55 protein-coding genes and 4 tRNA genes (2 of these 59 running past the window's edge) are annotated in these 55,743 nt (G+C 70.6%); 21 read left to right on the top strand and 38 right to left on the bottom strand.

Annotated elements, in window-relative coordinates; translation table 11 throughout:
• On the bottom strand, positions 1 to 83 hold the start of the coding sequence (gene rpsJ, locus ACH499_RS21835; RefSeq protein ID WP_003948644.1) for a 30S ribosomal protein S10. 226 nt of this gene lie to the left of the window's left edge; the window shows 83 of its 309 coding nt (coding positions 1-83); the start codon lies at positions 81 to 83; the stop codon falls past the left edge of the window.
• Between the two features lie 457 nt (positions 84 to 540).
• Here rpsJ and ACH499_RS21830 point away from each other — a divergent pair, with 457 nt between their 5' ends.
• Complete coding sequence (locus ACH499_RS21830; protein WP_399017691.1) at positions 541 to 939, top strand: hypothetical protein; 399 nt, start codon at positions 541 to 543, stop codon at positions 937 to 939.
• A 72-nt stretch (positions 940 to 1,011) separates the two neighbouring features.
• Here the strand turns inward: ACH499_RS21830 and ACH499_RS21825 are convergent, their stop codons facing one another.
• Positions 1,012 to 1,257: a hypothetical protein gene (locus ACH499_RS21825; protein WP_399017689.1), complete on the bottom strand. Its 246-nt coding sequence runs from the start codon at positions 1,255 to 1,257 to the stop codon at positions 1,012 to 1,014.
• A gap of 5 nt (positions 1,258 to 1,262) precedes the next feature.
• Positions 1,263 to 1,721, bottom strand: a complete 459-nt coding sequence (locus tag ACH499_RS21820; protein ID WP_399017687.1) for a hypothetical protein — start codon at positions 1,719 to 1,721, stop codon at positions 1,263 to 1,265.
• A gap of 395 nt (positions 1,722 to 2,116) precedes the next feature.
• Here ACH499_RS21820 and ACH499_RS21815 point away from each other — a divergent pair, with 395 nt between their 5' ends.
• A complete protein-coding gene (locus tag ACH499_RS21815; protein WP_399017685.1) occupies positions 2,117 to 2,371 on the top strand; it encodes an ATP-binding protein in 255 nt (84 codons plus the stop codon).
• Positions 2,372 to 2,420: 49 nt separating this feature from the next.
• On the opposite strand, the gene ACH499_RS21810 is transcribed toward ACH499_RS21815, so the two are convergent.
• From ACH499_RS21810 to ACH499_RS21785, 6 genes are all read right to left on the bottom strand, one after another.
• Positions 2,421 to 2,927 (bottom strand): hypothetical protein, encoded by a 507-nt coding sequence (locus ACH499_RS21810; RefSeq protein ID WP_399017683.1) that lies wholly within the window; start codon positions 2,925 to 2,927, stop codon positions 2,421 to 2,423.
• A gap of 4 nt (positions 2,928 to 2,931) precedes the next feature.
• Positions 2,932 to 4,272, bottom strand: coding sequence for an AAA family ATPase (locus ACH499_RS21805; protein WP_399017681.1), 1,341 nt, complete (start codon positions 4,270 to 4,272; stop codon positions 2,932 to 2,934).
• 450 nt (positions 4,273 to 4,722) lie between these two features.
• Positions 4,723 to 5,055 carry a cupin domain-containing protein gene (locus tag ACH499_RS21800; RefSeq protein WP_399017679.1) on the bottom strand — a complete coding sequence of 111 codons (333 nt, stop codon included), beginning with the start codon at positions 5,053 to 5,055 and terminating at the stop codon, positions 4,723 to 4,725.
• Positions 5,056 to 5,119: 64 nt separating this feature from the next.
• Positions 5,120 to 6,346, bottom strand: coding sequence for an acyltransferase family protein (locus ACH499_RS21795; protein ID WP_399017677.1), 1,227 nt, complete (start codon positions 6,344 to 6,346; stop codon positions 5,120 to 5,122).
• Between the two features lie 97 nt (positions 6,347 to 6,443).
• A complete protein-coding gene (gene gdhA / locus ACH499_RS21790) occupies positions 6,444 to 7,802 on the bottom strand; it encodes an NADP-specific glutamate dehydrogenase (RefSeq protein WP_356197767.1) in 1,359 nt (452 codons plus the stop codon).
• A 273-nt stretch (positions 7,803 to 8,075) separates the two neighbouring features.
• Positions 8,076 to 8,840 carry an SDR family oxidoreductase gene (locus ACH499_RS21785; RefSeq protein WP_399017675.1) on the bottom strand — a complete coding sequence of 255 codons (765 nt, stop codon included), beginning with the start codon at positions 8,838 to 8,840 and terminating at the stop codon, positions 8,076 to 8,078.
• Positions 8,841 to 8,926: 86 nt separating this feature from the next.
• On the opposite strand from ACH499_RS21785, the gene ACH499_RS21780 reads away from it, so the two are divergent.
• Positions 8,927 to 9,832, top strand: coding sequence for a helix-turn-helix transcriptional regulator (locus ACH499_RS21780; RefSeq protein ID WP_399017673.1), 906 nt, complete (start codon positions 8,927 to 8,929; stop codon positions 9,830 to 9,832).
• On the opposite strand, the gene ACH499_RS21775 is transcribed toward ACH499_RS21780, so the two are convergent.
• On the bottom strand, positions 9,783 to 10,001 hold the full coding sequence (locus tag ACH499_RS21775; RefSeq protein ID WP_399017671.1) for a DUF397 domain-containing protein: 219 nt from the start codon (positions 9,999 to 10,001) through the stop codon (positions 9,783 to 9,785). The two genes, ACH499_RS21780 and ACH499_RS21775, sit on opposite strands and share 50 nt — an antisense overlap.
• Positions 9,998 to 10,879 carry a helix-turn-helix domain-containing protein gene (locus ACH499_RS21770; RefSeq protein WP_399017669.1) on the bottom strand — a complete coding sequence of 294 codons (882 nt, stop codon included), beginning with the start codon at positions 10,877 to 10,879 and terminating at the stop codon, positions 9,998 to 10,000. The genes ACH499_RS21775 and ACH499_RS21770 overlap by 4 nt, the downstream gene beginning before the upstream one ends.
• Positions 10,880 to 11,036: 157 nt before the next feature.
• On the opposite strand from ACH499_RS21770, the gene ACH499_RS21765 reads away from it, so the two are divergent.
• Positions 11,037 to 11,468, top strand: a complete 432-nt coding sequence (locus ACH499_RS21765) for an ATP-binding protein (RefSeq protein ID WP_399017667.1) — start codon at positions 11,037 to 11,039, stop codon at positions 11,466 to 11,468.
• Positions 11,469 to 11,496: 28 nt separating this feature from the next.
• Positions 11,497 to 11,856 carry a hypothetical protein gene (locus tag ACH499_RS21760; RefSeq protein WP_399017665.1) on the top strand — a complete coding sequence of 120 codons (360 nt, stop codon included), beginning with the start codon at positions 11,497 to 11,499 and terminating at the stop codon, positions 11,854 to 11,856.
• A gap of 8 nt (positions 11,857 to 11,864) precedes the next feature.
• Here ACH499_RS21760 and ACH499_RS21755 read toward each other — a convergent pair whose 3' ends face one another.
• Complete coding sequence (locus ACH499_RS21755; protein WP_356197752.1) at positions 11,865 to 12,260, bottom strand: VOC family protein; 396 nt, start codon at positions 12,258 to 12,260, stop codon at positions 11,865 to 11,867.
• A 73-nt stretch (positions 12,261 to 12,333) separates the two neighbouring features.
• Here ACH499_RS21755 and ACH499_RS21750 point away from each other — a divergent pair, with 73 nt between their 5' ends.
• From ACH499_RS21750 to ACH499_RS21740, 3 genes are all read left to right on the top strand, one after another.
• Complete coding sequence (locus ACH499_RS21750) at positions 12,334 to 13,296, top strand: helix-turn-helix transcriptional regulator (protein WP_399017663.1); 963 nt, start codon at positions 12,334 to 12,336, stop codon at positions 13,294 to 13,296.
• Positions 13,297 to 13,373: 77 nt separating this feature from the next.
• Positions 13,374 to 14,336 (top strand): LysR family transcriptional regulator, encoded by a 963-nt coding sequence (locus ACH499_RS21745; protein ID WP_356197748.1) that lies wholly within the window; start codon positions 13,374 to 13,376, stop codon positions 14,334 to 14,336.
• A gap of 129 nt (positions 14,337 to 14,465) precedes the next feature.
• The gene (locus tag ACH499_RS21740; protein WP_399017799.1) at positions 14,466 to 15,851 is read left to right on the top strand and encodes an alpha-lytic protease prodomain-containing protein; all 1,386 of its coding nucleotides are present in this window, start codon (positions 14,466 to 14,468) and stop codon (positions 15,849 to 15,851) included.
• Positions 15,852 to 15,932: 81 nt separating this feature from the next.
• Here ACH499_RS21740 and ACH499_RS21735 read toward each other — a convergent pair whose 3' ends face one another.
• The 6 genes from ACH499_RS21735 to ACH499_RS21710 form a co-directional block, all read right to left on the bottom strand.
• Complete coding sequence (locus ACH499_RS21735) at positions 15,933 to 16,847, bottom strand: hypothetical protein (RefSeq protein WP_356197746.1); 915 nt, start codon at positions 16,845 to 16,847, stop codon at positions 15,933 to 15,935.
• A 197-nt stretch (positions 16,848 to 17,044) separates the two neighbouring features.
• Positions 17,045 to 18,238 carry an elongation factor Tu gene (tuf, locus tag ACH499_RS21730; protein WP_077796778.1) on the bottom strand — a complete coding sequence of 398 codons (1,194 nt, stop codon included), beginning with the start codon at positions 18,236 to 18,238 and terminating at the stop codon, positions 17,045 to 17,047.
• A gap of 169 nt (positions 18,239 to 18,407) precedes the next feature.
• Positions 18,408 to 20,534, bottom strand: a complete 2,127-nt coding sequence (gene fusA / locus ACH499_RS21725) for an elongation factor G (RefSeq protein WP_356197744.1) — start codon at positions 20,532 to 20,534, stop codon at positions 18,408 to 18,410.
• A gap of 39 nt (positions 20,535 to 20,573) precedes the next feature.
• On the bottom strand, positions 20,574 to 21,044 hold the full coding sequence (gene rpsG / locus ACH499_RS21720) for a 30S ribosomal protein S7 (RefSeq protein ID WP_003998848.1): 471 nt from the start codon (positions 21,042 to 21,044) through the stop codon (positions 20,574 to 20,576).
• 2 nt (positions 21,045 to 21,046) lie between these two features.
• Entirely contained in the window at positions 21,047 to 21,418 is a 372-nt protein-coding gene (gene rpsL, locus ACH499_RS21715; protein WP_003948652.1) for a 30S ribosomal protein S12, read from the bottom strand.
• Positions 21,419 to 21,736: 318 nt separating this feature from the next.
• Positions 21,737 to 22,750, bottom strand: coding sequence for a glycosyltransferase family 2 protein (locus ACH499_RS21710; protein WP_399017660.1), 1,014 nt, complete (start codon positions 22,748 to 22,750; stop codon positions 21,737 to 21,739).
• A 93-nt stretch (positions 22,751 to 22,843) separates the two neighbouring features.
• On the opposite strand from ACH499_RS21710, the gene ACH499_RS21705 reads away from it, so the two are divergent.
• From ACH499_RS21705 to ACH499_RS21675, 7 genes are all read left to right on the top strand, one after another.
• Positions 22,844 to 24,187, top strand: coding sequence for a hypothetical protein (locus tag ACH499_RS21705; protein WP_399017658.1), 1,344 nt, complete (start codon positions 22,844 to 22,846; stop codon positions 24,185 to 24,187).
• A 123-nt stretch (positions 24,188 to 24,310) separates the two neighbouring features.
• Positions 24,311 to 25,087: a Crp/Fnr family transcriptional regulator gene (locus tag ACH499_RS21700; protein WP_399017656.1), complete on the top strand. Its 777-nt coding sequence runs from the start codon at positions 24,311 to 24,313 to the stop codon at positions 25,085 to 25,087.
• A 142-nt stretch (positions 25,088 to 25,229) separates the two neighbouring features.
• On the top strand, positions 25,230 to 26,054 hold the full coding sequence (locus ACH499_RS21695) for a hypothetical protein (protein ID WP_399017654.1): 825 nt from the start codon (positions 25,230 to 25,232) through the stop codon (positions 26,052 to 26,054).
• A complete protein-coding gene (locus tag ACH499_RS21690; protein ID WP_399017652.1) occupies positions 26,051 to 28,180 on the top strand; it encodes a hypothetical protein in 2,130 nt (709 codons plus the stop codon). The genes ACH499_RS21695 and ACH499_RS21690 overlap by 4 nt, the downstream gene beginning before the upstream one ends.
• An 18-nt stretch (positions 28,181 to 28,198) precedes the next feature.
• Complete coding sequence (locus ACH499_RS21685) at positions 28,199 to 29,569, top strand: PE-PGRS family protein (protein WP_399017650.1); 1,371 nt, start codon at positions 28,199 to 28,201, stop codon at positions 29,567 to 29,569.
• Positions 29,566 to 30,111 carry a Pycsar system effector family protein gene (locus tag ACH499_RS21680; protein ID WP_399017648.1) on the top strand — a complete coding sequence of 182 codons (546 nt, stop codon included), beginning with the start codon at positions 29,566 to 29,568 and terminating at the stop codon, positions 30,109 to 30,111. The genes ACH499_RS21685 and ACH499_RS21680 overlap by 4 nt, the downstream gene beginning before the upstream one ends.
• Positions 30,112 to 30,582: 471 nt before the next feature.
• On the top strand, positions 30,583 to 31,560 hold the full coding sequence (locus ACH499_RS21675; RefSeq protein WP_399017646.1) for a M48 family metalloprotease: 978 nt from the start codon (positions 30,583 to 30,585) through the stop codon (positions 31,558 to 31,560).
• A gap of 71 nt (positions 31,561 to 31,631) precedes the next feature.
• Here ACH499_RS21675 and ACH499_RS21670 read toward each other — a convergent pair whose 3' ends face one another.
• The 10 genes from ACH499_RS21670 to ACH499_RS21625 all read right to left on the bottom strand — a co-directional run bounded on the left by ACH499_RS21670 (position 31,632) and on the right by ACH499_RS21625 (position 44,853).
• Positions 31,632 to 35,531, bottom strand: a complete 3,900-nt coding sequence (locus ACH499_RS21670; RefSeq protein ID WP_356197722.1) for a DNA-directed RNA polymerase subunit beta' — start codon at positions 35,529 to 35,531, stop codon at positions 31,632 to 31,634.
• Between the two features lie 97 nt (positions 35,532 to 35,628).
• On the bottom strand, positions 35,629 to 39,114 hold the full coding sequence (gene rpoB / locus ACH499_RS21665) for a DNA-directed RNA polymerase subunit beta (protein ID WP_356197720.1): 3,486 nt from the start codon (positions 39,112 to 39,114) through the stop codon (positions 35,629 to 35,631).
• A gap of 579 nt (positions 39,115 to 39,693) precedes the next feature.
• Complete coding sequence (rplL, locus tag ACH499_RS21660; RefSeq protein ID WP_356197717.1) at positions 39,694 to 40,077, bottom strand: 50S ribosomal protein L7/L12; 384 nt, start codon at positions 40,075 to 40,077, stop codon at positions 39,694 to 39,696.
• A gap of 114 nt (positions 40,078 to 40,191) precedes the next feature.
• Entirely contained in the window at positions 40,192 to 40,722 is a 531-nt protein-coding gene (gene rplJ / locus ACH499_RS21655; protein ID WP_210874371.1) for a 50S ribosomal protein L10, read from the bottom strand.
• Between the two features lie 397 nt (positions 40,723 to 41,119).
• On the bottom strand, positions 41,120 to 41,914 hold the full coding sequence (locus ACH499_RS21650) for a hypothetical protein (protein ID WP_399017642.1): 795 nt from the start codon (positions 41,912 to 41,914) through the stop codon (positions 41,120 to 41,122).
• A gap of 128 nt (positions 41,915 to 42,042) precedes the next feature.
• The gene (gene rplA / locus ACH499_RS21645; protein WP_019329683.1) at positions 42,043 to 42,768 is read right to left on the bottom strand and encodes a 50S ribosomal protein L1; all 726 of its coding nucleotides are present in this window, start codon (positions 42,766 to 42,768) and stop codon (positions 42,043 to 42,045) included.
• 81 nt (positions 42,769 to 42,849) lie between these two features.
• Positions 42,850 to 43,284 carry a 50S ribosomal protein L11 gene (gene rplK / locus ACH499_RS21640; RefSeq protein ID WP_006130605.1) on the bottom strand — a complete coding sequence of 145 codons (435 nt, stop codon included), beginning with the start codon at positions 43,282 to 43,284 and terminating at the stop codon, positions 42,850 to 42,852.
• Between the two features lie 168 nt (positions 43,285 to 43,452).
• Positions 43,453 to 44,307 carry a transcription termination/antitermination protein NusG gene (gene nusG, locus ACH499_RS21635; RefSeq protein ID WP_356197710.1) on the bottom strand — a complete coding sequence of 285 codons (855 nt, stop codon included), beginning with the start codon at positions 44,305 to 44,307 and terminating at the stop codon, positions 43,453 to 43,455.
• 80 nt (positions 44,308 to 44,387) lie between these two features.
• On the bottom strand, positions 44,388 to 44,672 hold the full coding sequence (secE, locus tag ACH499_RS21630; protein WP_356197707.1) for a preprotein translocase subunit SecE: 285 nt from the start codon (positions 44,670 to 44,672) through the stop codon (positions 44,388 to 44,390).
• Positions 44,673 to 44,780: 108 nt separating this feature from the next.
• Positions 44,781 to 44,853: transfer RNA gene (locus ACH499_RS21625), tRNA-Trp, on the bottom strand.
• A gap of 272 nt (positions 44,854 to 45,125) precedes the next feature.
• Here ACH499_RS21625 and ACH499_RS21620 point away from each other — a divergent pair.
• Entirely contained in the window at positions 45,126 to 46,352 is a 1,227-nt protein-coding gene (locus ACH499_RS21620; RefSeq protein ID WP_356197705.1) for a pyridoxal phosphate-dependent aminotransferase, read from the top strand.
• Positions 46,353 to 46,478: 126 nt separating this feature from the next.
• Positions 46,479 to 47,519: an adenosine deaminase gene (locus ACH499_RS21615; RefSeq protein ID WP_399017639.1), complete on the top strand. Its 1,041-nt coding sequence runs from the start codon at positions 46,479 to 46,481 to the stop codon at positions 47,517 to 47,519.
• 11 nt (positions 47,520 to 47,530) lie between these two features.
• Here ACH499_RS21615 and ACH499_RS21610 read toward each other — a convergent pair whose 3' ends face one another.
• The 6 genes from ACH499_RS21610 to ACH499_RS21585 all read right to left on the bottom strand — a co-directional run bounded on the left by ACH499_RS21610 (position 47,531) and on the right by ACH499_RS21585 (position 50,158).
• Positions 47,531 to 48,586, bottom strand: a complete 1,056-nt coding sequence (locus ACH499_RS21610; RefSeq protein ID WP_399017637.1) for a UDP-N-acetylmuramate dehydrogenase — start codon at positions 48,584 to 48,586, stop codon at positions 47,531 to 47,533.
• Between the two features lie 105 nt (positions 48,587 to 48,691).
• Positions 48,692 to 49,120: a MaoC family dehydratase gene (locus ACH499_RS21605; protein ID WP_356197696.1), complete on the bottom strand. Its 429-nt coding sequence runs from the start codon at positions 49,118 to 49,120 to the stop codon at positions 48,692 to 48,694.
• An 8-nt stretch (positions 49,121 to 49,128) separates the two neighbouring features.
• Entirely contained in the window at positions 49,129 to 49,581 is a 453-nt protein-coding gene (locus tag ACH499_RS21600) for a MaoC family dehydratase N-terminal domain-containing protein (protein WP_356197692.1), read from the bottom strand.
• A gap of 131 nt (positions 49,582 to 49,712) precedes the next feature.
• Entirely contained in the window at positions 49,713 to 49,877 is a 165-nt protein-coding gene (rpmG, locus tag ACH499_RS21595; protein WP_003948671.1) for a 50S ribosomal protein L33, read from the bottom strand.
• A gap of 89 nt (positions 49,878 to 49,966) precedes the next feature.
• A tRNA-Met gene (locus tag ACH499_RS21590) sits at positions 49,967 to 50,039 on the bottom strand.
• Between the two features lie 46 nt (positions 50,040 to 50,085).
• Positions 50,086 to 50,158, bottom strand: a tRNA-Thr gene (locus tag ACH499_RS21585).
• Positions 50,159 to 50,371: 213 nt separating this feature from the next.
• Here ACH499_RS21585 and ACH499_RS21580 point away from each other — a divergent pair.
• Together ACH499_RS21580 and ACH499_RS21575 are read left to right on the top strand one after the other, a co-directional pair.
• The gene (locus ACH499_RS21580; RefSeq protein WP_399017635.1) at positions 50,372 to 51,664 is read left to right on the top strand and encodes a hydrolase; all 1,293 of its coding nucleotides are present in this window, start codon (positions 50,372 to 50,374) and stop codon (positions 51,662 to 51,664) included.
• 183 nt (positions 51,665 to 51,847) lie between these two features.
• Positions 51,848 to 52,504 carry an NAD(P)H-binding protein gene (locus ACH499_RS21575; RefSeq protein ID WP_356197688.1) on the top strand — a complete coding sequence of 219 codons (657 nt, stop codon included), beginning with the start codon at positions 51,848 to 51,850 and terminating at the stop codon, positions 52,502 to 52,504.
• A 15-nt stretch (positions 52,505 to 52,519) separates the two neighbouring features.
• Here ACH499_RS21575 and ACH499_RS21570 read toward each other — a convergent pair whose 3' ends face one another.
• Positions 52,520 to 52,732 carry a hypothetical protein gene (locus ACH499_RS21570; RefSeq protein ID WP_365596217.1) on the bottom strand — a complete coding sequence of 71 codons (213 nt, stop codon included), beginning with the start codon at positions 52,730 to 52,732 and terminating at the stop codon, positions 52,520 to 52,522.
• Positions 52,733 to 52,836: 104 nt separating this feature from the next.
• Positions 52,837 to 52,918, bottom strand: a tRNA-Tyr gene (locus ACH499_RS21565).
• 235 nt (positions 52,919 to 53,153) lie between these two features.
• On the opposite strand from ACH499_RS21565, the gene ACH499_RS21560 reads away from it, so the two are divergent.
• The gene (locus ACH499_RS21560; RefSeq protein ID WP_399017632.1) at positions 53,154 to 53,642 is read left to right on the top strand and encodes a YajQ family cyclic di-GMP-binding protein; all 489 of its coding nucleotides are present in this window, start codon (positions 53,154 to 53,156) and stop codon (positions 53,640 to 53,642) included.
• Positions 53,643 to 53,759: 117 nt separating this feature from the next.
• On the opposite strand, the gene ACH499_RS21555 is transcribed toward ACH499_RS21560, so the two are convergent.
• On the bottom strand, positions 53,760 to 54,026 hold the full coding sequence (locus ACH499_RS21555) for a GlsB/YeaQ/YmgE family stress response membrane protein (protein ID WP_399017796.1): 267 nt from the start codon (positions 54,024 to 54,026) through the stop codon (positions 53,760 to 53,762).
• Positions 54,027 to 54,173: 147 nt separating this feature from the next.
• Between ACH499_RS21555 and ACH499_RS21550 the strand changes: the two genes are divergently transcribed.
• Positions 54,174 to 55,424 (top strand): APC family permease, encoded by a 1,251-nt coding sequence (locus ACH499_RS21550; RefSeq protein ID WP_399017630.1) that lies wholly within the window; start codon positions 54,174 to 54,176, stop codon positions 55,422 to 55,424.
• 30 nt (positions 55,425 to 55,454) lie between these two features.
• Here ACH499_RS21550 and ACH499_RS21545 read toward each other — a convergent pair whose 3' ends face one another.
• On the bottom strand, positions 55,455 to 55,743 hold the 3' portion of the coding sequence (locus ACH499_RS21545) for a YccF domain-containing protein (RefSeq protein ID WP_356197681.1). The gene runs 128 nt beyond the window's last position; the window shows 289 of its 417 coding nt (coding positions 129-417); the start codon falls outside the window, past its right edge; it ends in the stop codon at positions 55,455 to 55,457.

Raw genomic sequence — 55,743 nt, 5'->3', positions numbered from 1 at the left:
GTCTCGACGATCTTCTTCGCCGAGGAGTCGATGACCTCGTGGTCGTAGGCCTTGAGCCGGATGCGGATCTTCTGTCCCGCCATGGCTACTTCGTAGTCCTGTCTCTCGAAAACGCTCTGGAACCCGGTGTTCCTCGCCTCACCTCCGACCCACGCGGTCGGGCGTGTCGCGCTCCCGTTGACACAGATGTCCCTCTCCGGGACTTCCCTGCTGGGGAGTGCGGGCCCTTCCGGAACCGCGGACGGGGGCGAGAGGCCCACCAGGTGCCTGGTCTGCACCCCGCTGACGCTTCCCGGAAGATTCCCGTACTTCCGCCCCTGATCAGGGGCGACGAGTACTGTGGGACTCGCTTCCGGTCCTCCCGGCGGGAGGCGCGCAGCATCGGCACTCGACCGAGCAACTCGGCTAGTCTGCCATACGGGGCAGGGGGCTGGCCAATCGAGCCGGAGAGAATACCCCGAAGGTGACGCGGCTCAAACCGGGGCCCGCCGGGCGGGCGCGTCCGGCCCGGTGGACGAGCGGACGAAACAGGGGGACGACGTGGGTACGGCCGACACCGACGGCACGGCGGGGACCGGCTCCGGCGGGGCGCGGACGCCGCGGGACGCGGACCGGGCGGAGAAGTGGTCGATCGCCTGGATCCTGCTGGCGCTGGCCCTGTGGGGGTGCCTGGCGGTCCTGCTGCTCTCCTCGTACGGCCCCGAGTACGACGGCGTGCCCCGCTGCGAAGGCCCGCTGGTCGACCCGTTCCAGCGCGCCGACGGCGTCTGCGACAGCGAGCTGCGCCAGTGGCCGGCCCTGCTGGGCGTCCTGGCCCTGTCGACGATCGCGTCCGTGGTCGCGGCGGCGACCACGGTCTACGCCAGGCTGCTGTCCCGCCTGGCGAGGATGTCCGGCCACCCGAAGCCGATCGCCGGAACGGGAGCGGACACCGCCTGATCAGACCCGCTCGGCGCCGGCAGCGCCCCCTTCGCCACTGGTTGTCACTGCGAAGTCACGTCACCGGCGAGCTCATGGATGACGACTCTGCCGCCCCTTACCCGTCTTCGCTCTCCACGCCCGCCAGCCCATGCGGGCGAGAACACCCACGCACAGGGAGACGAGAATTGCTCCCCAGTCGATGACATGGGGCATCCCGGGGAAGAACGCGAAGAAAGCGAGTGCCGCGATCAACCCCACCAGGAAGGCCACGATCCCCGCCCGCCGCAGGCGCACTTCATGTCCGGGGCCCTCGTGCTGCCCCTGCTCCTCGGTCATGACGCTCACTTCGTAATGTGATGGCACTGAGCCGCTCGTCGCACGCTGTTGACATAGAGATGCGCGCACGTCTTGCCATAACGAGGCAGCCGCTGCGGTGAGTTGTTGCGCATGGGATCGATCTTGCACTCTTGGTGTGTCGCGCCCCGGGACGTGCGGTATGTCTTGTTGTTCGTGTCGGCGTAGGTGAAGTCGATGCGCCAGTTGCAGAAGCCGCTGCTGAGAGCCCCGACGAAAGCGCAGTCGACGCCGGCATTCTGGTAGGTGATCTTGCGGCCGCTGCCACGGACGGCATGGGTGAACATGCATCCGGTCGGCACCTTCATCGACACACCGCCGATGGTGTAGTCGAAGGTGCGAATAGGAGTCGATCCGACCGCTGTGGCAGATGCCCCCGACGGAGTCGTGATGATGAGGGCGCCCGCCGCTACGAGCGAAGCAGTCAGGCGTGCGAGATGCGACAAGACCAAGGTGATCCCCTCCTGGTGTCTCGTGACCAACACCGGACACAACAGGGAGTCGAACCTTCCGGTTGTGCTGTTCGGGGCTGCTTCATCATCTCGGGTATTCATGTCGGCAGTGCGCTGACCAGCAGAAACGTTCCCAAGTGGGACGGTGTCACGGGACGGCGAGGCCCGGCCGGTCACTGTGCCGGTTGGCCTCGCGGCCCCTCCGACGTGTATGTCAGACCGGCTTCGCGACGGTCAGGAGGACCGCTGTGTCCTCCACCAGAGCCCCCGGGCTGTGGCGGGCCGAGGGATGGGGAGCAGGTCGCCGTCGCGGCCCTCTCAGGACGTGTCGCCGCTGATGAGGCGGATGCGTCCGTGCAGCTGCGGCCAACGCCATCACCCAGGGCCACGTGCCGGGCCGGGACTTCCGGCTGCTGATGTACGTCGTCGGCAACACCCTCCGCATCGGGGTCACCGACACGCGCGGTGACCGGCTGCCGTGCCTGCAGCACTCCGCCACCGACGCCGTGTCCGGCCGCGGTCTCCTGCTCGTGGACGCCCTCGCCGGCCGTTGGGGAGTCGTCCCCGCCCTGCCCCCGCGCAAGACCGTCTGGGCCGAGGTGAGGACCGGCCCCACCGGATCCCGGCACCTCATCCCGCCCTGATGACCTGCGACGCGGTTCGGCGCATGGCGAGACGGCCGTACGGCCGGGCTCAGGGCAGCTCGGCCCAGGTCCCCATCGTGGTCTCCAGCGTCCAGATGCGGACTTCGGCCCGCGCCCGGGCCGCATACAGGTCCCGCTCGGAGACGATGCTCAGGTCGCCGGCGCCCAGCTGCTGTCGTACGGCGTGCGTGGCCAGGTCCATGCCTGTGGTACCGCCGTCACAGAGCGAGGTGAGGAAGGCACCGTCCCAGGTCCGCTCGTGCAGCACCCAGGGCGCCTCCCCGCGTGCAGTCTTGCGCAGCATGCTCATGAAATCCGCGGCACACTTCCGGCGGGCATCACCGTTCTTGATCTGGAAGACGTGGTTGCCGGTCTCGATCACGGTCGCGGTCGGCAGCACGAAGCGCACCTTGGATTTCAGCCGGACGTCCATCTCCGACAGGACTTCGCCGCGGTGGGCGTTCATGTGAGGTACGCCGAGGATTTCGACGAAGACGGATGTGTCCAGGAAGTCGACGACGGGGAGCCGCAGCCCGGACTGATGCTGTCTGCTCACGGGCTCACAGGCTCCTCAGGAAGTCCTCGACGCTCGTCACGCCCTCTTCCCGGGGACGCACGGCGTCCGGCAGGCGCCCCTTGGTCACCGCGTCGCCGAGGTCTCCCGCGGCCAGGAGGTCGACATAGCCGGGCAGTTCCGTGAGGCGGGTCAGCCGGCTTTCCCCCGACTCCGGGTCCCGGCTGCACACGACGACTCCCGGATGGTCCTGCGCGTTCAGGGAGTTGAGCAGGGCCGGGCTGTGGGTGGTGAAGAGCACATCGATGCGACGCCGCTGGGACTCCTCCTTCATCAGGCGCAGGACCCGTGCGGCCTGGGTGGGATAGAGGCCGTTCTCGATCTCCTCGATCACCAGGTGCCGCTGCGTCAGGAGCGGCTCGTCGCCACCGCCGGAGACGGGCGCACTCAGCAAGGCGGTGCCGAAGGCCAGGAACCGCAGCATGCCGTCGCTCAGGAGCCGTGCCGGGACGTCGTGCTCCGCTCCGTGATATCCGGCCTCGCGCAGGACCAGTTGCACATCCCCCAACTTAGTGCCGACACTGCTCACCCCCCGAACCGGGTATTCGGGCATTCCCGCCACCAGCTCCGTAAGCCTGTCGAAAGCGGCGGGATCGGTCTTGGCCAGGCCCGCGACCGCTGCGCTCAGATTGTCGGCGCTGCGTCTGAGCTCCACGTCGCGCGCGTTGACGTACTGCCTCATGAGATGCGGGACCGGATCAAGGAGGAAGACGTCCCGCAGAACGGCGAGCACGTCCTGCGCCGCTCGGTGCACGAGCTTCGTGGCCTCCGTGGTCGCGGGCAGCCTCACCGGCACCTGGCCGGCCAGCAGCCGGTCGGCGGCGAACGGCACTCCCGGGTCGAGACCCCGCCGCCCGTTGAAGTAGCGGACGTTGAGGTCACTGCGGCGTGCGTCCGGTGCGTCGCTCGCCAGGAGGGAGCGCCCCGCCGCCAGTCGACGGCCCGCGTAGGGCACGCCCTCGACCGCCGTCAGTTCCTCACGGAGGATGCGCACCTCAGGAGAGATCGCGATCACCACGTCCAGATCGAAAACTGCCTCTCCGGACCGCACGCGGCACCCGAGGCCGAAACGGTCCTCCCCCAGCGGCGCGCACCCCTCGGCGCCACCTCGGATCGGCTCCTCTCCCCCGCTGCGCGGCCCGTCCAGCGCGTCCCGCACCGGCTCCCCCAGTGCCAACCGGGACAGCACCATCAGCCCGTCCAGCGCGTTGGACTTTCCGCTGCCGTTGCGCCCGATCAGCACGGTGAGGTCCTGCAAGGGCAGGCGCTGCTCGGTGAAGCTCTTGAAGGAGCTCAGCCGCACCTCCTCAAGGCGGGGAGTCTCCACCGGGCACCTCTCTCGTTCGCTGTCAACCTGGCACGGTCTTGATCCCAGCTAAGCAGCAGCCCTCGTACCCCGTCCAACGGTGGCCGACCGGTGTGCCGCACAGTCAACCGGTCACATGCAGCACGGTGAATTCGACTCCGCGTGAGCCGGGACGAAACAAAACCTCCGCCGACCCCGAAGCGGTCCACGCGAACTCACCAAGCACGACAGTTTGCTGAAAAAGCTGAGCCCGTACACGCGATCCCGTCTATGCACGGCGCCGACGCAGGACGACTGGCCACTGCCGGCGACCAGGGCGAGCTTGCCCTCCCGGCCTGGACCGGCCCCTACGACGCGTAGCGGGCGCCGGACAGTTCCTCACCGAACTCGATGTCCGCGTAGCGGCGGGTCCGGGAACGGCGGACGAGCCGGGACCGCACGGTGCGGACCCGAACCGGATGCCGCGGGGGACTACCCGCGCTTCGCGACCGTGAGGAGCACCGCCGAGTCCTCCAGGGCCTGGACGCCGTGGCGGGCCGGCGGGATGAGGACGAGGTCGCCGTCGCGCCCCTCCCAGGAGGTGTCGCCGCTGGTCAGGCGGACCCGGCCGCGCAGTACCTGGAGGGTCGCCTCGCCGGGGTTCTCGTGCTCGGCGAGGGAGGTGCCGGCGGTCAGGGCCAGCAGCGTCTGGCGCAGCACGTGCTCGTGCCCGCCGTGGACGGTGGTGGCGCTGCGGCCGTTGGCCGAGGCCGCGGCGTGTGCGAGGTGCTCGCGGGCGAGTGCGTCGAGGGAGAGTTTCCGCATACCCGCCAGTCTGGCGCCCGCCGGCGCCCCCCGCCTGGGCCGTACGGCCCCGACACCGCGAGGCTCACCCTGGGACACCAGTGCCGCCGGGCACGCCGCTCGCCTTGCGCAGGCGGGCGAACGACGTGTTCAGGCCCGTCTTGAGGAGGCGGGAGAGGGGGCGTTCCACCAGGCGGTGGACGAGGTAGCTCAGGGCCAGGAAGCCGGCGATGACCGAGACCACCAGGAGGCGGGCGTCCATCGTGCCGTGCAGGCGGCTGATGAGCGTGGTGCCGACGGCGTAGTGGACCAGGTAGAGCGGGTACGTCATGGCGCCCGCCGTGACCAGCCACTTCCACCGGATCCGGTCGGTGTAGCCGAGCGCCGCGGCGACCATGAAGAGCAGGAAGACGGTGAAGATCAGCACGCTTCCCCGCCAGCCGGACACGTGCTCCACCTCGGCGACGCGCCGGCCCAGCTCCATCTGACCCATGAGCCACGCCATGGCGAGGATGCCCCACAGCAACAGGTCCTGGCCGAAGCGGTGCATGAGGTAGAGCGCCAGCCCGGCGATGAAGTACCAGGCCCCGTCGGGGTTGGCGGCCAGCTCCAGCAGGGGCAGCCCGGAGACCGGCGCGATCATGGCCGCCGCGCCCCACAGGCAGCAGAACAGCACGACCCTGCGGTACGTCAGCCCCATGGCGACGACCACGAGGAACAGCAGGTAGAAGCGCAGTTCGGACCAGAGCGTCCAGTAGACGCCGTCCACGTTGGGCACGCGCGAACCGGACTGCAGCATGGTCAGGTTGAGCAGGACCTCCCGCAGCCGCAGGCGTTCCCACACGCCCGGTACGGCGACGAGGAAGGCCGTGGTGAAGAGCACCGCGAACCAGTACGCCGGGTAGAGCCGGATCACCCGCGAGACGAAGAACTGGCGCGGGGTGCGCCCCCAGCACGACATGCAGATCACGAAGCCGCTGATCACGAAGAAGATCTCGACGCCGATCCAGCCGTAGGACGCGAACCGGAACACCGTCGGCATAATCTCGGACACCGGCCGGTCCCAGATCGCGTTGCCGGGCCGGTCGGCGCGCCAGGTCCCGGCGTAGTGGTGCGCGGCGACCATCAGCGCGGCGAGCAGCCGGAGGCCGTCGATCGCGTACAGACGTCCGCCTCCGCCCGGCGCGCGCCGGGCGGTCGCGGGTGCGCCGGTCACGGCCTCGGCGAGCGGCGGCAGCGGCTGTTTCGGCAGGCCCGCCTTCCCCATGACCCGCTCGCGTATCTCTGTTCTGCTGTCAGCCGCATGCACCATCCGCCCAGCCAAGAACACCGCTCACGCCGGTGGGTAGTGCTTTCGGCGAGTCGCCGCCAACGCCCCGTCCGGCGTTGGCGGCGAGTTCACCCGCGCGTCAGATGACGCCCTGGGCCAGCATCGAGTCGGCCACGCGCTCGAAGCCGGCGATGTTGGCGCCCGTCACGTAGTCGCCGGGGGCGCCGTAGCGCTCGGCCGTCTCGTGGCAGGTGGTGTGGATGTCGTTCATGATGTGCGTCAGCTCGTCCTCGACGCGGGCCGCCGGCCACGCCGTACGGGCGTGGTTCTGGGCCATCTCCAGGGCGCTGACCGCGACCCCGCCCGCGTTCGCCGCCTTGCCGGGGCCGAAGGCGACGCCGGCGCTCTGGAGCAGGTGCACGGCCTCGGGCGTCGTGGGCATGTTGGCGCCCTCGGAGACCGCCTTCACCCCGTTGCGGATCAGTGTGGCGGCGTCCGTCTCGTCCAGCTCGTTCTGCGTGGCCGACGGCAGCGCGATGTCGGCCGGGACCTCCCAGACCCGCCCGCCGGGCACGAACCGCGCCGAGCCGCCCCGCCGCTCGGCGTACGCGTCGACCCGGCCCCGCTCGACCTCCTTGATCTGCTTGAGCAGCTCCAGGTCGATGCCCTTCTCGTCGACGACGTAGCCGGACGAGTCCGAGCAGGTGACCGCGTTGGCGCCGAGCGCGGCCAGCTTCTCGATGGTGTAGATCGCCACGTTGCCGGAGCCGGAGACGACCGCGGTCTGCCCCTCGAGGTCCTCCCCCCGCTCACGCAGCATCGCGGCCGCGAACAGCACGTTGCCGTACCCCGTGGCCTCCGGACGGATCAGCGAGCCGCCCCAGCCCTGCCCCTTGCCGGTGAGCACGCCGGCCTCCCAGCGGTTGGTGATCCGCCGGTACTGGCCGAAGAGGTAGCCGATCTCGCGGCCGCCGACGCCGATGTCGCCCGCGGGGACGTCGGTGTGCTCACCGATGTGCCGGTGCAGTTCGGTCATGAAGGACTGGCAGAACCGCATGACCTCCGCGTCGCTGCGCCCGTGCGGGTCGAAGTCGCTGCCGCCCTTGCCGCCGCCGATACCGAGACCGGTCAGCGCGTTCTTGAAGATCTGCTCGAAGCCCAGGAACTTGATGACGCCCAGGTTGACCGAGGGGTGGAAGCGCAGGCCGCCCTTGTACGGGCCCAGCGCGCTGTTGAACTCGACCCGGAAGCCGCGGTTGACCTGGACGCGCCCCTGGTCGTCCTGCCACGGCACACGGAAGATGATCTGCCGCTCCGGCTCGCACAGCCGCTCGATGAGACCCGGCTCCGCGTACTCGGGGCGGGCCGCCACCACGGGGGCGAGCGTCTCCAGCACCTCGTGCACGGCCTGGTGGAACTCCGGCTGGGCCGGGTTGCGCTTCTCGATCTCGTTGAGCAGGTTGTCGAGCGTGGTTTTCGACTCTGATCGCGTCGTCACGGAAGCCCTTTCTGGCACGGCTGACACCGGGACCGGAGGAGCCGGGAGGGGCGACCGGCGTGTTCCGGTCCGGCCCGGTGAGGGGCGCTCGGCGCCGTTGCCGCGCGCAGGGACACTTAAGTGATACGCGCATGTAAACACCCTGGCCAGTGTTCCGTACCGGCGACGCCCACTATGTGAGACCGGACCGCCACATATCGGCCATTGTGGACGAACGGCCCGAAGGAGCCGGGCGGTCCGCAGCCGGAAGCGGAACGGGGTGGCGTACCCCCGTCAGACCAGGCCGCCGTTGGCGCGCAGCACTTGGCCGTTCACCCAGTGGCCGGCGGGGCTGCTCAGGAAGGCGACCACGGCGGCGATGTCCTCCGGGGTGCCCAGCCGCTCCAGCGGCGGGGTCTTGGCGAGCCGGTCGATCTGCTCGGGCGTCTTGTCCGCGAGGAACAGGTCGGTGGCCGTGGGCCCGGGCGCCACGGTGTTCACCGTGATGTCGCGGCCGCGCAGCTCACGCGCCAGGACCAGGGTCATCGCCTCCACGGCGCCCTTGCTCGCCACGTACGCCCCGTAGCCGGGGAACTGCGTGCCGACGACGGACGTCGAGAAGCCCACGAAGGTGCCTCCCGCCCGCAGCCGCCGCGCCGCCTGTTGGGCGACCACGAAGGTGCCGCGGATGTTGGTGCGGTGCATGGCGTCGAGCGCGGCCAGGTCCAGGTCGGCGATGGTCGACAGGGTCATCCGTCCGGCCGAGTTCACCACCACGTCGACGCCGCCGAACTCGGCCTCCGCCCGGTCGAAGAGCGCGACGACCTCCTTCTCCTCCGCCACGTCCGCGGGCACGGCGACCGCCCGTCCGCCGGCCCCGGTGATCGCCGCCACCGTCTCCTCGGCGGACGCCGCGTCGCGGGCGTAGTTCACGACGACGGCCAGGCCGTCCTCGGCCAGTTTCCGCGAGACCGCCCGTCCGATGCCGCGTGATCCGCCGGTGACGACGGCGACGCGCCGGGCCGCGGGGGTGGGGTGCTGGTTCGTGTTCGTGGTCATGGCTCCACGATGCGCCCCGCCCGTCCGCGCAACCAGGGGATGCCGTCCCCTGGGTCACGGTCCCGGCCCGGCGCAGAATGGACGGCATGAGCGCTGCGAAGTACGCCGAGCTGGGAGCGTTCCTGCGTTCTCGGCGGGGGCGCATCCGCCCGGCCGACGTCGGGCTCCCGGCCGGGCCGCGACGGCGGGTGCCGGGACTGCGACGCGAGGAGGTCGCCCAGCTCGCCGGTGCGTCGGTGGACTACTACAACGAGCTGGAGCGCGGCGCCGGGTCGCAGCCGTCCGAGCAGATGATCGCCGCGCTGGCGCGGGCGCTGCGGCTGTCCGCCGACGAACGCGACTACCTGTACCGGCTCGCGGACCGGCCGGTTCCCGTGCAGGGCGGGGCCGCCTCCCATGTGCACCCCGGCATGCTCGACCTGCTCGGCCGCCTCACGTCGACACCGGCTCAGGTGATCACCGATCTGCACGTCACCCTCGTACAGAATCCGTCGGCCGTGGCGCTGCTCGGGGACCAGTCCGGCTTCCGGGGGCCCCGGGCCAGCTTCGTCCACCGCTGGTTCACCGAGCCCGAGGCCCGGCGCCTGTATCCCGAGGCCGACCACGAGAGCCAGTCCCGCGCCTTCGTCGCCGACCTGCGGGCCGCGGCGGCACGCCGGGACGCGAAGGACCCGGAAGCCGGTTCGCTGATCCGTACGCTGCTCGACGTCTCCCCCGAGTTCGCCACGCTGTGGGCCGACCATGACGTGGCCTTCCGGCGCGACGACCGCAAGCGCCTGCTCCACCCCACGCTCGGCCTGATCGAAATCAACTGCCTCAACCTGTTCAGCGAGGACGGCCGCCAGCGGCTGCTGTGGTTCACCCCGGCCGTCGGGACGGACAGCGCGGGGCTGCTGGAGCTGCTGGCGGTCGTCGGAACGCAGGAGGTCGTCGAGCCGGCGGTCAGCCCTGCGACACGTACGGAAGGAAGCTCGCCCAGGCAGCCGGGGTGAGCGCCAGACGGGGACCCTCGGCCGGGCAGTTCTTGGAGTCACGGACGTGCACGGCGCCAGGGGTGAGGGCCAGTTCGACGCAGGAGTTGCCGTCGGTACCGCTGCTGTAGCTGCTCTTGAACCAGGCCAGCTCGGAAGCGGCGTCCCTGGCGGAGGCCTTGCGGATCATGTCTCTCCCAGCAATCGTTCGATGAAGGCCAGCGACTCCCTCGGCGGGAGAGCCTGCGCCCGGATGGTGCCATACCGCAGCTCAAGGATGCGCAGGTCTTTCGGGTCGACGATCGGCCGCCCGTTGAACGCGCCGTCGGAACGTCCGACAGCGGTACCGTCCGGGAACTTCAGCAGCTCGATCTTGCCGTCCACACCCGGATGGGCATCGGTGTTCGTCGGCATCACCTGAAGCGTGACGGGATTCAACCTCCCCACCTCCAGCAGACGTTCGAGCTGGCGCTGCCACCCCATTGTGCCGCCGATCGGCCGCCGCAGCAGGGCCTCCTCCAGGACGAAGTGGAGCGATGGGGCCGGATCGCGTTCGAACACCGCTTGCCGAGCCATGCGTGCGGCCACCATGCGTTCCACATCGTCCGGCGAGTACGGCGGTTGCGCCGCCTCCATCAACGCGCGGGCGTGCTCCGGGGTCTGCAACAACCCATGGACGCTGTTGCACTCGTAGATGCCGATCTCGACGGCCTTGGCCTCCAGCTTGCCCAGTTCCCGAACCCTCTTCGGATACCGGACCTTCTTCACGTCCTCCCACGTCGCCGCGATGAGTCCGCCCGCGTCCAGCACCTCGTCGGCCCTGTCCAGATAATCCTGGCGGGGAATCCGCTTGCCGCCCTCGACCTTGTAGACGAGGTCCTCCCCGTACCCCACGGCCGCCCCGAAGTCGGCGGCGCGCATCCCCACGGCCTCCCGCCGCAGCTTCAACTGGCGCCCCACGGTGGCGATGACGGCGACACCCCACTCGTCGTCCGGGTCCACCTCCCACCCCGGCTCGTCGGCCTCGCCCCTCGGCCGGCCCGCCCCGGCCTCCGCCTCGACCGTCATCCCGCGCCCCTTCGTCGTCCTGGCTGTCTGGTCCCAGCGCCCTACCCGCGCGCCCCGTCCCGACAGCCCCGACACGGCCGGACAAGCTTCGGACAGTCACCGTACGCGCTCGCTGAGTCACTTCTCACCGTACGCACACGCCGCCACGCTGAGTGACGTGAATCAGAAATCCGCCGAACTCACGTCGTCCGTGCGCAACTTCAGCGTGCAGCTCTCCCCCACGCCCCGTGGCGCCCGTCTCGCCCGGCTGCTGGCGACCGAGCAACTCCGGTCCTGGGGGCTGCCGCTGGACCCGGCACGCCATCTCGTCGCCGAGCTGGCGGCCAACGCGGCGGACCACGGACGCGTCGCCGGGCGTGACTTCCGGCTCACGCTGTACGTCGTCGGCGACACCCTGCGCGTCGAGGTCACGGACACGCGGGGCGAACGGCTTCCCGAGGTGCGAACGCCCGCTCCCGACGCGGAGTCGGGGCGCGGACTGCTGCTGGTGGAGGCGCTGGCGCACCGCTGGGGGGTGACCGAGGAGCGCTTTCCGCGCAAGACCGTGTGGGCCGAACTGCGGCTCACGCCACCGGAACCCGCGTTCTGAGGCGCCGGTGCCGCGGGCGCCCACCGCGATGCCCCTCGTGGAGATCACCTACGCCCCGCACGTCCCGGAGACGACCCTGCGCGAACTCGGCGCGTTCCTGCCGCACTTGGTGCCGCCGGCCGTGGAGTGTCCCGAGGAGCCCTACGACGGCGACCTGAGGCCGGGCGACGTGGACCTGCGGTTCCGCCCGCCGGGCCCGCTGGGTCCGCTGGACCGCGGCGGCCTGGACGTCGTGATCGAGGTCCGCTCCAAGTGGTTCGAGAGCAGGGCGGCCGACCGCCAGGACCGCGTGGACCGGCTCCACGAGTCCCTCCGCGCCGGCACCGCCCTGCGCGACTTCGGCGTCTGCCTCACCCTGCCGGTGGCGGCCTGGTCACAGGGCGAGTGACGGCGCCCTCACGCCACCGTGGACACGCAGAAGGGATGCCCCGCCGGGTCCAGCAGCACCCGCCACCGGTCCGGCTCCGGCTGGAACTCGGGCTTCACGGCACCGAGGGCGAGCAGCCGGGCCTCCGCCGCGTCCAGGTCGTCGACGCCGAGGTCGATGTGGGCCTGCTTCTCCTGCGCGGGGTCCGGCCAGGTGGGCCGGCGGTAGTCGGCCAGCCGGTTGAAGCCCAGGCCGGCCGCGCCGTCCTTCTGGCCGAGCAGGACGAAGTCGTCGGTGGAGAAGACGACGGGCAGGCCGAGGGCCTCGCCGTAGAAGCGGGCCATGTCGGCGGGGTCGGGGCAGTCGAAGGTGACGGCCGAGAAGCGGAAGGCGGGCGCCGGGGTGTTGTCCGTGGTCGTGGTCATGGGAGGACGGTAGGACGCGACCAGGACAGGTTCGGTCCGGGTCGTGCGGCGGCGTGTGGAAAACTTCGCCGACGTGCTGAGTACCTCCGCCCGGCTGCTGCGCCTGGTCTCCCTGCTGGCCGTCCGGCCCGCCTGGACGTGCGGTGAACTGGCCGAGCGCATGGAGGTCACCGAGCGGACCGTGCGCCGGGACGTCGCGCGGCTGCGGGAGCTGGGCTACGCCGTCGAGTCCGACCCCGGCCCGTGGGGCGGCTACCGGCTGCGCCCCGGTACGCGTACGCCGCCGCTGATCCTGGACGACGAGGAGGCACTCGCCGTGGCCGTCGGGCTGCGGGAGGCCGCGCTGAGCGGGACGCTCGGGGGTGACCAGGCGGCCCTGTCCGCGCTGCTGAAGCTCCGCCAGGTCCTGCCCCGGCGCGTCGCGGACCGGCTGGGCGACATGGACGCCGCCTTCGTCCACACCCCGAGGGCCGAGGAGCCGCAGGTTCCGCCGGGCACCCTGCTGGAACTGGCCACCGCGTGCCGCCGGTCCGAGCGCGCCCGGCTGTCGTACCGCGACTGGGAGGGGCGGGCCACCGTCCGGGACGTCGACCCCTACCGCCTGGTCCACACCGGACGCCGCTGGTACTTCGTCGCCCGGGACGTGGAACGGGGCCAGTGGCGGACCTTCCGCGCCGACCGCGTCCAGCGGCTCCAGTCCACCGGGCGCCCGGTGGAGATCGCGGACCCGCCCGACCCGGCGCTGCTCGTCGCCCGCTCGGTCGCCACCGGCCCCTATCCCCTGCGCGCGACGGTCCGCGTCCCGCTGCCGCTGGACCGGGCGCTCCGCCTCGTCCCGCCCACCGTCGGCACCCACCGCCCCGACGGCCCCGACGCCACCCTCATCGACATCGGCGGCCCCGACCCGGAAGGCCTGGCCACCTACCTCCTCGGCCTGGGCACCCCCCTGCGCGTCCTCACCCCCGAATCGGTCCGCAAGGCCCTGACCGACCGGGCCAGGGAACTCTTCGAGGCGAACGGGGAGGGGGAAGACTGAGGGCCCCGGGGGGAGAACCCGATACTGGTCCGGACCAACCCCTTGCCCCCGTCACTCCCGCGTCGCAAGCTCCCCTCATGGAGCTGGAGTTGCGGCATCTCAAGACGGTTCGGGCCATCGCCGACGCCGGCAGCCTCACGCGGGCGGCGACGGCGCTCGGGCTCGCGCAGCCCGCGTTGAGCGCACAGCTCAAGCGGATCGAACGGGCCCTCGGCGGCGCCCTGTTCGAGCGTGGGCGGCACGGAGTGCGGGCCACCGCCCTGGGCGAACTGGTGCTGGAGCGCAGCCGGATCGTGCTGCCCGCGGTCACCGAACTGCAGCAGGAGGCGGCCAGATTCGCCCGCGCGGCCCCGCGCACCGCCGAGCGGCTGCGGCTGGGCGGCACCCACGGCCCGTTACTGGGCGCCCTGGTCCACCGCCTGGCGGGCGTCGCCCCGGACGCCCGGATGACGACCTGCACCTCGTGGTCGGAACGCGAGCTGGCCGAGCAACTGGTCGAGGGGCGGCTGGATTTCGCCCTCGCCGGGACCTGCGGGTCGGCTCCCCCGCCCGGCGCGGAGGGCCTGGTCTGGCGGGAGGTCGCCGTGGACCCGGTGTTCGTCATGATGCCCGACGGCCACCGCCTCGCCCACCGGCCCGAGGTGGCCCTGACCGAACTGGCCGGCGAGGAGTGGGCCTGCGTACCGGGTGACGGCTGCTTCGGGGACTGCTTCACCGCGTCCTGCGCCCGCGCCGGGTTCACCCCGCGCCGCATGTACGAGACGGACACCGCGTCCCTCGTGCACCTCGTGCAGGTGGGCCGGGCCGTCGGCCTGTGCCGGGCGACGTTCCCGACCACGCCCGGCATCGTCACCCGGCCGCTGACCGGCACCCCCCTGGCCTGGCGACACCTGCTCGGCTGGCACGCGGGGACCCAGCGGCGGGACGTCGCCGCCACCGTCCTCGCGCAGGCGCGCATCGCCCACGCGGGTGTGGCCGCGGGCAGCGACAGCTACACGGAGTGGCTCGCGGCGCACGGGGACGCGGCGGCCGTGGGCTGACGCGCGCGGGGCTCCGCGGCGTTCCATAACGCCGGGGAGGGGGCTGGCCGGTGTCTTATGCCCGACGGCCGGCCCTCCCTACGGTTTCGGCACCTCCCACCGAGACCGAGGAGTTCCCCCATGCCTCCCATGTCCTCCGTGCCCCGGCGGCACACCGGAGTCAGAGCCGCGGGCGCCGCCCTCGCGGCGACGGCCGCCCTGCTCGTGGCCGGGCTCAGCGGCTCCGCGAGCGCCGGGACGGCCGGGGCCGCGACGCCGTCGGCGCCCACCGCGGCCGAGACCCTGCGCACCGACGCCGCCCCGCCCGCCCTGCTCAGCGCCATGCAGCGCGACCTCGGCCTGGACCGGGATCAGGCCCGGCAGCGCCTGGCCAACGAGGCCGAGGCGGGCGCCGTGGCGGGACGGCTGCGGGCCGCGCTGGGCGCCGACTTCGCCGGAGCGTGGGTGCGGGGCGCCGAGTCCGGCACGCTGACCGTGGCGACGACGGACGCGGGCGACGTCGCCGCGATCGAGGCACAGGGCGCCGAGGCCGAGGTCGTACGCCACTCCCTGGCCGACCTCGACGCGGCCAAGGCCCGCCTGGACCGCGCGGCGGCCGGCCGGGACACCTCCGGCGCGCCCGTCTGGTACGTCGACACGCGCACCAACACCCTCGTGGTGGAGGCCGTACGCCCCGCCGAGGCCCGTTCGCTGCTGGCGGCGGCCGGCGTGGACACGTCCCTCGCCCGTGTAGAGCCCCGCACCGAGCGGCCCCGCACCTTCTACGACCTGCGCGGCGGCGAGGCGTACTACATCAACAACAGCGGCCGCTGTTCGATCGGCTTCCCGATCACCAAGGGCACCCAGCAGGGCTTCGCCACCGCGGGCCACTGCGGCCGGGCCGGGGCCTCCACCAGCGGCGCCAACCGGGTCGCGCAGGGCACCTTCCAGGGCTCGACCTTCCCGGGCCTCGACATGGCGTGGGTGGCGACCAACGCGAGCTGGACGGCGACCCCGTACGTCAACGGCGCGGGCGGGCAGAGCGTCCAGGTCACCGGTTCCACGCAGGCGCCGGTCGGCTCGTCGGTCTGCCGCTCCGGCTCCACGACCGGCTGGCACTGCGGCACCGTCCAGCAGCTCAACACCAGCGTCAGCTACCAGGAGGGCACCGTCTCCGGCGTCACCCGCACCACGGTGTGCGCCGAGCCCGGCGACTCCGGCGGCTCGTACATCTCCGGCAGCCAGGCGCAGGGCGTCACCTCGGGCGGCTCGGGCAACTGCAGCAGCGGCGGCGAGACCTTCTTCCAGCCGATCAACCCGCTCCTGGCGAACTACGGCCTCACCCTGAAGACGTCCGGTGACGGCGGCCCCGGCCCCGAGGAGCCCCCGCCGGGCGGCACCTGGACCGTCGGCAAGGTCTACCAGGCGGGCGACACGGTGACCTACGGCGGCGCCACCTACCGATGCCTCCAGGGGCACCAGGCCCAGCCGGGCTGGGAGCCGTCCAACGTGCCTGCCCTGTGGCAGCGCGTATGACCCACTGACCGCTCCACGGGGGAGCGAGGGGCAGGGCCCGGGTGCGCAGCGGGAGAGCGCCCGGGCCCGCTCACGCGCGCCCTACGCGGCGCCGTCACCGTCCCCGCTCGACACGAACACCTCCGCGGCCGACCGCGCCGTGATCGCCCGCGTGAACCAGACCCCCAGCACCTCGAGATCCCCACACCCACGCACACGCGCCTGGTCCTCCGCGGACACCTCGACACCACGCCGCTCCAGCAGAAGCAGGATGTCCTCGGCCCGTCCCTCGGCCCGTCCCTCCGCCCGCCCCTCCGCCCTGAGGCTCTGAGCGGTCTCCGACTGGAAGAAGGAAAGGTCGGCGGCCATGATCTGCCTCCAGAGTTCCGCGGCCGGCGTCTTGCCGAGGCCTTGTTCCGTGAGCTCGATGAAGATGCTTGCAGTGCCCTCGTCCTCGGCCGACAAGCCTTTCAGCGCCGTGGCCAGAGCTTTCAGTATGGCATCGGTGTCCGGATCCTGACGGTGCAAAGCCGCGGAGAGGACGGTCAAGGGAATGTCCCTCGCCGCCTCGTCGGGGCTGTCGATGACCGGCACGTTGTCAGGGCCCAGTACCAAGGGGCGCACCGTGAGGGAGGGCCACTGCGGCGGCCCGATGTCGACCTGCCTGGCCGCCCAGGCAGCGGTACGCCGATCCGCACAGACCACCAGGAGGACCGGGGGCAGGTGGTACTTCGCGTGCAGGTGCGACAGGTAGTACGCCCAGCTCGCGGGCTTGTCCGGGTCTTTCTTTCCCTGGGACTCGACGGCGAGCAGAAAACTGCCGCTCTCACCGGCGTCCATGCGCAGCAAGGTGTCCACCCGTCTCTCCACCGGCCGGTTCTCCGTGAGATCGGTGGTGAGCGGTACCGCGGAGAAGGGTTCGGCGAAGGTGACTCCGAGCCCCTTGACGGCACGGGCGAAGAGCGCCGGGTCCTCCTGGAAGATCCGGTGCAACGCCTCGTGGGAAGAACTGACCATGTGGAGAACGTACGCCGGGTCTTGGCGTTACCGACGGCATATGCCCACCCACCCCCCGATCAGGTGATCCGTCCCCGTCGGCCTTGACGCGGCCTTCGTCGCGTACGCGAAAGGACCCGCACGACCGAAGTCGTGCGGGTCCTCTCGTCAGGCATCAAGCCCGGGTCAGGTCAGTCGACCCAACAAGCAAGCGGAACTCACTTGTTGATCTTGGTGACCTGGCCGGCGCCCACGGTCCGGCCACCCTCGCGGATGGCGAACTTCAGGCCCTCTTCCATGGCGACGGGCTGGATGAGCTCCACCTTCATCTCGGTGTTGTCACCCGGCATGACCATCTCGGTGCCCTCGGGGAGGGTCACGACGCCGGTCACGTCCGTCGTACGGAAGTAGAACTGCGGACGGTAGTTGTTGAAGAACGGCGTGTGGCGGCCACCCTCGTCCTTGGACAGGATGTAGGCCTGCGCCTCGAACTCGGTGTGCGGGGTGACCGAGCCCGGCTTGATGATGACCTGGCCGCGCTCGACGTCCTCGCGCTTGATGCCGCGGAGCAGCAGACCGACGTTCTCACCGGCCTGGCCCTCGTCGAGCAGCTTGCGGAACATCTCGATGCCGGTGACCGTGGTGGTGGTCTTCTCCGGCTTGATGCCGATGATGTCGACGGTCTCGTTGACCTTGAGGACACCACGCTCGATGCGGCCGGTGACGACCGTACCGCGACCGGTGATGGTGAAGACGTCCTCGATCGGCATCAGGAACGGCTTGTCGACGTCACGCTCGGGCTCCGGGATGGCCTCGTCCACGGCCTTCATGAGCTCGAGGACCGAGTTGCCCCACTCCTTGTCGCCCTCGAGGGCCTTCAGAGCGGAGACCTTGACGACCGGAACGTCGTCGCCCGGGAACTCGTACTCGGAGAGGAGCTCACGGACCTCGAGCTCGACGAGCTCCAGGATCTCCTCGTCGTCCACCATGTCGGCCTTGTTCAGGGCGACGACGATGTACGGAACGCCGACCTGGCGGGCCAGGAGCACGTGCTCCTTGGTCTGCGGCATCGGGCCGTCGGTGGCGGCGACCACGAGGATGGCGCCGTCCATCTGCGCCGCACCCGTGATCATGTTCTTGATGTAGTCCGCGTGACCGGGGCAGTCGACGTGGGCGTAGTGACGCGTCTCGGTCTGGTACTCGACGTGCGCGATGGAGATGGTGATACCGCGCTGGCGCTCTTCGGGAGCCTTGTCGATCTGGTCGAAGGCCGAGGCCTCGTTCAGGTCCGGGTACGCGTCGTGCAGCACCTTGGTAATGGCGGCCGTGAGGGTCGTCTTACCGTGGTCGATGTGACCGATGGTGCCGATGTTGACGTGCGGCTTAGTCCGCTCGAACTTCGCCTTCGCCACTGGGGTCCTCCTGTGGAGTGGTTCTGTACGCCTTACTCATCGGCGCCAGGTGATCTTTGCTGGGAAACCCGGGCCAGGGGGCATTCCGCCGGGTTGGCGGTGGAATGCCCCTTGCAGGCTCCGGGGTCAAGCCTAAAGCGTGTACGGGGGGTCCGTTAAACGGAGTCCCTTACTCGCCCTTGGCCTTCGCGATGATCTCCTCGGCGACGTTCCGGGGAACCTCGGCGTAGGAGTCGAACTGCATCGAGTAGCTTGCGCGACCCGACGTCTTGCTGCGGAGGTCGCCGACGTAGCCGAACATCTCCGACAGGGGCACGAGGCCCTTCACGACGCGGGCACCCGCCCGCTCCTCCATGGCCTGGATCTGGCCACGGCGGGAGTTGATGTCGCCGATGACCTCACCCATGTAGTCCTCGGGCGTGGTGACCTCGACGGCCATCATCGGCTCCAGGAGCACGGGCGAAGCCTTGCGCGCGGCCTCCTTGAAGGCCTGCGAACCGGCGATCTTGAACGCGAGTTCGGAGGAGTCGACCTCGTGGTAGCCACCGTCGATGAGCGTGACGCGGACGCCCGTCATCTCGTAGCCGGCCAGGATGCCGAACTGCATGGCCTCCTGCGCACCGGCGTCCACCGAAGGGATGTACTCCTTCGGGATGCGGCCACCGGTGACCTTGTTCACGAACTCGTACGAGGCGTCGCCGCCCTCGATCGGCTCGATCGCGATCTGCACCTTGGCGAACTGACCGGTACCACCGGTCTGCTTCTTGTGGGTGTAGTCCACGCGCTCGACGGCCTTGCGGATCGTCTCACGGTACGCGACCTGAGGCTTGCCGACGTTGGCCTCGACCTTGAACTCGCGCTTCATGCGGTCGACCAGCACCTCGAGGTGAAGCTCGCCCATACCGCCGATGACGGTCTGGCCGGTCTCCTCGTTGGTGTGCACCTGGAAGGAGGGGTCCTCCTCCGCGAGACGCTGGATGGCGACACCCAGCTTCTCCTGGTCGCCCTTGGACTTGGGCTCGATCGCGACCTCGATGACCGGCGCCGGGAAGTCCATGGACTCCAGGATCACCGGGCTCTTCTCGTCGGACAGCGTCTCACCGGTCGTGGTCTGCTTCAGGCCCATGACGGCGACGATGTCGCCGGCGCCCACCGACTCGATCTCCTCACGCTTGTTGGCGTGCATGCGGTAGATCTTGCCGATGCGCTCCTTCTTGCCCTTGACGGAGTTCAGCACCGAGGTGCCGGACTCCAGGCGGCCCGAGTAGACCCGGACGAAGGTGAGCTTGCCCAGGTGCGGGTCGCTCATGATCTTGAACGCGAGCGCGGCGAGAGGCTCGTCCTCCGACGGCTTGCGCTTGATGACGACCTCGGGGTCCTTGACGTCCTGGCCCTCGATGGCCTCGACGTCGAGCGGGGTCGGCAGGTAGCGCACGACCGCGTCGAGCAGGGGCTGGACGCCCTTGTTCTTGAACGCGGTGCCGCAGAACACCGGGGTGACGGTGGTCTCGGTGGCCTTGCCGGAGGCGATGGTGATACGACGGATCGCGGCGTAGAGCTGCTCCTCGGTGGGCTCCTGGCCCTCGAGGAAGAGCTCCATGATCTCCTCGTCGTTCTCCGCGACGGCCTCGATCAGCTTGCCGCGGTACTCCTCGGCCTGGGCCTGGAGCTCGGCGGGCACGTCGAGGACGTCGTACATCTCGCCCTTGGCGGCCTCGGCGGAGTAGACCAGCGCCTTCATGCGGACCAGGTCCACGACGCCCTTGAAGTCGGCCTCGGCACCGATCGGGAGCTGCATGACCAGCGGCTGGGCACCCAGGCGGTCCGAGATCATCCCCACGCAGCGGAGGAAGTCGGCGCCGGTACGGTCCAGCTTGTTCACGAAGCAGATGCGGGGGACGCCGTAACGGTCGGCCTGACGCCACACCGTCTCGGACTGGGGCTCGACACCGGCGACACCGTCGAACACGGTCACGGCACCGTCGAGCACACGCAGGGAGCGCTCCACCTCGACGGTGAAGTCGACGTGCCCCGGGGTGTCGATGATGTTGATCGTGTAGTCGTTGTCCTCGAGCGGCCAGTGACAGGTGGTGGCAGCGGACGTGATCGTGATGCCACGCTCCTGCTCCTGCTCCATCCAGTCCATGGTGGCGGCGCCGTCGTGGACCTCGCCGATCTTGTACGACACACCCGTGTAGAACAGGATCCGCTCGGTGGTCGTCGTCTTGCCCGCGTCGATGTGGGCCATGATCCCGATGTTGCGGACCTTGGCCAGGTCAAGTGAAGTGGTAGCCATAAGGCTTCAGTCTTCTCTCGGTCTCGATGTGGGTAGCGACTACCAGCGGTAGTGCGCGAAGGCCTTGTTGGACTCGGCCATCTTGTGCGTGTCCTCGCGCTTCTTCACAGCGGCACCCAGGCCGTTGGAGGCGTCGAGGAGCTCGTTGAGCAGACGCTCGGTCATGGTCTTCTCGCGACGGGCGCGGGAGTAACCGACCAGCCAGCGCAGCGCCAGGGTGTTGGCGCGGCCGGGCTTGACCTCGACCGGCACCTGGTAGGTGGCGCCACCGACACGGCGGGACTTGACCTCGAGGGTCGGCTTGATGTTCTCGAGAGCGCGCTTCAGCGTGATGACCGGGTCGTTGCCGGTCTTCTCGCGCAGGCCCTCCATGGCGCCGTAGACGATGCGCTCGGCGGTGGAGCGCTTGCCGTTCAGCAGCACCTTGTTGATCAGGGAGGTCACCAGAGGAGAACCGTAGACCGGGTCGATGATGACCGGGCGCTTCGGGGCGGGGCCCTTACGAGGCATTCTTACTTCTCCTTCTTGGCGCCGTAACGGCTGCGAGCCTGCTTGCGGTTCTTGACACCCTGGGTGTCGAGCGAACCGCGGATGATCTTGTAGCGAACACCCGGCAGGTCCTTCACACGGCCGCCGCGCACGAGCACGATGGAGTGCTCCTGCAGGTTGTGTCCCTCACCCGGAATGTAAGCAGTGACCTCGATACCGCTGGTCAAACGCACACGCGCGACCTTACGCAGGGCCGAGTTCGGCTTCTTCGGGGTGGTCGTGAACACACGCGTGCAGACGCCACGACGCTGAGGGGAACCCTCGAGTGCGGGCGTCTTGTTCTTCTCGACCTTGTCCTGCCGGCCCTTACGGACCAGCTGCTGGATCGTAGGCACTACTTCTCCGGTTTCTGTGTGCCGAATGGTGAAGCTAACCTGGAACGTCACCGACCCACGCGGTCGGGTGTGTCGAAGCCGCGAACCCTCGCCGCGAGGACGGAAAGAGGCGCGGATTGCGGTGGCCGGTCATGGCCCCCGGTGCGGTCGTAGGCACGCACGAAGGCCAGGGCACACCCCAGGCACAAGGTCTGAGCGTACCTATCGCATTCGCTGCGGTCAAAACAAATGGGCGAGACCGACGGCGGCACCCGCCTCGCCCCGCTTTCACCCGATCCGCACCCCGCCCGCCCCGACCGTCGACGGACCGGACACGGCTCAGCGCCGCGGCACCGGAATCCGCGCCCCGTCCTCCTCGGACGCCTCCGTCCCGGGCTCGCCGGCACCGGCCGCCGTGTCGTGCCGGACGAAGTACGTCGGCCGGTTCTGCACCGCCGTGTAGATGCGGCCGACGTACTCGCCGAGCAGGCCGACGCAGACGAGCTGGACGGCGCCGATGAACACCACGCCGGTGAACAGGGAGGTCCAGCCGGGCACCGTGTGGCCGAGGGCGTAGGCGGTCAGCGTGTAGATCAGCAGGCCCAGGCAGACGAGGAACGCGCCGCCGCCCAGCCAGGTGGCGATGCGCAGAGGGGCCGCGGAGAAGCCGGTGACGCTGTCGACGGCGAGGCGGATCATCCGCCCCAGCGGGTACTTCGTCCGGCCCGCGGTGCGCGGCTCCCGCTCGTACGTCACCCGGCCGCTGGGGAAACCCAGCCAGGGCACCAGCAGCCGGTAGACCCGCTGCTGGTCCGGCAGGGCCTTCAGGGCGTCCACCGCGGCCCGGCTCAGCAGCCGGAAGTCGCCCGCGTGGGCGGTGACCGACGGGCCGGCCAGCCGGCGCATGAGCCGGTAGTAGACGCCGGCGGTCCAGCGCTTGAACCCGGTGTCGCTGCTGCGGTCGGCCCGGACGCCGTAGACGATGTCGAGGCTCTCGCCACGGGCCAGCGCCAGCATCTCGGGGATCTTCTCCGGCGGGTCCTGGAGGTCGGCGTCCAGACTCACCACGTAGGCCCCGGCCGCCCGGTCGAGTCCGGCGGTGAGGGCGGCCTGGTGGCCGGAGTTGCGGCGCAGCGCGATGACGCGCAGCTCGGGCCAGCCGAGCCGGAAGGCGGCGAGGAGCTCCGCCGTGCGGTCGGTGCTGCCGTCGTCCACCGCCACGACCTCGTGGGCCACGCCCAGCTCCGTCAGCACCGGCCGCAGCCTGCTGACCAGCGCGGGCAGGGCCTCTTCCTCGTTGTACATCGGAATCACGACCGACAGCACGATCGGCTCGTCCCGTTCCTCGGGCACCGGCCCTCCCCTCCCCCCTGGCGCAAAGCACGGATGTGCGACTCTTGTGCGATCTTAGGGCAGCGATTGCCGGGTGAGGGCGGACCGAGGGGGATGACAGCCATGGAAAGGGCTGCCGACGACACGGTGACCGAAGCGTCGGCCGGCGCCGAGGGCGGCCCGTCCGGCGGGGCCGGCGAGAAGACCGCGCCGCGGACCTGGTCCCGGGCCTGGGACGCCCGGCGCCCGGCGTGGACCCGCCGCCTCGCCCTGCCGGCGGGCGCGCGCCCCTTCCTGCCGCCGCTCGCCCTGTACGGCGTCACCAAGCTGGTGGGCCTCACGGTCTTCGCCGTCCTCCTCCAGTACGCCGGGGACTTCCGCGGCAAGCACCCGCGCTTCGGCGGCGGCGCCCACTGGTGGGACGTCCTGGCCACCTGGGACGGCTGGTGGTACCTCCAGGTCGCCGAGCACGGCTACCACCCCTCCCTCGTACGGCTCGACTCCGACGGCCTGTTCACCGTCCAGCAGAACTCGGTGGCCTTCTTCCCGCTCTACCCGGCGCTGATCCGCACGGTCTCGGAGGCCACCGGCCTCGGCCTGTACGGCTCCGGGATCCTGGTCTCCGTCGTGGCCTCGTTCGTCGCCGCCGCGGGCATCTACGCCGTGGTCCGCCTGATCGCCGGCGCCCGGGCGGGCACCATCGCGGCGGGACTGTGGGCCGTGGCGCCGGGCGCGGGCGTCGAGTGGGCCGTGTACTCCGAGTCCGTGTTCGTCGCCATCGCCGCCTGGGCCTGCTACGCCGTGATGACCCGGCGCTGGGTCCTGGCGGGCCTGCTGGCCTTCACCGCGGGGCTGAACCGCCCCACGTCCGCCGTCCTCATCGGCGCCGTCGGACTCGCCGCCCTGGTGACCCTCGCCCGCCCCGCGAGCCGACGTGAACACGGCGTACGGGGCCCGCTGTACGCCATGATCGTGGCGCCGCTGGGCCTGCTCTCCTACATCGCCTGGGTCGGCTACCGCACCGGCGAGGCGTCCGCGTACTTCATCCTCCAGCGCGAGGGCTGGGCGCACTTCTTCGACTACGGCGCCTACACCCTGAAGGTGCTGCGCAACCTGGCGGTGGGACGCAACGACTACGTCTTCGCCTTCTCCACCCCCGACCTGCTCTCCCTCCAACTGGTGCTGGCGCTCCCCTTCCTCGTCGCCCTGATGCTGCGCAAGAAGCCCCCGCTGGTCCTCGTCGCGTACACCCTGGCGTCGATCATCACGGTGCTGGGCACCCAGCAGATGTTCGGCAACACGATGCGCTACCTGCTCCCCGCCTTCCCCCTCCTCCTCGCCCCCGCGGCGGCCCTGAGCCGCCTGAAACTGCCGAGCCTGACGGTCTTCTTCACGACAGCGGCCCTCGCCTCGGGCTGGTACGCGCACTATGTGATCTTCGAACTGGGGGTGCCGTAGGCCGCAGGTCCGCCGGCGCTTCGCTCCTCGGGGCGCTTTGGCCGGATCGCGCTCTTCGCAGGTGGGGTGCCCCGCCCGTTCAGTACCTTGGTCCGTCCGCTGAGACGATCGGGGGTTTCGCTCATGAGGACGGCGCCGCACGCACCGGACGACGGAGGGCTGGACGACCGGGTGCCGTTCCTGGCGCGGCTGGAGAAGGAGGACCGCACGGCGCTGCTGTCCCTCGGCCGTGAGCTCGCCTACGACGCCCGCGTCATCCTGCTGCACCAGCGCGAGCCCTCCTCCCATGTCCTCTTCCTGGTGCAGGGCTGGACCAAGGTCACCGCCTCCGCCGCCAACGGCTACGAGGCCCTGCTCGCGCTGCGCGGACCCGGTGACGTCATCGGCGAGTCGGCGGCGCTGACCGGCCGGCCGCGGTCGGCGACGGTGACCGCCCTGGAGCCGGTGCGGGCGGTCGCCGTGGAGCACGAGCGCTTCAAGGACTTCCTGAATCGTTCGCCCGCCGTTTCGTTCGCTCTGCTCGGCCTCACCACGGACCGCACCCGGGCCGCCGACCGGCGCCGCCTGGAGTTCGCGTCGATGAACGTGCGCCAGCGTTTCGCGGTGCTGCTGCTCGACCTCGCACGCACCCACGGCCGCCGTACCCCCGAGGGCATCGCACTCGCCGTACCGCTCAGCAAGCAGGAGCTGGCCGGCTCCGTCGGCGCCTCCCGGGAGATGGTGCAGCGCCTGCTGCGTGAACTGCGTGAGAAGAAGGCGGTGGCGACCGGGCGCCGTACGCTCCTCATCCTGCGCCCCGACGTGCTGCGGCGCATCGCCGCGACGGACCATTCGGCCCCCGCGATCCCGTCCCCGCCGAGGGCGCCGGCCGACGAGACGCCCCCCGCGCGCAGCGTCTGACAGAACGCCCCCGGCCGCGCCCGGCCCCACGGCGCTCTGTGTACGCCGTCACACTCCGACTGCGTCATCCGCCCTCACCGCTCCCCCGTCGCCCACGCCACTCTGCTGCCCTGTACGACGCACACACCGTCGAAGGGCGACCATGACCAACCCCGTGAACCGCACGATCCTGCTGCTGGACATCGAGAGGTTCAGCGACCGGGACGACGTGGAGCAGGCGTATCTGCGCCGCATGCTCTACGACATCGCCGACCGGGCGCTGGAGAGCGCGGGCATCGACGAGACCCTTCGGCTGCGGGCCGACCGCGGGGACTCGGTGATGGAGCTGATCGACGCCAACGCCCCCGTCACCGCGCTGCTGCGGTCCCTGCTCACCGAGGTTCCCGCACAGCTCAGGACCCTCAACCGGATGGCGTCCCGCTCGGCGCAGATTCGGCTGCGCGGCGTGGTCGCCTCCGGCTGGGTCGCCGTGGACGAGCGGGACGGCTGGGTGGGCTCGGACCTGAACCACGCCTGCCGCCTGCTGGACGCGGCCCTGTTGCGCGCGGCCCTCGCGGAACGCACCGACGACTTCGCTCTGTGCGTGTCGGACGCCCTGTACGCCGGGGTCGTACGCCACGACCACCCCGGCGTCCCGGCGGACGCCTTCCACGCCGTGACGGTGGAGAGCAAGAACGGCCCGCTGACGGCCTGGCTGCACGGCCCGGTACCGGGCGCGCAGAACCATGGTGAGAAGGGGGATGAGGTCCCGGTGCCGGGTGCCGACTCGGGGGAGCACCCGGCACCGGGGCCGACAGCACCGCCCGCCCCGGTGGCAGGAGCCCCGTCCGGCGGCCCTGTCTTCCAGTTCAACGGCGGCTCCCCGGCCTTCGGCGGCAGCCTCGTCTGCGGGGACCAGCACGGTGTTTCGGGCGGTCACGTGACCGGGGACGTGCACCTGGGCCGGTCGGGAGGTGGACCGGCATGACGGTGCACCCGCCGCAGGCATCCGCCCCCGAGACGGCACCGGCGGGGGATCCGCGGCCGGACACCGAAGGTGCCGAGCCGCCCGAGGAGCGGGAGCAGAGCCAGGAGGCGCGGGCCGCACAGCGCGAACTCGTCGCACACGCACCCGGTTTCATCCTCGACGGTTCCTCGGTCGGCGGCAGCCTGGTCGGCGGCGCCCAGCACGGCGTCTCCGGCGGGGTCGCCCGCGATGTGTTCATGGGCCGGACGGAGATCCATAACCACGGCCCGGCGTCCCCGGCCGCGCCCGCGTCTGGCCAGATCCCCCGCACCCTGCTGAACGGCCTGGCCGAGGTCTTCGTCGACGGTCCCGTGTTCGAGGCCGCGCTGGCACGCCTGCGCGAGGAACGCGTCCTCGTCCTGTCCGGCACGCACGCGACCGGCCGGCACGCCGCCGCGCTGATGCTTCTGCACCGTCTGGGTGTGCCCGCCGTCCACGCACTGGCCACGGAGACCAATCCGGCCGAGCTGGGCGCCCGCCTCACCTCGCCGGGCGGACATGTCCTGCGCGATCTGCCGCTCAGCCGCAATCGGCCCCTGCGCGAAACCCACCTCTACGCGGCGCGCGACCAGCTCCGCAAGGCCGACGGCTACCTGGTGGTGACCGTCGAGAACTCGCCGTTCCTCCTGGGAGCCACCCCGTGCGCATGGGTGCCGCCGGACACGGCCGACGTGCTCCGCGCCCACCTGGCCTGCCGGCGCGGAGCGGACACCGAGCGACTCCTCTCCCTCTCCCCCGTACGGGACTTCCTGGCCCGCGGTGCCCACCGGCCCGCCGAGGCCGCCGAGTTCGCGGGGATGCTGGCCGCGTACGACGGCAGCGCGGACGCCGCGGCCCGGCTCGCGGACTTCGGGCAGGCCGCGGTCGAGCAGCAGTGCCGTGAATGGCTCGGCGACCCCGACACGTCCCTGCGCGACAAGGCCTTCCTCATCTCCCTCGCCGTCTTCGACCGGGCACCGTATGCGCTGGCGGCCGAGCTGGCCGACCTGCTCTTCGTGCACTTCCAGCGGCTTCAGCACCCCGAACAGCCGCCGGACATCCCGGTCTTCGGACTCGCCGCCGGCATCCGGCTGGACCGGGCGCGGGCCGTGGGCGAGACGCGCGACGTGGACACCGAGTGGGGGCCGGTGCCGCAGTTCACCGCGTACTTCCGCAAGGAGGGCACGCCCCGGGTGCTGCTCACCGAGGTGTGGACGGGACATCCGTCCACCCGTCCCGCGCTGGTCGCCTGGCTGAGGGAGCTGGCCCGGGACGGACGCCCGGTCGTGCGGACCCGGGCCGCCGCGGCCACCGCGCTGCTCGCCCGAGCCGACCTGCCGTCGGCGGTGGCACTGCTGATCGACGGCTGGGCCGTGTCGAAGTCGTTCGGCCCCCGCGTCACCGCCGCCAACACCCTCACCCTCGCCCAGCTCCTGGACGCGCCCGCCGTGCTGCGACTGCTCACCCAGTGGTGCACGGACACCCACCCCGGCCGCCGCTGGACCGCGATCCGCGCCTTCGGCCTGCTCGCACCCCTGCGCCCCGCTCTGACCGCGCCGGCACTGAGCGCGCTCGCCGCCCGCGCCCGCGCCGGAAACAGCGGCGCCGCCGAGGCCGACAACCTGATCCAGTCCACCGCCCTGCTGCTGTCCGTCGGCGTCCACCGCGGCGAGATGCTCGCGGAGCTGGTGCGGCTGCTCCACCACGACACGGAGACGGTCCGGGCACTGGCGCTCGACGCCTTCGTCCGGGCCTGCGACAACGCGGAGGAGGGCGCGCTCGTCGAGTGGTACGCCGATCACGGCATGTTCGAGGCGGACTCGGCGCGGGACCTCGCCACCCTCTGGCGCACCGCCCTCGGCGATCGCGCCCACACACGCGGCGCCCTCGACGCACTGCACACCTGGGTGCACGTCGCCACGCGGCGCGCGGACGCCGAGCAGGCCCTCCTGCTCCTGCTGCCCGCCCTGGTCGTGACCGCCGACGACCACAAGCGGCTGCGCCACGAACTGCACACGCTGCGCGGCCCCGACGGCGGCCCGCGTCCGCCGGTCGCCGACCGGCTGCTCGACGTCCTCGCCCACAGCGGCGGCATCCGACCCACGTAACCCCCGAGGAGTTGACCCATGGCGGACTTCCGCCGTCAGCCGGAGTGGCAGCAGGACGCCCACCGGCACAGCACGCTGATCGACCCGGTCCTGACGGTGCGGCCCATCTCCCGCTTCGACCACACCGGCCGCCGGTCGGTGTCCGCGATCGACCACGCCCTCGTCTTCGCCACCGCCAAGGGCACCTACGACGCCTTCCTCCCGCCGCACCGGCCGAGCCGCGCCGAGACCGCGACCCGTCGTTACGTCTCGGTGTACGAGGTGGACATGGGGAGCCATCCCGTCCAGCTCGAACTGTCCCTGCCCAGCGACGACGACGCGTTCTCCTTCGGAGCCACGGCGGACCTCACTTGGCGGGTCACCGACCCGGTCGTCTACGTGGCGAGCGGCGAACGGGACGTGCCGACGCGGCTGACCCGCGAGCTGCACCAGTTCGCCCGGCCGGTCAGCCGCCGCTTCCCCATCGAGGACAGCCCGGCGGCGGAGCAGGCGGTCCAGCGGGCCGTGGAGACGGGGGGCTTCGCAGCCGGTGCCGGGCTCGCCGTTACGTGTACCGTCCGGCTGCGGCTCGACGACGAGGCGATCGCCCATCGCAGGCGGCTGCGCGACCTGCGCTACGAGGCGGAGATGCTCGACCCCGAGCACGAGTTCCGGCTCCGGCAGGCGCGGCAGCATCACGAACTGGAGGCACTGCGCCAGCAGCAGTCGCACGCGCTGGTCGCCGAAAAGATCCACTTCTACCAGTACTGGCTCCAGCACGGCGGGGCCGGCGCCTGGGCCCTGCACCTCGCCCAGCACCCCGAGGACACCCGGCTGGCCGTCGGCTCGCTCCAGAAGGAGCAGCTCTCGGCGATCAGGAGCGAACTGGAGCTGATCGCCGGGGACACCCTGGAGGACTACCAGCGCGCGGAGTCGGCCCGCACGACGCTGCGCGCGGTCGACGACCTCATCCGGCAGCAGGCCCCGACCGACCGGGGAGCCCTCCCCCCGGGTGCCGCACAGCCGTACGTACCGCCGCAGCTCCCGCACCCCGGTCAGAACCCGTACGCCCCTCAGCAACCGCACCCAGTCCCACCGCCGTACGGTTCCCAGCAGCCCGGCACGGCTCCGTACGCACCTCAGCAGCCCCAGCCCGGCACGGCACCGCACGGCACGCCCGAGCCCCCGCACGGCACGGCCCGGCGGGAGCCGGCGGTCCCGGCGCCGGAAGACACCGCGGGCCCGCGGAACACCCCGCGACCTCCGGCAGCCCCGCCCGGCCACGCGGCCGGCCCGCAGTCCACCGACCTGCCGCCCGTACCGTCCCGGGCCGTGGCGGGCCCGGCCCCTTCAGTCCCCACCCCGCCCGCCACCCAACCGCAGGCCGGTCCCGGTGGAGGGCCGGCGTGACGGCCCCGGGTGTCCTCCCGCCCGCCGCGCCGCCGCCCGCGTCCGGCGGTGCCTTCACCGCACCGGTCGCCGAGCGGCTGCTGGGCGAGCTTCGGGCCGAGATCGCCCGGGCCGACAGCAAGGCGGCCGTGCTGGTGGCGTCGCTCGGTATGACGGCCGGCGTGTTCAGCGGTCTGCTGGCCGGGCGGGACTGGACACCGCGGGCGCTGTCCGACGCGGGGGCCGCCCTGTGGTGGTCCGGCACCGCGGCACTGGCGTTCTCGCTGTTCGCGCTGCTGCTCGCCGTGCTACCCCGGTTCGCGGGCGGCTCCTGGGCCCCCGGCCGGCCGCTGTGCTACTTCGGCGACATCCAGCAGGCGGTACGCGTGGGCCGGCTGGCCGAAGCGCTCGCCGCCACCGACCACGATCCGGCCGCCGCGCTCATGGCGGCCCTCACCGAGACCAGCCGCATCGCGGCGCGCAAGCACCAGTGGATCCGCACGGGCCTGGTCGCGTTCTGCGGCGGCACCGCACTGCTGCCCGCCGCGTTGCTCACCGGTTGACGTCACCGCACAGCAAGGAGTTCCGTCATGTCCCACCCGCCGGGTCCGCCGTATCCAGGGCCTTCCTCCCCGCAGTACCCGCAGCCCCAGCCACCCGCTCATCCCGGGGGTCCCGATCCGGCCGCGCACACGCCCCCGCCCCAGTACCCGGGCACACCGGCACCGCCCCCGCCCTACCCCGTGACGGCGCTCGGCCACCCGTATCAGACCACCCAGCCCCATCCCGGCCCCGCGACAGCAACGCCCCCAGCGCCGTATCCCTCCGCAGCACTCCCTCAGCCTCACCAGTTCGCCCCGCCCCACCCCGCGGGCCCGTACGGACACCCGTACCAGGGACCCCCGGCCAACGCCTCGACCCCGTACGGACACCCGTATCAGGCACTCCCGCCCCAACCCGTCCCGCAGTACCCCGCGGGCGGACTCCCCCACCCACCACCCGGTGCGCCCGTCCCGCCCGGTCCCGTTCCGTTCATGCCGCACCCGGCGACCGCTCCCGACGACCTCGACTACCGTCACCAGGGATCCCGCGTCCATGTGGCCGAACATCAGCGGGGAGCCGACGCGACCGCCGTCGGGCAGCTCGCGACGCAGATCCCGGGGTTCCTGGTCAGTCTCGCCGTGGTTGCCGTGTTCTCCCTCATCATGTTCGGGCCGGTCCTCGGCCCGGTGCTCCTGCTGGCCTGGCTGGCGTCCGGCGCGCTCGTCTTCCACCGCCCCACGGAACTACTCTTCGCCCGCCGGGTGCTCAAACTGCGTGCCCCGCTCGCCGAGGAACGGGCCCGACTGGAACCGATCTGGCGCGAGGTCACCGCCCGTGCGGGCATCGAGGGCGACACCTACGAGCTGATGATCGAGAACAGCACCGACCTGAACGCCAGTGCGGCCGCCGGCCACGTCGTCGGCGTCACCACCTACGCCCTCAACCGGATCCCGAGCAGCAACCTGGCCGCCGTGCTCGCCCACGAGCTGGGCCACCACACCGGCGGCCACGCCTGGGCCGGCCTGCTCGGGTACTGGTATTCACTGCCCGGCCGGATCGCCTGGGCCGTCGCCCGCGGCTTCGCCAAGGCGGCACTCACCGTCACGCGCGTGTTCTCGTCGGCCGCGGCCGCGATCCTCTACCTCTTCCTGGGGATCCTCCTCGTGGTCGGCTTCCTCGAGGCCTGGTACATCACCGTCCCCCTCACGGCGGCGCCGTATCTGCTCGCCTACGCCGGCCGGCAGGGCGAGCTGCGCGCCGACCAGGCGGCGGCAGCCCTCGGATTCGCCCCGCAGCTCACCGAGGTCCTGTATCACTTCCAGGCCGAGGAGGACGCCGGGAAGGCCTACGCCGCGGCCCGGGGAAAGCGGCTCAAGCAGCCCTCCGGGCTGGCCAAGCTGCTCTCCTCGCACCCCGACAACTACACCCGCATCCGGGCCCTGGAGCCCTACCTGCACCGGGCACGCTGAAGGGCCCGCACACGCCGAAGGGCGGCCACCCCACCGGGTGACCGCCCTTCGGCGCTCAGACGATCTCTCGCCTACTGGTTGTACGGACCGTAGTCGTAGTCCTCCAGCGGAACGGCCTGGCCGGAGCCCGTGCCGAACGGCGAGTAGTCGATGTCGTCGTAGCCGACGGCCGAGTACATCGCGGCCTTGGCCTCCTCGGTCGGCTCGACCCGGATGTTGCGGTAGCGGGACAGACCCGTACCGGCCGGGATGAGCTTACCGATGATGACGTTCTCCTTGAGGCCGATGAGGCTGTCGGACTTGGCGTTGATCGCCGCGTCCGTCAGGACTCGGGTCGTCTCCTGGAAGGAGGCGGCCGACAGCCAGGATTCCGTCGCCAGCGAGGCCTTGGTGATGCCCATGAGCTGCGGACGACCGGAGGCCGGGTGACCGCCCTCCTGGACCACACGCCGGTTCTCGGTCTCGAACTTCGACCGCTCGACCAGCTCGCCGGGCAGCAGCTCGGCGTCGCCGGACTCGATGATCGTCACACGGCGGAGCATCTGCCGGATGATGATCTCGATGTGCTTGTCGTGGATCGACACGCCCTGCGAGTTGTAAACCTTCTGGACCTCGCCGACCAGGTGGACCTGGACGGCACGCTGACCCAGGATGCGCAGCACGTCGTGCGGGTTGGTGGCACCCACGGTGAGCTTCTGGCCCACCTCGACGTGGTCGCCCTCGCCGACCAGCAGACGGGCACGCTTCGAGATCGGGTAGGCCGTCTCGTCGCTGCCGTCGTCCGGGGTGACGACGATCTTCTTGGTCTTCTCGGTCTCCTCGATCCGCACGCGGCCGGAGGCCTCGGAGATCGGGGCGACACCCTTCGGGGTACGGGCCTCGAAGAGCTCGACGACACGCGGCAGACCCTGCGTGATGTCGTCACCGGCCACACCACCGGTGTGGAAGGTACGCATCGTGAGCTGGGTACCGGGCTCACCGATGGACTGGGCGGCGATGATGCCGACCGCCTCACCGATGTCGACCAGCTTGCCGGTGGCCAGCGAGCGGCCGTAGCACATGGCGCAGGTGCCGACCTGGGACTCGCAGGTCAGGATCGAGCGGGTCTTGACCTCCTCGACACCGTGGCGCACGAGCTGCTCGATGAGCACGTCACCGAGGTCGACGTTGGCCGGCGCGATCACCTTGCCGTCGATGACGACGTCCTCGGCGAGCATGCGGGCGTACACGCTGGTCTCGACGTCGTCCGCCTTGCGCAGCACGCCGTCGGCGTCGCGCTCGGCGATCCGCAGCTTCAGACCGCGCTCGGTGCCGCAGTCCTCCTCGCGGATGATGACGTCCTGGGAGACGTCGACCAGACGACGCGTGAGGTAACCCGAGTCGGCGGTACGCAGAGCGGTGTCCGCCAGACCCTTACGGGCACCGTGCGTGGAGATGAAGTACTCCAGCACGGACAGACCCTCACGGAACGACGCCTTGATCGGACGCGGGATCGTCTCGTTCTTCGCGTTCGACACCAGACCACGCATACCGGCGATCTGACGCATCTGCATCATGTTGCCTCGTGCACCCGAGTTCACCATCATGAAGATCGGGTTGGTCTTCGGGAAGTTGTCGTTCATCGCCTCGGCGACCTCGTTGGTCGCCTTGGTCCAGATCGCGATGAGCTCCTGCGTGCGCTCGTCCTTGGTGATCAGACCACGCTCGTACTGCTTCTGGACCTTCTCGTCCTGCGCCTCGTAACCGCGGACGATCTCCTTCTTCGCCTCGGGAACGACGACGTCGGAGATGGCGACGGTGACGCCGGAACGGGTGGCCCAGTAGAAGCCGGCCGCCTTCAGGTTGTCGAGCGTCGCCGCCACGATGACCTTCGGGTAGCGCTCGGCGAGGTCGTTGACGATCTCGGAGAGCTGCTTCTTGCCGACCTCGTAGTCGACGAACGGGTAGTCCTCGGGCAGCAGCTCGTTGAAGAGCGCGCGGCCCAGCGTGGTCTTCAGGGTGAAGGTGTCACCCTGCTGCCACTCCGGCTCACCCTCCTCGCGGGCCGGGGGCTCCCAGCCGCGGGGCGGGATGGTGCCCACCGGGAAGCGGATGTCGACCTTCGACTGGAGCGACAGCTCGCCCGCGTCGAACGCCATGATCGCCTCGGCGGCGGAACCGAAGGCACGGCCCTCGCCCTTGAGCTCGCGGCCCTCGCCGTCGGTGGTGAGGAAGAACAGACCGAGGACCATGTCCTGGGTCGGCATCGTCACCGGACGGCCGTCGGCCGGCTTGAGGATGTTGTTCGAGGACAGCATCAGGATGCGGGCCTCGGCCTGCGCCTCCGCGGACAGCGGCAGGTGCACGGCCATCTGGTCACCGTCGAAGTCCGCGTTGAACGCGGTGCAGACGAGCGGGTGGATCTGGATGGCCTTGCCCTCGACGAGCTGCGGCTCGAAGGCCTGGATGCCGAGGCGGTGCAGCGTGGGCGCACGGTTCAGCAGGACCGGGTGCTCCGCGATGACCTCTTCCAGCACGTCGTACACGACCGTGCGGCCGCGCTCGACCATGCGCTTGGCGCTCTTGATGTTCTGCGCGTGGTTCAGGTCGACCAGGCGCTTCATCACGAACGGCTTGAAGAGCTCCAGCGCCATGGCCTTGGGCAGACCGCACTGGTGCAGCTTGAGCTGCGGGCCGACGACGATGACGGAACGCGCCGAGTAGTCGACTCGCTTGCCGAGCAGGTTCTGACGGAAGCGGCCCTGCTTGCCCTTGAGCATGTCGGACAGCGACTTCAGCGGACGGTTGCCGGGGCCCGTCACCGGGCGGCCGCGGCGGCCGTTGTCGAAGAGCGCGTCGACGGCCTCCTGGAGCATGCGCTTCTCGTTGTTCACGATGATCTCGGGCGCGCCGAGGTCGAGAAGCCGCTTCAGGCGGTTGTTGCGGTTGATGACACGGCGGTACAGGTCGTTCAGGTCGGAGGTCGCGAAGCGGCCACCGTCGAGCTGCACCATCGGACGCAGGTCCGGCGGGATGACCGGCACGCAGTCCAGCACCATGCCCTTGGGGCTGTTGCTGGTCTGCAGGAACGCGGAGACGACCTTCAGGCGCTTGAGCGCACGGGTCTTCTTCTGGCCCTTGCCGGTACGGATGATCTCGCGGAGCTTCTCGGCCTCCTCGTCGAGGTCGAAGGACTCCAGGCGCTTCTGCAGCGCGGCGGCGCCCATCGAGCCGTCGAAGTAGGTGCCGAAGCGGTCACGCAGCTCGCGGTAGAGCAGCTCGTCGCCCTCGAGGTCCTGGACCTTGAGGTTCTTGAAGCGGTTCCACACCTCGTCGAGGCGGTCGATCTCGCGCTGCGCGCGGTCACGAAGCTGCTTCATCTCGCGCTCGGCGCCCTCGCGCACCTTGCGGCGCACGTCGGCCTTGGCGCCCTCGGCCTCCAGCTCGGCGAGGTCCGTCTCGAGCTTCTTGGCGCGGGCCTCGAGGTCCGCGTCGCGGCGCTGCTCGATCTGCTGGCGCTCGACGGAGACGTGGGCCTCCAGCGAGGGCAGGTCGCGGGTGCGGCGCTCCTCGTCGACGTACGTGATCATGTACGCCGCGAAGTAGATGACCTTCTCCAGGTCCTTCGGGGCGAGGTCGAGCAGGTAGCCCAGACGCGACGGAACGCCCTTGAAGTACCAGATGTGGGTGACGGGGGCGGCCAGCTCGATGTGGCCCATCCGCTCACGGCGCACCTTGGCGCGCGTGACCTCGACGCCACAGCGCTCGCAGATGATGCCCTTGAAGCGGACGCGCTTGTACTTGCCGCAGTAGCACTCCCAGTCCCGGGTCGGACCGAAGATCTTCTCGCAGAAGAGTCCGTCCTTTTCGGGCTTCAGGGTGCGGTAGTTGATGGTCTCGGGCTTCTTGACCTCGCCGTGGCTCCACTGACGGATGTCGTCAGCGGTGGCCAGACCGATCCGGAGCTCGTCGAAGAAGTTGACGTCGAGCACTATGCGTCAATCCCTCTCAGGGTTGTAAGTCTTGGGGTCTGAAACGGGGGTCCTGGGGCCGGCGGGCCTTGATCGCTCAAGGCCCGCCGGACTCCCGTCAGACCTCTTCGACGCTGCTCGGCTCGCGCCGGGACAGGTCGATGCCGAGCTCCTCCGCCGCGCGGAAGACGTCCTCGTCGGTGTCACGCATTTCGATGGACATACCGTCGCTGGACAGCACCTCCACGTTCAGGCAGAGAGACTGCATCTCCTTGATGAGCACCTTGAAGGACTCGGGGATGCCGGGCTCGGGGATGTTCTCGCCCTTGACGATGGCCTCGTAGACCTTCACGCGGCCGGTGACGTCGTCGGACTTGATGGTCAGCAGCTCCTGGAGGGCGTACGCGGCGCCGTAAGCCTCCAGCGCCCACACCTCCATCTCACCGAAGCGCTGGCCACCGAACTGGGCCTTACCACCCAGCGGCTGCTGGGTGATCATCGAGTACGGGCCGGTCGAACGGGCGTGAAGCTTGTCGTCGACCAGGTGGTGCAGCTTGAGGATGTACATGTAGCCGACCGAGATCGGGTCCGGGAACGGCTCACCGCTGCGGCCGTCGAACAGCCGCGCCTTGCCGGACGGGAGCACCATGCGCTCGCCGTCGCGGTTCGGGATGGTGTGCTGGAGCAGACCCGCCAGTTCGTCCTCGCGGGCACCGTCGAACACCGGGGTGGCGACGTTGGTGCCGGGCTGGACGTTGTCGGCGCCGATGACCTGCAGGCGCTGCGCCCACTCGTCCGCGAGGCCGGAGACGTCCCAGCCGCGGCTGGCGAGCCAGCCGAGGTGGATCTCCAGGACCTGTCCCGGGTTCATTCGGGACGGGACGCCCAGCGGGTTGAGGATGATGTCGACCGGGGTGCCGTCCTCCAGGAACGGCATGTCCTCGATCGGCAGGATCTTGGAGATGACGCCCTTGTTGCCGTGGCGGCCGGCGAGCTTGTCACCGTCGGTGATCTTGCGCTTCTGCGCGACGTAGACGCGCACGAGCTGGTTCACACCGGGGGGAAGCTCGTCACCCTCCTCGCGGTCGAAGACGCGCACGCCGATGACCTTGCCGGTCTCGCCGTGCGGCACCTTCAGCGAGGTGTCACGGACCTCACGGGCCTTCTCACCGAAGATCGCGCGCAGCAGGCGCTCCTCGGGCGTCAGCTCGGTCTCACCCTTGGGCGTGACCTTGCCGACGAGGATGTCACCGGCGATGACCTCGGCACCGATGCGGATGATGCCGCGCTCGTCGAGGTCGGCGAGGACCTCCTCGGAGACGTTCGGGATGTCCCGGGTGATCTCCTCGGGGCCGAGCTTGGTGTCACGGGCGTCGACCTCGTGCTCCTCGATGTGGATCGAGGAGAGGACGTCGTCCTGCACGAGGCGCTGCGACAGGATGATCGCGTCCTCGTAGTTGTGACCCTCCCACGGCATGAAGGCGACCAGCAGGTTCTTGCCGAGCGCCATCTCGCCGTTCTCGGTGGCCGGACCGTCGGCGAGGACCTGGCCCTCGATGACGCGGTCGCCCTCGTTGACGATGACCTTCTGGTTGACCGAGGTGCCCTGGTTGGAGCGGGCGAACTTGGCCAGGCGGTACGTGATGTACGTGCCGTCGTCGTTGGTGGTGGTGATGTAGTCCGCGGAGACCTCCTGGACCACACCCGCCTTCTCGGCCTTGACGACGTCGCCGGCGTCGACGGCGGAGCGGTACTCCATGCCGGTGCCGACCAGCGGGGCCTCGCTCTTGATGAGCGGAACGGCCTGGCGCATCATGTTCGCGCCCATGAGGGCGCGGTTGGCGTCGTCGTGCTCGAGGAACGGGATCATGGCCGTCGCGACCGACACCATCTGGCGCGGCGAGACGTCCATGTAGTCCACGTCGTCACCGGGGACGTAGTCGACCTCGCCGCCACGGCGGCGGACCAGCACGCGGTTCTCGGCGAAGCGGAACTCGTCGGTCAGCGGCGCGTTGGCCTGCGCGATGACGAAGCGGTCCTCCTCGTCGGCGGTCAGGTAGTCCACCTCGTCGGTGACCTGGCCGTCGACGACCTTGCGGTACGGCGTCTCGATGAAACCGAACGGGTTGATGCGGCCGTACGAGGCGAGCGAGCCGATCAGACCGATGTTCGGGCCTTCGGGCGTCTCGATCGGGCACATGCGGCCGTAGTGCGACGGGTGCACGTCGCGGACCTCGAAGCCGGCCCGCTCACGGGAGAGACCACCCGGGCCGAGGGCGTTCAGACGACGCTTGTGCGTCAGCCCCGACAGCGGGTTGTTCTGGTCCATGAACTGGGAGAGCTGGCTGGTGCCGAAGAACTCCTTGATGGAGGCGACGACCGGCCGGATGTTGATCAGGGTCTGCGGCGTGATCGCCTCGACGTCCTGGGTCGTCATGCGCTCGCGCACGACGCGCTCCATACGGGCGAGACCCGTACGGACCTGGTTCTGGATCAGCTCGCCGACGTTGCGGATACGGCGGTTGCCGAAGTGGTCGATGTCGTCGGTCTCGACGATGATCGACCGGCCGGACTCGCCGACCGTCTCCGTCTCACCGGCGTGCAGCTTCACCAGGTACTTGATGGTGGCGATGATGTCGTCGGTGGTGAGCACGCCGGCGTCCAGCGGCTCGTCCGCGCCGAGCTTCTTGTTGACCTTGTAGCGGCCGACCTTGGCCAGGTCGTAGCGCTTCGGGTTGAAGTAGAGGTTCTCGAGCAGCGTCTGCGCGGCCTCACGCGTGGGGGGCTCGCCCGGACGCAGCTTGCGGTAGATGTCGAGCAGCGCGTCGTCCTGGCCCTGGGTGTGGTCCTTCTCCAGGGTGGCGCGCATGGACTCGTACTCGCCGAACTCCTCGAGGATCTGCTCGGTGGTCCAGCCGAGGGCCTTGAGGAGGACGGTCACGGACTGCTTGCGCTTGCGGTCGATGCGCACACCGACCATGTCGCGCTTGTCGATCTCCATCTCCAGCCAGGCACCCCGGGACGGGATGATCTTGGCGGAGAAGATGTCCTTGTCGGACGTCTTGTCGATGGAGGAGTCGAAGTAGACACCCGGCGAGCGGACGAGCTGCGACACCACGACACGCTCGGTGCCGTTGATGACGAAGGTGCCCTTGTTCGTCATGAGCGGGAAGTCGCCCATGAAGACCGTCTGGGACTTGATCTCGCCGGTCTCGTTGTTGGTGAACTCGGCGGTGACGAAGAGCGGGGCGGCGTACGTGAAGTCGCGCTCCTTGCACTCGTCGATGCTGTTCTTCGGAGGCTCGAAGCGGTGGTCGCGGAACGTCAGCGACATCGACCCGGAGAAGTCCTCGATCGGCGAGATCTCCTCGAAGATCTCCTCCAGCCCGGACTTGGTGGGGACGTCCTGACCGGACTCCAGAGCCGACTCGACGCGAGCCTTCCACGCGTCGTTGCCGAGCAGCCAGTCGAAGCTCTCGGTTTGCAGCGCGAGAAGGTTCGGAACCTCGAGGGGCTCCTTGATCTTTGCAAAGGAGATGCGCAGCGGGGCGGTGCTGGCAGCGTTGTTCGTATTCGCGGTCGAGGCATTGCGCGAGGCGGCCAAGAGGGGGTCCTTCCGAGGGCTCGGACTCACTACGCGCGTACCGGCCCCTCTTCCGTGCACGGAGACAGGGGGTGTCTGATGTGGCTGAAGAGCCAGGTCAGACGTGCTCTGGTCGTCAGTGCTCGGGCGAGGGCAGCCCCTGGTGACGGGCAGGGGGCAGCTAACAGGCAGCGCAAAGGGTCAGTGTAGCCACTTGGCACACTGATGTCCAGTGCAGGTTTCCCGAACCGTGTCCGCTCCTCGTTGTACTCACCCTCCGCGGCAAGGCCTCGCCCTCAACGCACGGTGATACTGCCCTGTTCGCCGTGGATCCATGCCTCGGATTCGGATCCTTGTGGCGACGCGTCCTGAGAATTGCGTGCTGCGTGCGGTTCGTCAAGGCCCCCCTTGGCCAAACCGGCTGCCGCCAGGGGACTCTCAGGGTCCCTCGAACGGCACGACGAAGATCACCATACTCCGCGCCGTCGGTCGTGCAAGGCAGCCGCCGCCGGACCCCCGGTACGCCGAAGAGCGACCACCCGGATGGATGATCGCTCTTCGGTGCTTACGCGTTACAGGCCCTGAGGGACCCGTGAGGTCTTACTTGACCTCGACCGACGCGCCGGCGCCCTTGAGGGACTCGGCGGCCTTGTCGGCGGTCTCCTTGTTGACCTTCTCGAGGACCGGCTTCGGGGTGCCGTCGACGAGGTCCTTGGCCTCCTTCAGACCCAGGGAGGTCAGCTCACGCACGACCTTGATGACCTGGATCTTCTTGTCGCCGGCGCCGGTGAGGATGACGTCGAACTCGTCCTTCTCCTCAGCGGCCTCGACCGGGGCGCCCGGGGCGGCGGGGCCCGCGACGGCCACGGCGGCGGCGGCGGTGACGTCGAACTTCTCCTCGAAGGCCTTCACGAACTCGGAGAGCTCGATGAGGGTCATCTCCTCGAACTGCGCGAGCAGGTCTTCCTGGCTGAGCTTCGCCATGATGGCGGTCCTTCCACTAAATCGGCAGGTGCCGGATGTACGGGGTGAGGCGGGCGTACGTCGGGCCCGCGTCGGTCCTCGCCTCAGGCGGCGAGGGCCGGGTAGCGAGCCGAATTACTCGGCACCGCCCTGCTCGTCCTGCTTGGCACGGAGCGCGTCCACGGTGCGGACGAGCTTCGAGGGAAGCGCCTGGAAGAGCTGAGCAGTCTGGGACTGCTTGCCCTTGAAGGCACCCGCCAGCTTGGAGAGCAGAACCTCGCGGGACTCGAGGTCCGCAAGCTTCTTGATCTCGTCGGCCGAGAGCGGCTTGCCCTCGAGGACACCGCCCTTGATGACGAGATTCGGGTTGTCCTTGGCGAAGTCGCGCAGACCCTTCGCCGACTCCACCGGGTCACCGGTGATGAAGGCGACAGCCGTCGGACCATTGAACTGGTCGTCCAGCGTCGTGATCCCGGCCTCGTTGGCCGCAATCTTGGTCAGCGTGTTCTTCACCACGGCGTACTGGGCGTTCTCACCGAGCGACCGGCGCAGCGTCTTGAGCTGCGCCACGGTGAGACCGCGGTACTCGGTCAGCACGGCGGCGTTGGAGCTGCGGAACTTGTCCGTCAGCTCGGCAACCGCGGCAGCCTTGTCGGGCCTCGCCATAGAGCCTCGGCCTCCTTCCGGGTGATTCGGACCGCGCGGACCCGAAGGAGGTCTGGGGAAAACGAAACGCCCCGGCGCAGGCGCACGGGGCGTGGCTCGACCGGTCATACGCGCTCGGGGCGCGGATTCCGGGAGCTCATCCACTGTCACCTACGCGGGTCGTCCGCAGTTCAGCGGATCCTTCGGCCACCGTGTCCTCTCACGAGCACACGGCAACGACCAGCGGTCTTTGGCTTCTGTAGGAGCGTACGTGAACGGGGCAGTGTCAAGCAAATCCGCCCGTACGGCGACTCGGCCGCCGGGTTCCTGTCGGCGGGGAGAGCCCGCCCGGCTCGTTCACTCGGCGGCCCCGGCGCCGCCGTTGACCCGGCCGATCTCGTGAATGGCGGGCCTGGCCTCAGGAGCCGTCGCCCGGATCCTTCAGCAGTTCCTTGAAGTCCGCGGTGTCCCCGGCCGGAGGCCGCTCGGCGGTGACCTCGACCCCGTAGTCGCTGTAGTACGCGGTCTGGGAGAGCTCCCCCGTCGCTGTCCGTCCCCGCTCGGTCTTCTTCACCAGCAGGTCCCGTCCGTCGACCCAGATGTCCACCGTCCGCTCGTCGGCACCGCCCACCGTGCCGGTCCAGTGCGTGGTACGCCGGCCGCGCGTCGTCTCCTCGCCGACCCTGCGCACGTCCTCGGAGCCGAGCAGCAGCTCCACCGCCCGGTCGGGCGTCGTGTCGCGCATCCCGTCGGCGAACCCGGCACCCGCCTCGCCGCCGAGGTCCTCCAGGTCGTCGTAGACGTACTTGATCCAGTGCCTGCCGCCCACCCGGTCGGCGAAGGCGTCGCCCATCCTCGCGTAGTAGGCGTCGGGCAGGTACCGGGCCTCCATGGAGGTGGTGCCGAGCCGGCGCATGGTCTCGGCGGTCGTACCGCCCGTGTACGTGATCGTGAGGGTGCCGGTGAGGCCGTCCTCCCAGCCGAGGGCGCCTGCGGCGGTCAGGGACAGCTCGCCGCCCATGACGGTGGTGGACTCGACCCTGGCCGAGCCGGCCCGGCCGGTGGCGCGCTCCACGGCCTTCAGGGCCCGCGCCGACGGGCCGGTGGCCTCCGCGGGCTCTGCGGTCCCTGCGGTGGTGCAGGCGGTCAGGCACGTCAGCGCGGCCGCCACCGCGATCGAGAGGGCCGTACGGCCCCCCGCCCTGCCCCTCATGCCGCCCACCCCCACGCGCTCGCCTGCCCGCACGCTAACCCAGGCCCGCGGCTCACGTCCGGGAAAAGGGAACGGGCCCCGCACCTCGAAGGGTGCGGGGCCCGTGAACCGGTTGGGCGAGCCGTGGCTCAGACCGCCGCCGGGTCCTCCTCGACGAGGAGGTTGCGGGTGCGGTTCGAGTCGACCGGAATGCCGGGGCCCATCGTGGTGCTGATGGCGGCCTTCTTGATGTAGCGGCCCTTGGCGGCGGACGGCTTCAGACGGAGGATCTCCTCCAGCGCCGCGCCGTAGTTCTCCACCAGCTTGGTGTCGTCGAACGACGTCTTGCCGATGATGAAGTGCAGGTTCGAGTGCTTGTCGACGCGGAACTCGATCTTGCCGCCCTTGATGTCGTTGACAGCCTTGGCGACGTCCGGGGTCACGGTGCCGGTCTTGGGGTTCGGCATGAGACCACGGGGACCGAGCACGCGGCCGAGGCGGCCGACCTTGCCCATGAGGTCCGGGGTGGCGACGACGGCGTCGAAGTCCAGACGGCCCTTCGACACCTCGTCGATCAGTTCGTCGGCGCCGACGATGTCGGCGCCCGCGGCACGCGCGGCCTCGGCACGGTCGCCGGTCGCGAAGACCAGGACCCGGGCGGTCTTACCGGTGCCGTGCGGGAGGTTCACGGTGCCACGGACCATCTGGTCGGCCTTGCGCGGGTCGACACCCAGGCGGAAGGCGACCTCGACGGTGCCGTCGAACTTGGTCGTGGAGGTCTCCTTGGCGAGACGGACGGCCTCGAGCGGGGCGTAGAGCTTGTCCCGGTCGATCTTGGCGTCCGCAGCGCGGAGAGACTTGCTGCGCTTGCTCACTACTGCTCCTGTTGGCTTCTTAGGAGTCGTGGTCCGGGCCGAGCAGGCCCTGCCACTTCTGCTTGCTTACGGGGGTGGAGGTCAGCCCTCGACCGTGACGCCCATGGAACGCGCGGTGCCGGCGATGATCTTCTCGGCGGCGTCCAGGTCGTTGGCGTTGAGGTCGGGCATCTTGGTGGTGGCGATCTCACGGACCTGGTCACGCGTGATCTTCGCGACCTTGGTCTTGTGCGGCTCGCCGGAGCCCTTCTCCACGCCCGCGGCCTTGAGGATCATCTTGGCGGCCGGCGGCGTCTTGGTGATGAAGGTGAAGGAGCGGTCCTCGTAGACCGTGATCTCCACCGGGATGACCCAGCCACGCTGCGACTCGGTCGCGGCGTTGTAGGCCTTGCAGAACTCCATGATGTTGACGCCGTGCTGACCCAGCGCGGGGCCGACCGGCGGAGCCGGGTTCGCGGCACCGGCCTGGATCTGGAGCTTGATGAGCCCCGTGACCTTCTTCTTCTTGGGAGGCATAGCTCTCCGGGTCCTTTCGATTCGGGTCCTGCCCATATCCGGAGCGACCCGGAGACAGGCATACCGCACAACGATAACGGGTATGGATGCGCGGCCAAAAACCGAGCAGGTCAGACGACGCGCGAGCGTTCGCCTGACCTGGCCGGAAGTGGTACGTCCAGAGAACCGCTAGTTCTTCTGGATCTGGTCGAAGCTCAGCTCGACCGGGGTCTCGCGGCCGAAGATCTCGACGAGGCCCTTGACCTTCTTCGAGTCGGCGTTGATCTCGTTGATCGTGGCCTGGAGCGTGGCGAACGGGCCGTCGGTGACGGTGACCGAGTCGCCGACCTCGAAGTCCAGCACCTGGACCTCGACCTTGCGCTGGGGAGCCGGCTTGCCCTCGGCCTCGGCGGCTTCGCGGGCGGCCTTCTCCTCGGCCTCGGGGGCGAGCATCTTGACGATCTCGTCCAGCGTCAGCGGGTACGGGTCGTAGGCGTTGCCCACGAAGCCGGTGACGCCGGGGGTGTTGCGGACGACACCCCAGGACTCGTTGGTCAGGTCCATGCGGACCAGGACGTAACCCGGGAGCTTGTTCTGGCGGATCGTCTTGCGGTCGCCGTTCTTGATCTGGACGACCTCTTCCTGCGGCACCTCGGCCTGGAAGATGTAGTCCTCGACGTTCAGCGAGACGGCGCGCTGCTCCAGGTTGGTCTTCACGCGGTTCTCGTAACCGGCGTAGGTGTGGATGACGTACCACTCGCCGGGCAGGAGGCGCAGCTCCTGGCGGAGCTTCTCGACCGGGTCGAGCTCGGGCTCGGGCTCGCCGGCCTCCGCGTCCTCGGTCTCCTCGTCGGCGTCCTCGGTGGTCTCGTCCTCGGCGCCGGCGGTCTCGTCCTCGTCCGCGACGGCGTCGGCAGCCTCGACCTCGGCGGAGGTCTCGGTGTCCTCGTTGTCCGCGCCCTCGACAGTGCCGAGCTCGTCCTCGACGGACTCGACAGCCTCCCCGCGAGGCTCAACGGCGTCGTTCACGTTCGGGTCAGACACGGTGGCTGCTTCTTCCTGGATACATAGGGGTGGAACACGCGAAAGGGGCGCCGGGTACCTCGGCGCCCTTCGCTCTCGGCTCAGCCGAAGACGTACTTGGCGGCGTGAGAGAAGCCATAGTCAATCAGAGTCACCAGGCCGATCATGATGACCACGAAGATGATCACCACGGTGGTGTACGTAGTGAGCTGGTTGCGGCTCGGCCAGACAACCTTGCGCAGCTCCGCGACGATCTGGCGGTAGAACAGCGCGAGACGCTTCAGCGGGCCCTTCTTGGCTCGCTTGCCGCCCTTGCGGGGCTTCTTGGAGTCCGGCGCCTCGTCCCGGGCATCAGGCATGTCGATGGAGCCCACGGCGTCCGTCACTCGTCCTCACCTGATTCCGGGTCGTGGCCGTGCCGCGCCCGGTCTGAGCCGCACGGCGGTGCATTGCTGTACGTACATGCGCACACATCCTGGCGAAGGTGTGTGTAGCAGGGCCGGAGGGACTTGAACCCCCAACCGCTGGTTTTGGAGACCAGTGCTCTACCAATTGAGCTACGACCCTTTGTGTGTCCCCAACGTACCGCATCCCTCCCGGATGCCTGGTGGGCGCCGGGTGAGTGCGGGCCGCTGAAGGCCAACGAGGTGAGAGTGTACGTGCTCGCGGGCCGGGCGTCGAACAGAAAGGTCCCGCGAAGTGCTCCGCCGTCGCTCTCTGGCTGAAGATCGCCCAGGCCGCACGGGGGATCCGGACTGTTGTTCAGGCTTTTGCCCGGTCCTGTTCAGTCCGTGAAACCCGTGTGCCGGGGACGTTTCCGGTCTGGAACGATGGACTCCATGAGCGCTGCAACCCCTCCCACCGAGCGCCGGGTCTCCGCCCGAATCGGCGCGATCTCCGAGTCCGCGACCCTCGCCGTGGACGCCAAGGCCAAGGCCCTCAAGGCCGCCGGACGACCGGTGATCGGCTTCGGTGCCGGTGAACCCGACTTCCCGACGCCCGACTACATCGTCGAGGCCGCGATCGAGGCCTGCAAGAACCCGAAGTTCCACCGCTACACGCCGGCCGGCGGTCTGCCGGAGCTGAAGGCCGCGATCGCCGCGAAGACGCTGCGCGACTCCGGCTACGAGGTCGACCCGTCGCAGATCCTCGTCACCAACGGCGGCAAGCAGGCCATCTACGAGGCGTTCGCCGCGATCCTCGACCCGGGCGACGAGGTCATCGTCCCGGCGCCGTACTGGACGACGTACCCGGAGTCGATCCGGCTGGCCGGCGGTGTGCCCGTCGAGGTGGTCGCCGACGAGACGACCGGCTACCGGGTGAGCGTGGAGCAGCTAGAGGCCGCCCGCACCGACAGGACCAAGGTCGTCCTCTTCGTGTCGCCGTCGAACCCGACGGGTGCCGTCTACACCGAGGCCGAGACCGAGGCGATCGGCCAGTGGGCCGTCGAGCACGGCCTGTGGGTGCTCACCGACGAGATCTACGAGCACCTCGTCTACGGCGACGCCTTCTCGGTCTCCATGCCGGCCCTGCTGCCCGAGCTGCGCGACAAGTGCATCGTGGTCAACGGCGTCGCCAAGACGTACGCGATGACCGGCTGGCGCGTCGGGTGGGTCATCGGCCCGAGGGACGTGGTGAAGGCCGCGACGAACCTCCAGTCGCACGCCACGTCCAACGTGTCCAACGTGGCCCAGGCGGCGGCGCTGGCCGCGGTCTCCGGCGACCTGGACGCCGTGGCGAAGATGCGGGAGGCCTTCGACCGGCGCCGCCGCACCATCGTGCGGATGCTCAACGAGATCGACGGCGTGCTCTGCCCGGAGCCGGAGGGCGCGTTCTACGCCTACCCGTCGGTGAAGGAGCTGCTCGGCAAGGAGATCCGCGGCAAGCGCCCGCAGACCTCCGTCGAGCTGGCCGAGCTGATCCTGGAGGAGGCCGAGGTCGCGGTGGTGCCCGGCGAGGCGTTCGGCACGCCCGGCTACCTGCGGCTGTCGTACGCGCTCGGGGACGAGGACCTCGTCGAGGGCGTGAGCCGGATCCAGAAGCTGCTGGCGGAGGCCAAGGCCTGAGAGCCGCTTCCGCTTCCCGGCAGGGCACCCCGTGACACCACGGGGTGCCCTGTTTGTTTGTGCGAGCAACCCCCCGTACGGGGAAAGCACTGTCGGGCCGGGCGTGTCGTACGGCAGGATCACGGAATGGAGCGTGTACGTGATCTCTCTGAGCTGCCGAAGGCCCATCTGCACCTGCACTTCACCGGGTCGATGCGGCCCGCCACCCTGCTGGAACTGGCCGACAAGCACGGCGTGCGGCTGCCCGATTCCCTGACCGAGGCGCTGACCAGCGGGGAGCCGCCGCGGCTGCGGGCCACGGACGAGCGGGGCTGGTTCCGCTTCCAGCGGCTGTACGACGCGGCGCGGTCCTGCCTCCAGGAGCCGGAGGACATCCAGCGGCTGGTCCGGGAGGCGGCCCAGGAGGATCTGCGGGACGGTTCGGGCTGGCTGGAGATCCAGGTGGACCCGACGTCGTACGCGCCGCGGCTGGGCGGGCTGATCCCGGCGCTGGAGATCATCCTGGACGCGGTGGAGACGACCGTGCGGGACACCGGGATCGGGATGCGGGTGCTGGTCGCCGCCAACCGGATGAAGCATCCGCTGGACGCGCGCACCCTGGCCCGGCTGGCGGTGCGCTACGCCGACCGGGGCGTCGTCGGTTTCGGGCTGTCCAACGACGAACGGCGGGGCATGGCCCGGGACTTCGACCGGGCGTTCGCCATCGCGCGCGAGGGCGGGCTGCTGTCGGCACCGCACGGGGGCGAGCTGACCGGCCCGGCGTCGGTGCGGGACTGCCTGGACGACCTGGAGGCCGACCGGATCGGGCACGGCGTGCGGGCGGCGGAGGACCCGCGGCTGCTGAAGCGGCTCGCGGACCGGCAGGTGACGTGCGAGGTGTGCCCGGCGTCGAACGTGGCCCTCGGCGTGTACGAGAAGCCCGAGGACGTGCCGCTGCGGACCCTGTTCGAGGCGGGGGTGCCGCTTGCGCTCGGCGCGGACGACCCGCTGCTGTTCGGCTCGCGGCTGGCCGCGCAGTACGAGATCGCGCGGCGGTACCACGGCTTCACCGACGCCGAGCTGGCGGAACTGGCCCGGCAGTCGGTGCGCGGTTCGGCGGCGCCCGAGGACGTCAGGGACAAGCTGCTGGCCGGCGTCGACGCCTGGCTCAACGCCCCGATCGCCTGAGGGGCAGGGCCCTACAGGCTGACGCCCACGGTCACCGGCTCGTTGACCAGGGTGATGCCGAACGCCTCGCGGACCCCGGCGACGACCTCGCGGGCCAGGGCGAGGAGGTCCTCGGTGGTGGCCTCGCCGCGGTTGGTGAGGGCCAGGGTGTGCTTGGTGGAGATGCGGGCGGGACCGGTGCCGTAGCCCTTGGTGAAGCCGGCCTTGTCGATCAGCCAGGCCGCGGAGGTCTTGACGTGCCCCTCCCCCGCCGGGAAGGCGGGCGGCTCGACGCCGGCGCCGAGGCGTTCGCCGACGCGCGCCCGGAAGGCGGCGAACGCGTCGTCGGTGAGGATCGGGTTGGTGAAGAAGGACCCGGCCGACCAGGTGTCGTGGTCCTCGGGGTCCAGCACCATGCCCTTGCCCGCGCGCAGCTTCAGGACGGTCTCGCGGGCGGTGGCCAGCGGAACCCGGTCGCCGGGTTCGACACCGAGGGCGCGGGCCGTCTCGGCGTACCGCAGGGGGGCGGAGAGCCCGCCGGCGTCCTCCAGCGCGAAGCGGACGCGCAGGACGACGTAGCGCTCGGGCTCGGCCTTGAAGCGGCTGTGGCGGTAGGAGAAGGCGCAGTCGGCGTTGGCGAGCGTGACGGTCTCCCGCGCCCTGCGGTCGTAGGCGGTCACCTCGGTGATCGTGGAGGAGACCTCCTGGCCGTACGCGCCCACGTTCTGGATGGGGGTGGCGCCGGCCGAGCCGGGGATGCCGGCCAGGCACTCGACGCCGGCGAGTCCGGCCTCGACGGTGCGGGCGACGGCGTCGGTCCACACCTCGCCGGCCGCGACCTCCAGCGTCGTGCCGTCGAGCGTGAGGCCGCGGGTGGCGATGTGCAGGGCGGTGCCGTCGAAGCCCTTGTCGCCGATGACGAGGTTGGATCCGCCGCCGATGAGCAGCAGGGGGGTGCCGGTGTCGTCGGCCTCGCGGACGGCGGCGATCACCTCGGCGTCGGTGGTGGCCGTGATCAGCCGGGTGGCGGGACCGCCCAGCCGGAAGGTGGTCAGCGGGGCGAGGGGGGCGTCGTGGAGTTCCTGCACGGGCCCAAGACTACGAGAGACGGCGCGGGCGCACCGGCGGCGGTGCCGGCCGGGGCGCCGCGGCCCGGGCGACCGCCGCTCGTCAGGGCGGGCGCCCGGGGTGCGTCAGGCCAGTCGTACGACCGCGCGGGCCATGCCGAGGACCTTCTGACCGGCGCTGGTGGCCGTGAGGTCGACGCGGACGGTGTCGTCGTCGAGCTTGGCGGCGACCTTGCCGCTGACCTCGATCAGCGCGCCCTTGTCGTCGTCGGGGACGACGACGGGCCGGGTGAAGCGGACGCCGTACTCGACGACCGCGCCCGGGTCGCCGGTCCAGTCGGTCACGACGCGGATCGCCTCGGCCATGGTGAACATGCCGTGCGCGATGACGTCCGGCAGGCCGACCTCCTTGGCGAACCGCTCGTTCCAGTGGATCGGGTTGAAGTCGCCGGAGGCGCCCGCGTACCGCACGAGGGTGGCGCGGTCCACGGGGAAGGTCTGCGCGGGCAGCTCGGTGCCGACCTCGACGTCGCTGTACGCGATCTTCGCTGTCATGGGGGTGCTCACGCCTCCTCGGCCGCGCGGGCCACGAGCTTCGTCCAGGCGGTCACGACGCGCTCGCCGCTCTCGTCGTGGACCTCGCCGCGGATGTCCAGGATGTCGTTGCCGGCCATCGACTTGATCGCCTCGATGGTCGAGGTGACGGTGAGCCGGTCGCCGGCGCGCACGGGGCGGGCGTAGGAGAACTTCTGGTCGCCGTGCACCACCCGGCTGTAGTCGAGGCCGAGCTGCGGGTCCTGGATGACCGCGCCGGCCGCGTTGAACGTGATGGAGAACACGAAGGTCGGCGGGGCGATCACGTCCGGATGGCCGAGCGCCTTGGCGGCCTCCGCGTCCGTGTACGCGGGGTTGGTGTCCCCCACCGCCTCCGCGAACTCGCGGATCTTCTCCCGGCCCACCTCGTAGGGCGCGGTGGGCGGGTACGTCCGCCCCACGAACGACTGGTCGAGCGCCATGGCTCGCAACCTCCTGCTGATCTCGGAGACTTCCGCCGCTGCTTCGCGGCTGACTGTCCGCGGCCACCGCGGAACACAACGACGCGAGGCCGCCCCCAAGCTACGGGGACGGCCTCGCGTACGAGCCTGATCTATCGCGTTTCGCGGTGCGCGGTGTGCGCGTTGCAACGCGGGCAGTGCTTCTTCATCTCCAGTCGGTCCGGGTTGTTACGCCGGTTCTTCTTGGTGATGTAGTTCCGCTCCTTGCACTCCACGCAGGCCAGCGTGATCTTCGGGCGGACGTCGGTGGCAGCCACGTGAGTGCTCCTTGACGAACGGATTGATGGTATTAACGCAGGAAAGAGTAGCCGATTGAAGGACCGACCCCGCAATCGGCTACTAGGAGTAGCGGTGACCGGACTTGAACCGGTGACACAGCGATTATGAGCCGCTTGCTCTACCGACTGAGCTACACCGCTGTGATGCGATCGGGCCCCGCCTCGCGGCGGGAACCTCTCACACCAGAGCCCCAAAACGGAATCGAACCGTTGACCTTCTCCTTACCATGGAGACGCTCTGCCGACTGAGCTATTGGGGCGAGCGATGAAGACATTACACGGTCGCCCGCCGATCGCCCAAATCCGATTCGGCGTCCTCAACTCCGCGCCCCGGAGAGAGCCCGCGCACGGCGGGCGCACCGGTACGACTATTGCGCTCCTGCGCGCCCGCGGCTGATCACCGTCCTAGGCTCGTCCCCACTCTGCGTGATCTTGCGTCCCCCACTGCGCAGTCCCGAGCCCAGAGGAGCGCGATGCCCGACAGCCAGCCGCAGCAGCCCCACCCGTCCTCCCCCTCGGGGCCGGCCGACCGCGGTGCGCTGCTGCTGTCCGGGGCGCGGCTGGCCGACGGCCGGACCGTGGACGTGCGGCTGCACGGCGGGCGCATCGAGGCGGTAGGCACGGCGGGCAGTCTGACGCCGGCGCGTGCGTCCGGGCCCGGCAGGCGGGTGGACCTCACCGGGTACCTGCTCGTGCCGGCCCCCGCCGAACCCCACGCCCACGGCGACACCGCGCTCACGGCCGACTCCCCGGGCCCGGTCTCCCACGAACCCGAGGACGTCCAGCGCCGGGTGACCGAGGCCACCCTGCTGCACCTGGGGCACGGGGCGACCGCGCTGCGGGCCCATGTGCGGGTGGGCGACGTCCCGGGACTCGGCCCCCTGACCGCCGTCCTGCGGGCGCGGCGCGCGCTGCGCGGGCTGGCCGAGCTGACGGCGGTGGCGATGCCCCGGGTGCTGACCGGACTGGCGGGGGCGGACGGGCTGGCGATGCTGCGGGACGCGGTCAAGATGGGCGCCGACGTGGTGGGCGGCTGCCCCGACCTGGACCCCGATCCGGCGGGGTACGTGGAGGCGGTGCTGGAGGTCGCCGCCGAGCACGGCTGCCCCGTCGACCTGCACACGGACGCCGGTGATCCGGCGCGGCTGGCCCGGCTGGCGGCGATGGCGGGCGGGCTGCGCCCCGGGGTGACGATCGGCCCGTGCGACGCCCTGGGCCGGCTGCCCGCCGACGTGGCCTCGCGGGCCGCGGACCAGCTCGCGGCGGCCGGTGTGGCGGTGGTCGGCCTGCCGCAGGGGCCGTGCGCGCAGGGCGGGAGCGGTGAGGCCGGCCGCCGCGAGGGCACCGCCCCGGTGCGGCTGCTGCGGGCGGCGGGCGTACGGGTCGCCGCGGGCAGCGGGGCCCTGCGCGACGTGGCCAACCCGGTGGGTCGAGGCGACCCGCTGGAGGCGGCGTACCTGCTGGCCTCCCGCCATGGACTGCGCCCCGAGGAGGCGTACGACGCGGTGAGCGGCGCGGCGCGGGCGACGCTGGGCCTGCCGGAGGTCCGGGTGGAGGCGGGCTTCCCGGCCGAACTCCTCGCCGTACGCGGCGACCACCTCGCGGGCGCGCTGTCCCTGGCCTACGGACGGATCGTGATCCACCGGGGCCGGGTGGTGTCGCGTACGAGCGCCGTACGGGAGTACGGGGACTCGACGGCGCCGGCGGCCCCGGACCTGGGGCTGCCGCGGCAGGGACGCGGCGGGGCGGCGGACGGCGGGTTCTAGGCGGGGCCGGGTCCCCGGGCCCCTGAGAGCCGCGTCCTGGCCCCTGTGAGGGCCTGCCCTGGGGCCGTGGGCACCCGCGGCGGCGCCGGCGTCGCGGGGCTCGACCGGCGAGTGGTCGGCGCCGGACGCGCCCGGGCCGAAGCCGTGCGGCAGGGGCGGCCGTCGGGGCGTACGGTCGAAGACATGCGCATTGTCATCGCTGGTGGTCATGGACAGATCGCGCTGCGGCTGGAGCGCCTGCTCGCCGCGCGCGGCGACGAGGTGGCGGGCATCATCCGCGCGGCAGGACAGGCCGACGACCTGCGCGAGGCCGGCGCCGAGCCGGTGGTGCTCGACCTCGAGTCGGCGTCGGTCGACGAGGTCGCGCAACGGCTGCGGGGCGCGGACGCGGCGGTCTTCGCGGCGGGCGCCGGTCCGGGCAGCGGGGCGGCCCGCAAGGACACGGTGGACAAGGCGGCGGCGGTGCTCTTCGCGGACGCGGCCGTCCGCGCGGGCGTACGGCGCTTCGTGATCGTCTCGTCCATGGGGGCCGACCCGGCGCACCCGGGGGACGAGATCTTCGACGTCTACCTGCGCGCCAAGGGCGAGGCCGACGCGCACGTGCGCGCGCAGGACGCGCTGGAGTGGACGATCCTGCGGCCGGGTCAGCTCACGAACGACGCAGGCAAGGGCCTGGTGCGCCTGGAGGCGCACACCGGTCGTGGCCCGATCCCGCGCGACGACGTCGCCGCCGTGCTGGCGGAGCTGATCGACACCCCGGCGACGACCGGACTGACCCTGGAGCTGATCAGCGGTTCGACGCCGGTGTCGGTCGCGGTGAAGGCGGTGGCCGGCAACTGAGGCGGGCAAGGCCCCTCAGAACAGGGGCAGTTGCCCGGGGAACGGCGGGACGGCATAGCCGTCCAGCGTGGGCTGCGCGGCGTCCGGCTCGGCGAGGCGCCGCGATCCCGGGCAGGACACGAGCTCCCCGGCCGCCCGGGCCCCGGGCGGATCGTGCCGCGCGAACCGCCCGGCGACGACAGCGATCTCCCGACGGCACTCGGGACAGGTCCTGCGACGCGACGACATGGCCCCAGCGTAGGGCGCGCGCATGACCGGCCCCACGGAAACCGCGACACGACAAGGGCCCGTGATCCGCTGTAGCAGCAGATCACGGGCCCTTGTCTCCCGTGTGGCGGCGCCAGGATTCGAACCTGGGAAGGCTGAGCCGGCAGATTTACAGTCTGCTCCCTTTGGCCGCTCGGGCACACCGCCGGGGTTTGCCGCCCTTCGCACCGTCTTTCGGCGGCGCTCCGTGGCAACGACGTAAACAATACCCGATGCGGAGGGGTGCTTCGCCACCCGATTGATCTCCACCCAGGGGGCGGGGGGTGGCTAGGCTGGTCCGGATGCGGCCGAGAGCCCTGCCGGGACCGGCGGCCGCCGTCGTTTGCCGGTACGGACCCGCTACGCGGCCCGACACGCACCCAGATACAAGGAGCCACAGGACATGGCCGACTCCAGTTTCGACATCGTCTCGAAGGTCGAGCGGCAGGAGGTCGACAACGCCCTCAACCAGGCCGCCAAGGAGATCTCGCAGCGCTACGACTTCAAGGGCGTGGGCGCCTCGATCGCGTGGTCCGGGGACAAGATCCTCATGCAGGCCGACTCCGAGGACCGGGTGACGGCCGTCCTCGATGTCTTCCAGTCCAAGCTGATCAAGCGCGGCATCTCGCTGAAGGCTCTGGACGCGGGCGAGCCCCAGCTCTCCGGCAAGGAGTACAAGATCTTCGCGTCGATCGAGGAGGGCATCTCCCAGGACAACGCGAAGAAGGTGGCGAAGATCATCCGTGATGAGGGTCCGAAGGGCGTGAAGGCCCAGGTGCAGGGTGACGAACTGCGGGTCAGCTCCAAGAGCCGCGACGACCTGCAGACCGTGATCGCGCTGCTCAAGGGCAAGGACTTCGACTTCGCGCTGCAGTTCGTGAACTACCGGTGACCCGCCCGGTCCCGTCGGCTCTCCGCTGAGCCGGTCGGGTCCGGCGCAGGTTACGTACGGCGAAGGGTGGGCGCCCGCGGGTGCCCGCCCTTCGTGCCGTCCGCCCCCGGCGGGCGTTCAGCCGCGGGAGTTGCCGAACAGGATGCGGTAGGCGATGAGGAGGACCAGCGAGCCGCCGATCGCGGAGGCCCAGGTGGCGCCGTCGTAGAAGTCCTTGCTGATCGGGTGGTCCAGCCAGCGGGCCGAGATCCAGCCGCCGATGAACGCGCCCGCGATGCCGATGACGGTCGTGCCGACGAAGCCGCCCGGGTCGCGGCCCGGCAGCAGGAATTTGGCGATGGCTCCGGCCAACAGTCCCAGGATGATCCAGCCGATGACGGTCATGCCGTGATCCTGCCCTCTCTCGTTCTCGCCGTACGCGCGCCGTCCGAGCGCCGTGTGCTCGTCCCTCCGCGGTGTGTTCACGTCCCCTTGGTGGAGAGGACGTTCCGTCCGCGCCCGGTGGTTGCCCCGGTCAGTAGGGTGCGGCCCATGACACCTGCGGGTTCGGAGCTGAGGCGCGGTCTGGGCGTGGGCGACGCCGTGGTCGTCGGACTCGGTTCGATGATCGGCGCCGGGATCTTCGCCGCCCTGGCGCCCGCGGCGCGCGCCGCCGGGACGGGGCTGCTGCCCGCCCTCGCCGTGGCCGGCGTGGTGGCGTACTGCAACGCCATGTCGTCGGCGCGGCTGGCGGCCCGGTACCCGGCCTCGGGCGGCACGTACGTGTACGGCAGGGAGCGGCTCGGCGCGTTCTGGGGCTACCTGGCGGGCTGGGCGTTCGTCGTCGGCAAGACGGCCTCCTGTGCCGCCATGGCGCTCACCGTGGGCGCCTACGTCTGGCCGGAGCAGGCGCACGCGGTGGCGGTCGCGGCCGTGGTGGCGCTGACCGCGGTGAACTACGGCGGCATCCAGAAATCGGCCCGGCTGACGCGGGTGATCGTCGCGGTGGTCCTCGCCGTGCTCGCCGCCGTGGTCGTGGTGTGCCTGGGCTCTGGCCGGTCGGACGCCGCGCGGCTGGACGTCGGGCTGTCGGGCGGCTTCGGCGGGCTGCTGCAGGCGGCGGGGCTGCTGTTCTTCGCCTTCGCCGGGTACGCGCGCATCGCCACCCTGGGCGAGGAGGTGCGGGACCCGGCGCGCACCATTCCCCGCGCGATCCCGCTGGCCCTCGGCATCACGCTGGCGGTGTACGCGTGCGTGGCCGTGGCCGTCCTGTCCGTGCTGGGCGCCGGGGGCCTCGGCGGGGCGACCGCGCCGCTGGCAGACGCCGTGCGGGCCGCCGGTGCGCCCGAACTGGCGCCGGTCGTGCGCGTGGGCGCCGCCGTGGCCGCGTTGGGCTCGCTGCTCGCCCTGATCCTCGGCGTGTCGCGGACGACGCTGGCCATGGCGCGGGACCGCCATCTGCCCGGGGCGCTGGCGGCGGTGCATCCCCGGTACCGGGTCCCGCACCGGGCCGAACTGGCGGTGGGCGCGGCGGTCGCGGTGCTGGCGGCCACCGTGGACGTGCGGGGCGCGATCGGCTTCTCGTCGTTCGGCGTGCTGGCGTACTACGCCGTGGCCAACGCGTCGGCGTGGACGCTGGAGCGGGCGGCGAGGGCGCGGGCGGTGCCGGCGCTGGGGCTGGCCGGGTGCGTGGTGCTGGCCTTCAGCCTGCCGGCGGTCTCGGTGGCCGTGGGCGCGGGGGTGCTGGCCGTCGGTGTGGCGGCGTACGCCGTGCGGGCGCGGGTGGCGTCCGGCGGGGCGTAGCGCCCCCGTGCGCCGAGCGGGGGCCCGCGTCTACCAGCCGTTCCGCTGGGTGCCGGCCGTGGCGGTGAACGGCTGGTCCGTGCGCACGATCTCGCGTCCCAGGGGAAGCAGCGAGACCGGGATCAGCTTGAAGTTGGCGATGCCGAGCGGGATGCCGATGATCGTGACGCACAGCGCGATGCCGGTGACGATGTGACCGAGCGCCAGCCACCAGCCGGCGAGGACCAGCCACAGCACGTTGCCGATGCAGGAGGGGGCTCCGGCGTCCCTGCGCTCGACCGCGGTGTACCCGAAGGGCCACAGGGCGTAGACGCCGATG

Source organism: Streptomyces sp. NPDC018947 (assembly GCF_044390505.1).
Lineage (GTDB): Bacteria > Actinomycetota > Actinomycetes > Streptomycetales > Streptomycetaceae > Streptomyces.
Note: the sequence above shows the minus strand (reverse complement) of the source record. Positions and strands in the feature narration are given on the sequence as shown.

Excerpts from the sequence above, each read along its gene's own strand:
- ACH499_RS21555 (WP_399017796.1), bottom strand. The coding sequence starts at position 54,026 with ATGACCGTCATCGGCTGGATCATCCTGGGACTGTTGGCCGGAGCCATC.
- ACH499_RS21740 (WP_399017799.1), top strand. The coding sequence starts at position 14,466 with ATGTCCTCCGTGCCCCGGCGGCACACCGGAGTCAGAGCCGCGGGCGCC.
- rplJ (WP_210874371.1), bottom strand. The coding sequence starts at position 40,722 with ATGGCGAGGCCCGACAAGGCTGCCGCGGTTGCCGAGCTGACGGACAAG.
- ACH499_RS21580 (WP_399017635.1), top strand. The coding sequence starts at position 50,372 with ATGCCCGACAGCCAGCCGCAGCAGCCCCACCCGTCCTCCCCCTCGGGG.
- ACH499_RS21780 (WP_399017673.1), top strand. The coding sequence starts at position 8,927 with ATGAGCGCTGCGAAGTACGCCGAGCTGGGAGCGTTCCTGCGTTCTCGG.
- ACH499_RS21690 (WP_399017652.1), top strand. The coding sequence starts at position 26,051 with ATGACGGTGCACCCGCCGCAGGCATCCGCCCCCGAGACGGCACCGGCG.
- rplL (WP_356197717.1), bottom strand. The coding sequence starts at position 40,077 with ATGGCGAAGCTCAGCCAGGAAGACCTGCTCGCGCAGTTCGAGGAGATG.
- ACH499_RS21560 (WP_399017632.1), top strand. The coding sequence starts at position 53,154 with ATGGCCGACTCCAGTTTCGACATCGTCTCGAAGGTCGAGCGGCAGGAG.
- ACH499_RS21575 (WP_356197688.1), top strand. The coding sequence starts at position 51,848 with ATGCGCATTGTCATCGCTGGTGGTCATGGACAGATCGCGCTGCGGCTG.
- ACH499_RS21685 (WP_399017650.1), top strand. The coding sequence starts at position 28,199 with ATGGCGGACTTCCGCCGTCAGCCGGAGTGGCAGCAGGACGCCCACCGG.
- ACH499_RS21785 (WP_399017675.1), bottom strand. The coding sequence starts at position 8,840 with ATGACCACGAACACGAACCAGCACCCCACCCCCGCGGCCCGGCGCGTC.
- ACH499_RS21615 (WP_399017639.1), top strand. The coding sequence starts at position 46,479 with ATGGAGCGTGTACGTGATCTCTCTGAGCTGCCGAAGGCCCATCTGCAC.
- ACH499_RS21620 (WP_356197705.1), top strand. The coding sequence starts at position 45,126 with ATGAGCGCTGCAACCCCTCCCACCGAGCGCCGGGTCTCCGCCCGAATC.
- rplK (WP_006130605.1), bottom strand. The coding sequence starts at position 43,284 with ATGCCTCCCAAGAAGAAGAAGGTCACGGGGCTCATCAAGCTCCAGATC.
- ACH499_RS21705 (WP_399017658.1), top strand. The coding sequence starts at position 22,844 with ATGACAGCCATGGAAAGGGCTGCCGACGACACGGTGACCGAAGCGTCG.
- ACH499_RS21775 (WP_399017671.1), bottom strand. The coding sequence starts at position 10,001 with ATGATCCGCAAGGCCTCCGCCAGGGACGCCGCTTCCGAGCTGGCCTGG.
- ACH499_RS21570 (WP_365596217.1), bottom strand. The coding sequence starts at position 52,732 with ATGTCGTCGCGTCGCAGGACCTGTCCCGAGTGCCGTCGGGAGATCGCT.
- ACH499_RS21550 (WP_399017630.1), top strand. The coding sequence starts at position 54,174 with ATGACACCTGCGGGTTCGGAGCTGAGGCGCGGTCTGGGCGTGGGCGAC.
- ACH499_RS21600 (WP_356197692.1), bottom strand. The coding sequence starts at position 49,581 with ATGGCGCTCGACCAGTCGTTCGTGGGGCGGACGTACCCGCCCACCGCG.
- ACH499_RS21800 (WP_399017679.1), bottom strand. The coding sequence starts at position 5,055 with ATGCGGAAACTCTCCCTCGACGCACTCGCCCGCGAGCACCTCGCACAC.
- rpsG (WP_003998848.1), bottom strand. The coding sequence starts at position 21,044 with ATGCCTCGTAAGGGCCCCGCCCCGAAGCGCCCGGTCATCATCGACCCG.
- ACH499_RS21605 (WP_356197696.1), bottom strand. The coding sequence starts at position 49,120 with ATGACAGCGAAGATCGCGTACAGCGACGTCGAGGTCGGCACCGAGCTG.
- ACH499_RS21770 (WP_399017669.1), bottom strand. The coding sequence starts at position 10,879 with ATGACGGTCGAGGCGGAGGCCGGGGCGGGCCGGCCGAGGGGCGAGGCC.
- ACH499_RS21735 (WP_356197746.1), bottom strand. The coding sequence starts at position 16,847 with ATGGTCAGTTCTTCCCACGAGGCGTTGCACCGGATCTTCCAGGAGGAC.
- ACH499_RS21795 (WP_399017677.1), bottom strand. The coding sequence starts at position 6,346 with ATGGTGCATGCGGCTGACAGCAGAACAGAGATACGCGAGCGGGTCATG.
- ACH499_RS21760 (WP_399017665.1), top strand. The coding sequence starts at position 11,497 with ATGCCCCTCGTGGAGATCACCTACGCCCCGCACGTCCCGGAGACGACC.
- ACH499_RS21650 (WP_399017642.1), bottom strand. The coding sequence starts at position 41,914 with ATGAGGGGCAGGGCGGGGGGCCGTACGGCCCTCTCGATCGCGGTGGCG.
- ACH499_RS21755 (WP_356197752.1), bottom strand. The coding sequence starts at position 12,260 with ATGACCACGACCACGGACAACACCCCGGCGCCCGCCTTCCGCTTCTCG.
- ACH499_RS21675 (WP_399017646.1), top strand. The coding sequence starts at position 30,583 with ATGCCGCACCCGGCGACCGCTCCCGACGACCTCGACTACCGTCACCAG.
- fusA (WP_356197744.1), bottom strand. The coding sequence starts at position 20,534 with ATGGCTACCACTTCACTTGACCTGGCCAAGGTCCGCAACATCGGGATC.
- ACH499_RS21700 (WP_399017656.1), top strand. The coding sequence starts at position 24,311 with ATGAGGACGGCGCCGCACGCACCGGACGACGGAGGGCTGGACGACCGG.
- ACH499_RS21745 (WP_356197748.1), top strand. The coding sequence starts at position 13,374 with ATGGAGCTGGAGTTGCGGCATCTCAAGACGGTTCGGGCCATCGCCGAC.
- ACH499_RS21695 (WP_399017654.1), top strand. The coding sequence starts at position 25,230 with ATGACCAACCCCGTGAACCGCACGATCCTGCTGCTGGACATCGAGAGG.
- ACH499_RS21825 (WP_399017689.1), bottom strand. The coding sequence starts at position 1,257 with ATGACCGAGGAGCAGGGGCAGCACGAGGGCCCCGGACATGAAGTGCGC.